At 72.6% G+C, this 55,596-nt stretch carries 44 protein-coding genes; 17 read left to right on the top strand and 27 right to left on the bottom strand.

The window, feature by feature from the left end; genetic code table 11:
* Window positions 1–6 precede the first annotated feature (6 nt).
* Together D7V93_RS01260 and D7V93_RS01255 are read left to right on the top strand one after the other, a co-directional pair.
* Complete coding sequence (locus D7V93_RS01260; protein WP_120641577.1) at window positions 7–1,980, top strand: ATP-binding protein; 1,974 nt, start codon at window positions 7–9, stop codon at window positions 1,978–1,980.
* Window positions 1,981–2,090: 110 nt separating this feature from the next.
* Window positions 2,091–2,501, top strand: a complete 411-nt coding sequence (locus D7V93_RS01255; protein WP_158623611.1) for a hypothetical protein — start codon at window positions 2,091–2,093, stop codon at window positions 2,499–2,501.
* Here the strand turns inward: D7V93_RS01255 and D7V93_RS01250 are convergent.
* Window positions 2,443–4,053 (bottom strand): sensor histidine kinase, encoded by a 1,611-nt coding sequence (locus tag D7V93_RS01250; protein WP_120641575.1) that lies wholly within the window; start codon window positions 4,051–4,053, stop codon window positions 2,443–2,445. The genes D7V93_RS01255 and D7V93_RS01250 overlap by 59 nt on opposite strands.
* Before the next feature lie 192 nt (window positions 4,054–4,245).
* Here D7V93_RS01250 and D7V93_RS01245 point away from each other — a divergent pair, with 192 nt between their 5' ends.
* The gene (locus tag D7V93_RS01245; RefSeq protein WP_120641574.1) at window positions 4,246–6,693 is read left to right on the top strand and encodes a PAS domain-containing hybrid sensor histidine kinase/response regulator; all 2,448 of its coding nucleotides are present in this window, start codon (window positions 4,246–4,248) and stop codon (window positions 6,691–6,693) included.
* Window positions 6,694–6,994: 301 nt separating this feature from the next.
* Here the strand turns inward: D7V93_RS01245 and D7V93_RS01240 are convergent, their stop codons facing one another.
* From D7V93_RS01240 to D7V93_RS01225, 4 genes are all read right to left on the bottom strand, one after another.
* Window positions 6,995–7,753 carry an immunity 52 family protein gene (locus D7V93_RS01240; protein WP_120641573.1) on the bottom strand — a complete coding sequence of 253 codons (759 nt, stop codon included), beginning with the start codon at window positions 7,751–7,753 and terminating at the stop codon, window positions 6,995–6,997.
* A 10-nt stretch (window positions 7,754–7,763) separates the two neighbouring features.
* The gene (locus D7V93_RS01235) at window positions 7,764–8,207 is read right to left on the bottom strand and encodes a Tox-REase-5 domain-containing protein (protein WP_244237047.1); all 444 of its coding nucleotides are present in this window, start codon (window positions 8,205–8,207) and stop codon (window positions 7,764–7,766) included.
* A 161-nt stretch (window positions 8,208–8,368) separates the two neighbouring features.
* Entirely contained in the window at window positions 8,369–9,502 is a 1,134-nt protein-coding gene (locus tag D7V93_RS01230; protein WP_120641571.1) for a putative porin, read from the bottom strand.
* Complete coding sequence (locus D7V93_RS01225) at window positions 9,499–10,395, bottom strand: SMP-30/gluconolactonase/LRE family protein (protein ID WP_120641570.1); 897 nt, start codon at window positions 10,393–10,395, stop codon at window positions 9,499–9,501. The genes D7V93_RS01230 and D7V93_RS01225 overlap by 4 nt, the downstream gene beginning before the upstream one ends.
* 340 nt (window positions 10,396–10,735) lie before the next feature.
* Here D7V93_RS01225 and D7V93_RS44735 point away from each other — a divergent pair, with 340 nt between their 5' ends.
* Window positions 10,736–10,906 (top strand): hypothetical protein, encoded by a 171-nt coding sequence (locus D7V93_RS44735; protein ID WP_158623610.1) that lies wholly within the window; start codon window positions 10,736–10,738, stop codon window positions 10,904–10,906.
* A gap of 721 nt (window positions 10,907–11,627) precedes the next feature.
* Here D7V93_RS44735 and D7V93_RS01220 read toward each other — a convergent pair.
* The 4 genes from D7V93_RS01220 to D7V93_RS01205 form a co-directional block, all read right to left on the bottom strand.
* Window positions 11,628–11,948 carry a sensor histidine kinase gene (locus D7V93_RS01220; RefSeq protein WP_244237046.1) on the bottom strand — a complete coding sequence of 107 codons (321 nt, stop codon included), beginning with the start codon at window positions 11,946–11,948 and terminating at the stop codon, window positions 11,628–11,630.
* A 26-nt stretch (window positions 11,949–11,974) separates the two neighbouring features.
* On the bottom strand, window positions 11,975–12,217 hold the full coding sequence (locus tag D7V93_RS01215) for a hypothetical protein (protein ID WP_120641569.1): 243 nt from the start codon (window positions 12,215–12,217) through the stop codon (window positions 11,975–11,977).
* A 206-nt stretch (window positions 12,218–12,423) separates the two neighbouring features.
* Entirely contained in the window at window positions 12,424–13,104 is a 681-nt protein-coding gene (locus D7V93_RS01210) for a cyclase family protein (protein ID WP_120641568.1), read from the bottom strand.
* A 98-nt stretch (window positions 13,105–13,202) separates the two neighbouring features.
* Window positions 13,203–15,914: an ATP-binding protein gene (locus D7V93_RS01205; RefSeq protein WP_120641567.1), complete on the bottom strand. Its 2,712-nt coding sequence runs from the start codon at window positions 15,912–15,914 to the stop codon at window positions 13,203–13,205.
* Window positions 15,915–16,102: 188 nt separating this feature from the next.
* Here D7V93_RS01205 and D7V93_RS01200 point away from each other — a divergent pair, with 188 nt between their 5' ends.
* Window positions 16,103–16,483 (top strand): response regulator, encoded by a 381-nt coding sequence (locus D7V93_RS01200; protein WP_120641566.1) that lies wholly within the window; start codon window positions 16,103–16,105, stop codon window positions 16,481–16,483.
* Between the two features lie 15 nt (window positions 16,484–16,498).
* Here the strand turns inward: D7V93_RS01200 and D7V93_RS01195 are convergent, their stop codons facing one another.
* Window positions 16,499–16,879 (bottom strand): response regulator, encoded by a 381-nt coding sequence (locus D7V93_RS01195; RefSeq protein ID WP_120641565.1) that lies wholly within the window; start codon window positions 16,877–16,879, stop codon window positions 16,499–16,501.
* 92 nt (window positions 16,880–16,971) lie between these two features.
* Entirely contained in the window at window positions 16,972–18,441 is a 1,470-nt protein-coding gene (locus D7V93_RS01190; protein WP_158623609.1) for a response regulator, read from the bottom strand.
* A gap of 247 nt (window positions 18,442–18,688) precedes the next feature.
* On the opposite strand from D7V93_RS01190, the gene D7V93_RS01185 reads away from it, so the two are divergent.
* Genes D7V93_RS01185 through cheB (D7V93_RS01155) form a run of 7 tightly spaced genes read left to right on the top strand, consistent with a single transcriptional unit; the run spans window position 18,689 to window position 28,361 of the window.
* Window positions 18,689–19,096 (top strand): response regulator, encoded by a 408-nt coding sequence (locus D7V93_RS01185; RefSeq protein WP_120641563.1) that lies wholly within the window; start codon window positions 18,689–18,691, stop codon window positions 19,094–19,096.
* On the top strand, window positions 19,093–21,168 hold the full coding sequence (locus D7V93_RS01180; RefSeq protein WP_120641562.1) for a chemotaxis protein CheA: 2,076 nt from the start codon (window positions 19,093–19,095) through the stop codon (window positions 21,166–21,168). The genes D7V93_RS01185 and D7V93_RS01180 overlap by 4 nt, the downstream gene beginning before the upstream one ends.
* Window positions 21,165–21,611 carry a chemotaxis protein CheW gene (locus tag D7V93_RS01175; RefSeq protein ID WP_120641561.1) on the top strand — a complete coding sequence of 149 codons (447 nt, stop codon included), beginning with the start codon at window positions 21,165–21,167 and terminating at the stop codon, window positions 21,609–21,611. The genes D7V93_RS01180 and D7V93_RS01175 overlap by 4 nt, the downstream gene beginning before the upstream one ends.
* A complete protein-coding gene (locus tag D7V93_RS01170) occupies window positions 21,592–24,135 on the top strand; it encodes a methyl-accepting chemotaxis protein (RefSeq protein WP_120641560.1) in 2,544 nt (847 codons plus the stop codon). The genes D7V93_RS01175 and D7V93_RS01170 overlap by 20 nt, the downstream gene beginning before the upstream one ends.
* A 2-nt stretch (window positions 24,136–24,137) precedes the next feature.
* Window positions 24,138–26,504: a HEAT repeat domain-containing protein gene (locus tag D7V93_RS01165; RefSeq protein WP_120641559.1), complete on the top strand. Its 2,367-nt coding sequence runs from the start codon at window positions 24,138–24,140 to the stop codon at window positions 26,502–26,504.
* 13 nt (window positions 26,505–26,517) lie between these two features.
* The gene (locus D7V93_RS01160; protein ID WP_120641558.1) at window positions 26,518–27,339 is read left to right on the top strand and encodes a CheR family methyltransferase; all 822 of its coding nucleotides are present in this window, start codon (window positions 26,518–26,520) and stop codon (window positions 27,337–27,339) included.
* Complete coding sequence (gene cheB / locus D7V93_RS01155; protein WP_120641557.1) at window positions 27,336–28,361, top strand: chemotaxis-specific protein-glutamate methyltransferase CheB; 1,026 nt, start codon at window positions 27,336–27,338, stop codon at window positions 28,359–28,361. The genes D7V93_RS01160 and cheB (D7V93_RS01155) overlap by 4 nt, the downstream gene beginning before the upstream one ends.
* Here cheB (D7V93_RS01155) and D7V93_RS01150 read toward each other — a convergent pair.
* The 4 genes from D7V93_RS01150 to D7V93_RS01135 form a co-directional block, all read right to left on the bottom strand.
* Window positions 28,267–29,796: a PAS domain-containing sensor histidine kinase gene (locus tag D7V93_RS01150; RefSeq protein ID WP_120641556.1), complete on the bottom strand. Its 1,530-nt coding sequence runs from the start codon at window positions 29,794–29,796 to the stop codon at window positions 28,267–28,269. The genes cheB (D7V93_RS01155) and D7V93_RS01150 overlap by 95 nt on opposite strands.
* Window positions 29,797–30,257: 461 nt before the next feature.
* Window positions 30,258–31,637, bottom strand: coding sequence for a sigma-54-dependent transcriptional regulator (locus D7V93_RS01145; RefSeq protein WP_120641555.1), 1,380 nt, complete (start codon window positions 31,635–31,637; stop codon window positions 30,258–30,260).
* The gene (locus D7V93_RS01140) at window positions 31,619–33,097 is read right to left on the bottom strand and encodes a sensor histidine kinase (protein WP_120641554.1); all 1,479 of its coding nucleotides are present in this window, start codon (window positions 33,095–33,097) and stop codon (window positions 31,619–31,621) included. Before D7V93_RS01140 ends, D7V93_RS01145 begins: the two co-directional genes overlap by 19 nt.
* A 111-nt stretch (window positions 33,098–33,208) precedes the next feature.
* Window positions 33,209–33,406, bottom strand: a complete 198-nt coding sequence (locus D7V93_RS01135; protein WP_120641553.1) for a hypothetical protein — start codon at window positions 33,404–33,406, stop codon at window positions 33,209–33,211.
* Window positions 33,407–33,624: 218 nt separating this feature from the next.
* On the opposite strand from D7V93_RS01135, the gene D7V93_RS01130 reads away from it, so the two are divergent.
* Window positions 33,625–34,062 carry a response regulator gene (locus D7V93_RS01130; RefSeq protein ID WP_120641552.1) on the top strand — a complete coding sequence of 146 codons (438 nt, stop codon included), beginning with the start codon at window positions 33,625–33,627 and terminating at the stop codon, window positions 34,060–34,062.
* Here the strand turns inward: D7V93_RS01130 and D7V93_RS01125 are convergent, their stop codons facing one another.
* The 9 genes from D7V93_RS01125 to D7V93_RS01085 form a co-directional block, all read right to left on the bottom strand.
* Entirely contained in the window at window positions 34,063–35,391 is a 1,329-nt protein-coding gene (locus D7V93_RS01125; protein ID WP_120641551.1) for a dicarboxylate/amino acid:cation symporter, read from the bottom strand. It lies immediately after the preceding gene.
* Between the two features lie 8 nt (window positions 35,392–35,399).
* Window positions 35,400–37,181, bottom strand: coding sequence for a monovalent cation:proton antiporter-2 (CPA2) family protein (locus D7V93_RS01120; protein WP_120641550.1), 1,782 nt, complete (start codon window positions 37,179–37,181; stop codon window positions 35,400–35,402).
* Between the two features lie 151 nt (window positions 37,182–37,332).
* Window positions 37,333–39,072 (bottom strand): ATP-binding protein, encoded by a 1,740-nt coding sequence (locus tag D7V93_RS01115; protein WP_120641549.1) that lies wholly within the window; start codon window positions 39,070–39,072, stop codon window positions 37,333–37,335.
* Between the two features lie 111 nt (window positions 39,073–39,183).
* A complete protein-coding gene (gene cheB / locus D7V93_RS01110; protein ID WP_120641548.1) occupies window positions 39,184–40,251 on the bottom strand; it encodes a chemotaxis-specific protein-glutamate methyltransferase CheB in 1,068 nt (355 codons plus the stop codon).
* Window positions 40,248–42,407, bottom strand: a complete 2,160-nt coding sequence (locus D7V93_RS01105) for a hybrid sensor histidine kinase/response regulator (protein WP_120641547.1) — start codon at window positions 42,405–42,407, stop codon at window positions 40,248–40,250. Before D7V93_RS01105 ends, cheB (D7V93_RS01110) begins: the two co-directional genes overlap by 4 nt.
* A 3-nt stretch (window positions 42,408–42,410) precedes the next feature.
* Window positions 42,411–44,054: a methyl-accepting chemotaxis protein gene (locus D7V93_RS01100; RefSeq protein WP_120641546.1), complete on the bottom strand. Its 1,644-nt coding sequence runs from the start codon at window positions 44,052–44,054 to the stop codon at window positions 42,411–42,413.
* On the bottom strand, window positions 44,051–44,665 hold the full coding sequence (locus D7V93_RS01095) for a chemotaxis protein CheW (RefSeq protein ID WP_120641545.1): 615 nt from the start codon (window positions 44,663–44,665) through the stop codon (window positions 44,051–44,053). The genes D7V93_RS01100 and D7V93_RS01095 overlap by 4 nt, the downstream gene beginning before the upstream one ends.
* Window positions 44,665–46,365, bottom strand: coding sequence for a CheR family methyltransferase (locus D7V93_RS01090; RefSeq protein WP_120641544.1), 1,701 nt, complete (start codon window positions 46,363–46,365; stop codon window positions 44,665–44,667). Before D7V93_RS01090 ends, D7V93_RS01095 begins: the two co-directional genes overlap by 1 nt.
* On the bottom strand, window positions 46,362–46,847 hold the full coding sequence (locus D7V93_RS01085; RefSeq protein WP_120641543.1) for a chemotaxis protein CheW: 486 nt from the start codon (window positions 46,845–46,847) through the stop codon (window positions 46,362–46,364). Before D7V93_RS01085 ends, D7V93_RS01090 begins: the two co-directional genes overlap by 4 nt.
* A gap of 212 nt (window positions 46,848–47,059) precedes the next feature.
* On the opposite strand from D7V93_RS01085, the gene D7V93_RS01080 reads away from it, so the two are divergent.
* The gene (locus D7V93_RS01080) at window positions 47,060–48,652 is read left to right on the top strand and encodes a phytoene desaturase family protein (protein ID WP_120641578.1); all 1,593 of its coding nucleotides are present in this window, start codon (window positions 47,060–47,062) and stop codon (window positions 48,650–48,652) included.
* 31 nt (window positions 48,653–48,683) lie between these two features.
* Here the strand turns inward: D7V93_RS01080 and D7V93_RS01075 are convergent, their stop codons facing one another.
* Together D7V93_RS01075 and D7V93_RS01070 are read right to left on the bottom strand one after the other, a co-directional pair.
* Window positions 48,684–49,052: a VOC family protein gene (locus D7V93_RS01075; protein ID WP_120641542.1), complete on the bottom strand. Its 369-nt coding sequence runs from the start codon at window positions 49,050–49,052 to the stop codon at window positions 48,684–48,686.
* A gap of 186 nt (window positions 49,053–49,238) precedes the next feature.
* Window positions 49,239–51,029: a methyl-accepting chemotaxis protein gene (locus D7V93_RS01070; protein ID WP_120641541.1), complete on the bottom strand. Its 1,791-nt coding sequence runs from the start codon at window positions 51,027–51,029 to the stop codon at window positions 49,239–49,241.
* Window positions 51,030–51,316: 287 nt separating this feature from the next.
* Here D7V93_RS01070 and D7V93_RS01065 point away from each other — a divergent pair, with 287 nt between their 5' ends.
* The 3 genes from D7V93_RS01065 to D7V93_RS01055 all read left to right on the top strand — a co-directional run bounded on the left by D7V93_RS01065 (window position 51,317) and on the right by D7V93_RS01055 (window position 55,135).
* Window positions 51,317–51,523 carry a CsbD family protein gene (locus D7V93_RS01065; RefSeq protein ID WP_120641540.1) on the top strand — a complete coding sequence of 69 codons (207 nt, stop codon included), beginning with the start codon at window positions 51,317–51,319 and terminating at the stop codon, window positions 51,521–51,523.
* A 775-nt stretch (window positions 51,524–52,298) separates the two neighbouring features.
* The gene (locus D7V93_RS01060) at window positions 52,299–53,243 is read left to right on the top strand and encodes a universal stress protein (protein WP_244237045.1); all 945 of its coding nucleotides are present in this window, start codon (window positions 52,299–52,301) and stop codon (window positions 53,241–53,243) included.
* A gap of 29 nt (window positions 53,244–53,272) precedes the next feature.
* On the top strand, window positions 53,273–55,135 hold the full coding sequence (locus tag D7V93_RS01055; RefSeq protein WP_120641538.1) for an ABC transporter ATP-binding protein: 1,863 nt from the start codon (window positions 53,273–53,275) through the stop codon (window positions 55,133–55,135).
* Window positions 55,136–55,148: 13 nt separating this feature from the next.
* On the opposite strand, the gene D7V93_RS01050 is transcribed toward D7V93_RS01055, so the two are convergent.
* Window positions 55,149–55,517, bottom strand: a complete 369-nt coding sequence (locus D7V93_RS01050; protein WP_120641537.1) for a thioredoxin family protein — start codon at window positions 55,515–55,517, stop codon at window positions 55,149–55,151.
* Between the last annotated feature and the right edge of the window lie 79 nt (window positions 55,518–55,596).

Raw genomic sequence — 55,596 nt, 5'->3', positions numbered from 1 at the left:
CCCCAGATGAAGCCCACCCTGCTGCTCGTCGAAGCCCCGGGACCCCACCGGGAGCTGCTGAGTCTGGCCTTCCAGAGCCAGGGTTGGCAGGTGCTCCTGGCCGCGGGGCTGGAGCCCGCGGCGCGCGTGCTGCGCGAGTCCCCGGAGGTGCACCTGGTGATGGTGGGCGCGGGGCTGCTCACCCCCCCCGGGAGTCAAGGCCCGGGCGCGCTGCGCGAGGCGCTGGCCGGGTCGGGCGCGGCGCTCTGGGTGGAGGCGCCGCCGGCGGAGCAGGAGTCCGTGCGCCGGCTGGAGCTGCCGGTGGCGGGCTTCCTCGCGCCGTCCGTGTCGCTGGGCTTCAGACTGGACGCGGTGCGCCAGGCGCTGCCCCCCGCGGTGCTGGAGGCGGCGGGGGCGCCCACCCTGCGGGTGCTGGTGGCGGAGGACGACCCCGTCTTCCGCAAGCTGTTGCAGCTGGCGCTGGCCCCGTTCCGCTTCGAGGTGCTGCTGGCGGAGGACGGGCTGGAGGCGCTGGAGCTGGCGCGGCGGCGGCGGCCGGACATCCTCGTGGCGGACGTGCTGATGCCGCGCCTGGACGGCTACCGGCTGTGCCTGGCGGTGCGCCAGGACCCGAAGCTCGCGCGGGTGCCCGTCATCCTCACGCACGCCACCGCGCCGGACGAGCTGGACCTGCGCATGGCCGCCAACGTGGGGGCCAACGGCTTCGTGCGCAGGGCCCAGGGCGACGACGAGCTGGTGGGGCTGGTGCTGCGCGAGGCGCGCGCGGAAGGGCCCCTGGCCGCGCCGGTGCCCGGCGAGCTGTCCACGGAGGCGCACCTGTATTCGATGGTGCGGCAGCTGGAGCGGCGGGTGGGGCTGCTGGAGCAGGCGGAGCGCCACGCGCGCGAGAGCGAGGAGCGCTACCGGCTGGTGGTGTCCGGCTCCTACGACGGCGTCTGGGACTGGGACGTGCGCCGCCAGACGATGTACTGGAGCCCGCGCCTGCTGGAGATGCTGGGCCTGCAGCCGGAGGACTTCCCGGGCACGTCCGACGCGTTCCTCGCGCGGGTGCACCCGGAGGACCGGGGCGAGGTGGCGTCCGCGCTCGCCCAGCACCTGGAGCAGGGCACGCCCTACGACGTGTCCTTCCGGCTGCGGCACGCGGGTGGGGGCTACCGCTCCTGCGTGAGCCGGGGGCGGGCGCTGCGCGACGCGCAGGGGCGGCCGGTGCGCATGGCGGGCATCATCGGCGACGTGACGGAGCAGCTGCGGATGTACCGCGAGACGCGCGAGGCGGTGCGCGTGCGGGACGAGTTCCTGGCGGTGGCCGCGCACGAGCTGCGCACGCCCCTGGCCGCGCTGCGCCTGCGGGTGCAGGGCACGGCGGCGGCGCTCAAGCTGCGGCACCAGGTGGAGCCGGAGCGGCTGGAGCGCGCGCTGGTGGCGGCGGACCGCCAGGTGCAGCGGCTGGCGGACCTGGTGGAGGGGCTGCTGGACGTGTCGCAGCTGCAGAGCCACGCGCCCCGGCTGAACCTGGGCCCGGTGGACCTCACGCAGGTGGTGCGCGACATGATGACGCGCTCGGAGGAGGCGGCGTCGCGCGCGGGGTGCCGGCTGGTGCTGCGCGAGTCCTCGCCCCTGCTGGGCCGGTGGGACGCGCTGCGGCTGGGCCAGGTGGTGATGCACCTGCTCGCCAACGCGGTGAAGTTCGGGCCGGGCAAGCCCGTGGAGCTGGAGGTCCAGGGCGACGCGGACAGCGCGCTGCTGGTGGTGCGCGACCACGGCATCGGCATCGCGCCGGACCGGGTGGACGGCCTGTTCCGCCGCTTCGAGCGCGCGGTGCCCACGCGGCACTACGGCGGGCTGGGCCTGGGGCTGTACCGCCTGCACCGCATCGTGGAGGCGCACGGCGGTCAGGTGTCCGTGACGAGCACCCCCGGCCAGGGCGCCACCTTCAGCGTGCGCCTGCCCCGCGCGGGCCCTCCCACGCTCCAGGCCTGAGCTTCCCCAGGCCCCCGAGCCCAGGCGGCCCACCGGGCGCTCTGTCCGGTGCCTCACACCGGGCGCAGGTCCCCCTGCTCAGGCTCCCGGGACGACCCATTTTGTCCACCATGGGAAACCGGCCGACCGTCCTGGTGCTCAACGGAAGTGAAGATCTCATCGAGGCGCTGGAGGAGCTGCTGGACGACGCGGGCTTCCAGACGAAGGGGGTCCGCGTGCAGGACCTCGTGCGCGGCCCGTTGGACTTCACCACGCTGGTGCGGGAGACCCGCCCGGCGGTCATCGTCTACGACATCAGCGTGCCCTTCGACCTGAGCTGGAGCGCGTTCCAGAAGCTCGCCGCGTCCCCGGCCGCCGCCGGCATCCCCTTCGTGCTCACCACGACCAACCGGGAGGGCGCGCAGGAGTACACCGGGCCGGACGTCATCGAGTTGCTGTTGAAACCCTATGACATCCAGCAGTTCACCCGGGCGGTGTCGCTGGCGGTGAGCCGGGGCGGTGGCGCGGAAGCAACACGGTGAAGGTGGTGCCCGTCTGCAGCGTGGAGCGCGCCGTGACGGTGCCTCCGTGGGCGCGCACCACCTGCCGCACGATGAAGAGCCCCAGGCCGATGTTGCGGTCCACCCGGCCCTCGGGGTGGGGGACGCCGCGCTCCAGGGGTTCGAAGAGGCGGGGCAGGAAGGTGTCGGGGATGGGGACGCCGGTGTTGTGGACCTCCAGCACCACCCCGCTGTCCTGCCCGTGGCTGCGCACCTGGATGGGTTCGTCCGGAGCGCCGTAGTTCAGCGCGTTGCCCAGCAGGTTGCCCACCACCTGGGCCAGCCGGTCCGCGTCCCACCGGCCCAGGCCGTCGCCGCTGCGGGACACGGTGATGGCGCGGCCGGGGAAGGCGACCTGGGCCTCCTCGACGGCGGCCTCCACCACGGTGTGGAAGTCCATGTCGCGCGGATTCAGGGACAGGCCGCCCTGACGCACCTGGGTGAAGTCCAGCAGGTCGCGCACCATCCGCACGGCCCGCTCGGTGGACAGGATGATGCGGTGCACCTGCTTCTCTTGCACGTCGGTGAGGCCCTCGCGCCGCAGCAGCAGCCGGGCGGTCAGGTGGACGGCGGCCAGGGGGTTTCTCAGGTCGTGGCTCACGATGCCGATGAGCTGGCGCTCGAAGTCGCTGCGCTTCCGGGCCTCCGCCTCCTGTTGCCTGCGCGCGGTGACGTCCTGCAGCGCGCCCACCACCTGCACGGCGTGGCCCCGGCTGTCCCGGACGATGAACGCGCGCTCCTCCACGTCCAGCCAGGTGCCCGCGATGCCCAGGAACCGGTGGGCGCTCTGCCACGTCTCCCCGGTGCCCTCGATGGCCTCCCGGAAGCCCCGCCGGACGGCGGACAGGTCTTCCGGGTGGACGCGCTCGCGCCACCAGGCCTCGCGCGGGATGCGTCCGCTCTGCGGCGTCCCCAGCACGGCGTGGGCGCTGCCGCTCCAGTCCAGGCTGTCCGTCTCCGGCTCCCACTCCCAGATGGCGTCGCGGGTGGCGCGCGCCGCCAGCCGGAAGCGCTGGTCGCTCCTCCAGGCGCGGGCCTCCGCGTTGCGCACCTCCTCCAGCGTGCTCTGGGCGAGCGACAGCGTCTGGCGGGTGCGCTCCAGCGCCGCCGCCGCCTCGCGCGCGCTCTTCTTCTGCTGCCAGCTCCAGCGCGCCAGTCCGTGGACGCGCGCCACCAGCTCCGAGGGGCGGAAGGGCTTGAAGGCGTAGTCGTTGGCGCCCGCGTCCAGGCCCTCCACGACGTCCTCGGGGCGCTGGTGGGAGGTGAGCAGCAGCACGGGCAGCTGGGCGGTGAGGGGCGCGGCGCGAACGAAGCGGCAGACCTCCAGCCCGGTGAGCCCGGGCGTCTCCCGGTCCAGCACCATCACGTCCGGGGGCGCGTGGAAGCTCAGGGCCTCCACCAGCGACGCCCCGTCCGCGAAGTGCTGGACCTCGCACGAGGGGGCCAGCGCCGCCTGGGTGGCGCGCGCCTCCAGCGAGGAGTCCTCCAACAGCCAGACGAGGGGACGTGGAGGGGAGGAGGAGTCGGGACGCATCAGGAAGTAGGGACCTGGGTAACCATCGCGCTCCCCCCTGTCCAGGAAGACCGCCGGTTTCCAAGGTCGTCCCGTGAACAGGCGGACAGGCCTGCCGGCCCGAGGGTGTCCGCGGGCCAGCACCCGCGCGGGAATCGGCGCGGGACCCCCCGGGGATGGAGTCGGGCGTGGCGCAACGTTAGCGTCCTGGTGATGAGCCCGGCCCCACATCCCGACTTCCTGGACGGCGAGGGTGAGCTGCGCGCCCGGATCCGCGCGTTCGACTGGGCCCGGACGCCGCTGGGGCCGCTCGGGGGGTGGCCGGACGTGCTGCGGACCACGCTGGAGCTGGTGCTCGGGTCCACGACGCCGCTGGTGCTGCTCTGGGGCGCGGAAGGGGTGCTGCTCTACAACGACGCGTTCGCGGTGGTCGCGGAGGGGATGCACCCGGGGCTGTTGGGGATGCCGGCGTTGGAGGGGTGGCCGGAGATGGCGGACTTCAACCGCCACGTGCTGGCCACGACGTTCGCGGGCGGCACGGTGACGCTCCGGGACGAGCCCCTGGTGCTCACGCGCAACGGCGTGCCCGAGCACGTCTGGATGGACCTGGACTACAGCCCCGTGCGCGACACGGCGGGGCGGCCCGTGGGCGCGCTGGCGGTGGTGCGGGAGACGACGGCGCGCGTGCGGCTGGAGCGCCAGCTGCGCGACAACGAGTCCCGGATGAGGTTCGCGCTGAAGGCCGGGCGGCTGGGGTCGTGGGAGCTGGACCTGACCACGCTGACGCTCACCGCCTCCGCGACGTGCAAGGCGAACTTCGGGCGGGGGCCGGAGGCGCCGCTCAGCTACGAGGAGTTGCAGGCCGCCATCCACCCGGAGGACGTGGGGCGGATGCGGGCGGCCGTGGCGCGCATGCTCCAGGCGCGGGTGGAGTCCGACCTCGACACCCGCGTGGTGTGGCCGGACGGCTCGGTGCACTGGGTGTCGATGCAGGCGCGGCCCCTCCCCGGGCCGGACGGCCGGGTGGCGCGGCTGATGGGCGCGTCGCGGGACATCACCGAGCGCCGGCAGGCGGAAGCGGGGCTGCGCGAGCTCAACGAGACCCTGGAGGCGCGCGTCACGGAGCGCACCGCCGAGCGCGACCTGATGTGGCGGCTCAGCCACGACCTGATGATCGTCGTGGCCCTGGAGCACGACGGGCACATCATCGCCGCCAACCCCGCCTGGGAGCGGCTGCTGGGGTGGAAGGAGGCGGAGCTGGTGGGGACGCCGGTGGTGAACTTCATCCATCCCGACGACCTGGCGCACTCCACCGCGTACGTGGAGGCGCTCCACGACGAGGCGTCGGCCCGCCGCACGGACAACCGCTACCGGCACAAGGATGGGCGGTGGCGGTGGATCTCCTGGTCGGCGGTGGAGACGGGCCAGGGGACGTTGATGGCGCTGGGCCGGGACGTCACCGAGGAGCGCGAGTCGCGCGAGGCGCTGGCCCACGCGGAGACCGCGCTGCGGCAGGCGCAGAAGATGGAGGCGGTGGGGCAGCTCACGGGCGGCATCGCGCACGACTTCAACAACCTGCTGCAGGGCATCGTCGGGTCGCTGGGGCTGCTCCAGAAGCGCCTCCACCAGGGGCGCACGCTGGAACTGGACCGGTTCATCACCAGCGCGATGAGCTCCGCGCAGCGGGCCGCGGCGCTGACGCACCGGCTGCTGGCGTTCTCGCGGTTGCAGCCCCTGGATCCCAAGCCGGTGAAGGTGAACCCGCTGGTGTCGTCCATGGAGGACCTGCTGCGCCGGACGCTGGGCGAACAGATGCAGCTGGAGCTGGTGCTCGCGGGCGGGCTGTGGCTCACGCGCTGCGACCCGAACCAGCTGGAGACGGCGGTCCTCAACCTGGCCATCAACGCGCGCGACGCGATGCCCGGCGGGGGGAAGCTCACGGTGGAGACGTGCAACGCGCACCTGGACGCGGCCTACGCGGCGCGCCTCCGGGGCGTGGCGCCGGGCCAGTACGTGTGCGTGAGCGTCAGCGACACGGGGACGGGGATGACGCCGGAGGTGCTGGAGCGGGCGTTCGAGCCGTTCTTCACCACCAAGCCGCTGGGGCAGGGCACGGGGCTGGGCCTGTCGATGATCTACGGCTTCGCGCGCCAGTCGGAGGGCTCCGTGCAGCTCTACAGCCAGGCCGGGCAGGGCACGACGGTGAAGCTGTACCTGCCGCGCTACGTGGGGGAGCGCAAGGCGGAGGAGGCGCAGGAGCCCGGGGGGCTCACCGACGCGCACGTGGCCGAGGCGGGTGAGACGGTCCTGGTGGTGGAGGACGAGGAGGTCATCCGGGCGCTCATCGTGGAGGTGCTGCGGGAGCTGGGCTATCGCGCGCTGGAGGCGGGCGACGGGACGGAGGGCCTGCGGCTCTTGCGGAGCACGCCCCGGCTGGACCTGCTGGTGACGGACATGGGGCTGCCGGGGTTGAACGGCCGGCAGCTGGCGGAAGTGGGGCGCAGCGAGCGTCCGGGGCTCAAGGTGTTGTTCATGACGGGCTACGCGGAGAACGCGGCGGTGGCGTCCGGGTTCCTGGAGCCGGGCATGGCGATGATGACCAAGCCCTTCGCCATGGAGGCGCTGGCCACGCGGATCCGGGACATGATCCAGCAGCGCTAGCGCGGCAACCCTGCTCCGTCCAACAGCTCGCGCACTGTCTCCGCCAATGACACATGCAACAGAAGTGGCGATGCCCCACTCCGGCTCCCAGGCCAGCGCCAGGGTGCTCACGAGCTGGGAGAGCGTCAGTGAGGAGAGGAGTCGTCCCGCTGCAGGCCCGCTCGACCGATTCATGTCGTCCGGTCCAGTAGGCGCCAGCGTAATAGCTCGGCCATCCCGGTGTGCTCCCTCAATCCACGCTGGAGAGGAGCACACCGGAGGAGCATGACGGCCCCCTACCGGACACCGGGCCCGATGCCGCTCAGGACGTGGCGGGCGGCATGAGCTCCGCCCGGGCCAGCAGGTCGCGCACGCGCCGCGCCAACGCGATGTGTTCGGGGTTGGCCACCGTGAAGCGTTCGGGGGTCAGGACGATCAGCGTCCCCCTTCCCTCGACTGGCTCGATGCGCACAGGAGCAGGAAGCGGCGGCACCGTGCCCAGACGGGACGAGAGATAGGTCATCCATCCCAAGGAGAAAGGCGAGGTATCGGATTCGGGGAATGCATCCTCATAAGAGTCCGACATGGCAAACGCCCAATCTGGCTCCCATGAATGAACCATGCTGCGCACCACGCCTGTGAGCGCAGGGACTGTGAGGATCCGTGCCGCGTCGGGTCCCTTCCTCGGGAGGGGCATCACGCAGGAGTTCGGGTTGGCGCCGCTGTAATCCCCGCAGGTGATACGCAGATCGACGCCATCCCCATCAGAGCCCCCATTGCCGAACCACAAGCTATAGCCAAGCTGCTCGATGACAGGCCCCCCCCGCTCTCTGTTGACGCCACGCCGGAACAACTCCGCAAGAGCAGGTACTTCGGGTGGCATCAATGAATGTTTGCGCACATCCTTGAGTGACCGGGCGGGCTTGTACCAATGGGCCAGGAATTGATCGCATCGGGCCAGGAGATTGAGGAAGTCTGCCGTGCGCCTGGCGCATTCCTCGGCTGTTTCCCTGCGGGGGCCCCAGTAGGCGCCTGCGTAGTAGGTCTCAGGGTAGGTCCTGGGCTCTGGCTTCGCGGTCACGGTGTTTTCCTCAAAGCGCCGGTGTGTAGACGACTTCAATTCCCTTGATTCGACTCCGCATCAACAGCTTCCGGATGGCATCCGCAGCCTGTTGCTCCGCAACATGCCATTTGATGGGAAGTCCTATGCTTTTGACTTTCTCGCTCTGTCTTCTTGCTTGATCAACAAGGGCTTGGGCCCCTGAATGACGGAACCACTCTTTCGGGTCCAGATCATCGAAGAACCTGACATACCCCGGTCCCTTCGCCTCCAGCAGTGCGCCCTTCTCGATGCCGTCGAACTTCACACCGCCCGCCTGCGTGCGCGGCTTGCCCAGTTGCCTCCATACTCGGGTGAAGACGCAGTGAAGGAGGTTCAACAAGCCCTCGCGGAAGCGGATCACCAGCTCTGGGATATCGATGTGCCGGAGGATGAGGGCGGGATTGCCGTGCCCATCCTCGACATTCTCAGCCAAGACGAGATTCCGACCGAGCCCGCGCTCCGCCAGGACTCGCGGAGGCTGGCCACGACGAAGCGCTACCCAGACGAAGTGACGACCGCACCCGGAGCTGGAACGCATCGCGCTGGAAGACGGCAGCCAACAGGCTGAAGCGCTGATTCTCGCCTCCCTGGCAGTCAGTGCAGGCTGACCGTGGTGCGCAGGAGCGCCAGGTACGTCCAGTCGCGCGTGGGCTCCTCCACGGGCGGGGTGTCGTAGTGGTCCACGTAGCCCGCGACGCCCACGCCCAGGAAGCCCGTCACCCACCAGTGGAAGCTCACCGCGCCCCCCGTCGCGCCGCCGGGCACCACGTCCGCCGCGCTCCGGCCCAGCCACAGCCGCTCGAAGCGCGCGGCCACTTCCAGTGAGCCGGAGGGGATGCCCTCGGAGCCCACGCCCGCGAGCGCCTGGGGCCACTGCGCGCCCTCGCGCGGCTTGCCCCTGAGCACCCAGGACGCCTCCACGCCCAGGCCCTGGCTGCTCATCGTGGGCAGGGACTCGCGGGGCGTGGCCGGGTTGCCGTCCGTGTCGCGCGAGCGGTGCTCCCACGCGGCCGCCGCCTGCACGTCCACGCGCACCCCGCCCGCGTCCAGTCGGCCGTGCGCCTCGGTCACCGTGCGATAGCCGGACACCGGCGGTGCCCGGTAGAAGAGGAAGCCCTGCGGCAGCCGCCCTCCGATGCCGGGCCGGTCGAAGGCGTCCTCCACGTGCGCGCCCGCGCCCACGCGCACCCCGCCCGCGTGCACGTCCAGGCGCGCGTCCACGGAGGGCTGCGGGTTGTCGTTGCCCAACGGACTGCCGGAGCCGTTGCCCACGCGCAGCCAGCCCTCCAGCGGCAGGGTGGTGGGCATCCACTGCGCCTCCAGCCCCAGGTCGCGGCGGGGCCAGAACGCGCTCGTCACCAGGGACAGCTCCGGGACGGGGAGCGTCTCGATGCTCTGGTCTCGCGCGGTGGGGAACAGCGGCGTCTTCGCGTAGCCCAGGGACAGGCGCAGGCCCTGGATGACGGTCAGGTCCACGTACGCGTCGATGATGGCGGGCTTCTCCTGCGCCCACTCCGCGGTGCCCACGGCGGACAGCCAGGACACGGGCTCGCCCCGGGCGCCCAGGCGGAAGCGGGCCAGGTTGAAGCCGTTGTGGCCTTCGAGGTCGTCCACGTGCACGCGGTAGTCCACCTCGCCCACCAGCGTGGGGACGATGCGGGGCCCTTCCGCGCGGGCGGCCGGGGCCGCCACGAGCGCCAGGGCGAGGAACGGGAGCGGGCGACTCATTCTTCGGAGGGGAGGATGCGCAGGGTGTGGGCGGTGCCGTCTTCCGGGGTGCCGTCGTGGTCGGCGACGAAGAGGCGCTTGTTCTTCGCGTCGTAGGCGATGCCGTGCGGCTGCTGGAAGCCACCGGCCAGCACGCTCACCTCACCCGACTGGCTGATGCTCAGCACGGTACCGTCGCGGCTGCCGGTGAGCAGTGTGTTGTTGGGGCCCACGGCCAGCAGGTCCGGGCTGGACAGCGTGGCGAAGGGGACCAGCTGCGACGGCGCGGACAGTGGCGAGCGATACACCTTGTTCGCCAGCTGGTCGCTGATGAACAGCGTGTCGCCCACCGCGAGCACGCCCACGGGCTTCACCAGCGCTCCCACCACCTCCTGCTCGGTGCCCTCCAGGGTCAGCCGGGCCACGCTGCCCACGTTGACGTTGTTGTTGCGCACGAAGTAGCCATCCAGCAGCTGGCCGTCCTGGGTGACGGTGATGCCGATGCGGCGGCGCTCGCGGGGCAGGTTGGGGATCACCGCGGAGGTGCCGTCCGGCCGGACGTAGACGACGTCGCCCGCGGTGCCCCCGCCGAAGCGCACCACCACCAGCGTGCCGTCCGACAGCCGCGCCAGCGCGCCCAGGCCCGGGCTGGCCGCCGCCGGAGGCAGGTCCGCCACCAACGAGATGCCCTCGCCGTCGCGGTACTTGAGCACACGGTTGTGCTCGTCGTCGGCCATGTAGAGCGTGGCGCTGTCCGCGTCCCACCACAGGCCGTTGGGGTCGCCGTCCACGGCGATGGTCTTGGGGCCGCGCTCCACCGGCGTCTCGTCCGGAGGCGGCTGCACCGCGGGGGGGGAGGAGCAGCCCGCGACGGCCAGCGTCATGCCCAGCAGGGCAGGGAAGAGGATTCGCATGGGCGCCTTCCATATCGCGGAACGGACGCAGTGCCGAGTGACCAGCACCCGACGCCGGGACGCAGGGTCGCGCGCGCCAGACATCCGTCGCGAAGGGCCGGATCCACGGACGCGCCTCCAGGTGACGGGGGAACTCGAGCCCATCCCCTCCGCACCCTCCGCGCACCGACTCTTCGCGCTGCTCGCTCGCTGGACGGGAGCACCCGTCCACCTTGTGATGGGATGTGGACGCGAACTCCCAGGCGTGGAGCGACGCGCGGCTGGAGGCCCTCCCGGGCGTCGACGCGGACCACCTTGAAGTCCGCTGCGCCGCAGCGGCGGGGCGCAAGGTGGCGCGGGCGTGAGCGCGGACGTCTGCGCGCGCCCCGTCGGGGATGCGCGTGCCTTCCGGCTGGTGGGGGACGGCGGAGATGTGGCCGAGGCCAACGCCTTCCTGCGCTCACTGGCGCTGCGCGGGCTGGCCCCGCGCACCGTGCGCGCCTACGCGATGGACTTCGTGCGGGAGGGGTAAAGCGCTCACGGTTCGCGAGCTCACTGATGCGGCGCTGCTCGACTTCATTGGTGCCCAGCGGGAGGCCGCGGCCCAGCCTCGCTCCATCAACCGGCGCCTCACCACCGCGAGGCTGCTGTGCGGACTGCGCTCGCACGAGGTGCTGGCACTGCGCGTGGAGGACGTGTCGAACGTGGACAACCGCCTGCGCGTGCGCAAGAAGCTGCTGCCGGAGACTGCGGAGCATTTCCTCACCTCGTTGGCGCCGACGCTCGCGCCCGCCACCCGCGAGCAATACCGGGTCAGCCTGCGGGCCCTCCATGACTGGCTCGAAGCGCAAAGGGTGGCCATCGGGGGGGGAGCGGCAGCACCTGCAGCGGTGGTTTCAGCATCCGCACGACAGGGGGCAGGCCCCGGCCACGCGCGTGAACATCATCGCCGCGGTCCGTGTCTACCTGGCCCAGCCAGGTGCCGAAGGGAAAAGCGGGCGGATCAGCCGGTTGACTTCGGCTGCGCCGTCGGAAGCCACTGCAGAATCATAGGGTGTACTCTTGCGGGCGGATCATCCGGAGCGTGTGATTTGATTTTAGGATGTTTTGCTATGTGCCCCAGTGCGCCCCTCCAGAGTGGATTGAGGGGCACGCCAGGAAACTCCGTGGGACATGGCGGGATGGAGGCCTGAGAGAAGGCCCTTCGCCATGGAGGCGCTGGCCACGCGCATCCGGGACATGATCCAGCAGCGCTAGCGCCCGGTGGCCTCGCGGGGCAGCCGCACCGTGAAGGTGGTGCCCTGCTCCGGGGTGGACGTCACGTCGATGGAGCCCCCGTGCGCGTCCACGATGTGCCGCACGATGTAGAGCCCCAGCCCCACGCTGCGCGTCGTGCGGTCCATGCCCGGCGCCCCGCGCTGCATGGGCTGGAAGAGGCGGGGCAAGAGGTCCGCCGGGATGGGGTCGCCCGCGTTGTGCACCTCCAGCACGGCGGTGTCCCCGCTGCCCTGGAGGCGCGTGGTGATGGGGGTGCCCTCCGGTGAGTCCTTCGCCCATGAGGCCAGGCCCCTCACCGTCTGGACGCGGACAGAAGGGCGCTTCAGTGGCGGTTGTCGAACTGGATGCCGTCCCGCACGGAGGAGATGGCCTGCTCCGTGAGGCTGATGGCCTTCGCGCGGTGGCCGCCCTTGTCGCTGGTGGCGGCGCGCAGGTCCGAAAGCGCGGCCTCCAGGTGCGCGAGCGCGTCGCGCATGCGCGGCTGGCGCTCGGCGTAGGCGTGGTTGGTGGCGCAGCCCAGGAAGAAGGCGACGGTGGCGGTGGCGGCGACGATGGAGCGGCGCATGGGGACTCCCGGAAGCAATGGCGGAGAAGAAGCTCCGCCGCGTGTTTCCGTGATGAACCCGGGGGCGCCGGAAAGGTTGCGGGGATTCTTTTCCCGCGTCAGTTCCACGCCAGCCGCACCCCCTCCCCTCCTCCTTGACGCCCTCGCGGTGCAGCAGCATCCCCGGGCCTCGTCGAGGGGCCGGTGCGCGGTGCGGGTCTCCTGCTTCAACCCGTCGGGGTCATCCGGGAGCGCAGGAGCACCCGCGCCGGGGCCCCGTCCCCGTGAGCGAGCCGCAATGGCAGACACACCATCTCGTAGCGCCCGGGCTCCACCTGTCCCAGGTCCAGCCCTTCGATGATGCACACGCCCGCCTCCAGCAGGACCCGGTGCGTGGCCTCCCCCTCCTCCAGGCCCGCGATGGACAGGTAGTCGATGCCCACCGTGCGCACCCTCGCTTCCACCAGGAAGCGCGCCCCCCCGGTCGACAGGTAGGTGAAGTCCGGCCGGAAGTGGGACGTGTCCCAGCGGCGGGAGGAGTTGGCCGTCTTGAACAGCAGGCGCTCGCCGCGCGCCGGCAGGTGCTCGCGCAGCGCGTCCGCGGTGATGGCCGGGCCGCGCGGCAGGGACAGCACCCGCACGTCCCCCATCAGCCGGTCGAGCGGCAGCGCGTCCACGCCCACGCCTCCCGGAAGGAAGTGCACGGGCGCGTCCACGTGGGTGCCGGAGTGGACGCCCAGCGACAGGTGCGACACGTTGGCCGCGTCCCCCTTCAAGAGCGAGAGGTGGTGGCGCACCTGGATGGGCGGGTTGTCCGGCCAGTGCACCATCCCGTCGCGGACCGGCACCGTCACGTCCACCCAGGGAGCGCCGCCTCTTGCGACCTCGAGCGTCGAATGCGGAGGCATGCCTCAAGCGTAGGCACGCGGCGGGCGCGAAGGACGCGGGCGCGGACGGCCTGCTCCAACGGCCGCCCTGCACGGGAGGGCTGTCCTGCCTTGCGCTGCTAGCCCTTGCCGGGCGGCCTGACGCCGTCGCGGGGCAGCTTCACCGTGAAGGTGGTGCCCTGCTCCGGGGTGGACGTCACGTCGATGGAGCCCCCGTGCGCGTCCACGATGTGCCGCACGATGTAGAGCCCCAGCCCCACGCTGCGCGTCGTGCGGTCCATGCCCGGCGCCCCGCGCTGCATGGGCTGGAAGAGGCGGCGCAGCAGGTCCGGCGCGATGGGGTCGCCCGCGTTGTGCACCTCCAGGACGGCGCTCCGGGGCGTTCCCCCCACGCGCACCGTCACCGGCGTGTCCTCCGGCGAGTACTTCAGCGCGTTGCTGACCAGGTTGGTGAGCACCTGCGCGATGCGGTCGGGGTCCCAGCAACCCCGCGTCCCGGTGCCCGTCGTGACCGTGCGCAGGACGCGCTCCGGGAAGTTCACCTGCACCTCCTCCGCCACCTGCTGCACGACCGTGGCCAGGTCCAGGTCCTGGCAGTGCACCGGGATGCCCCCGCCCACGCGCGCCTGGGTGAAGTCGAGCAGGTCGCGGATCATCCGCACCGCCCGCTCGGCGGAGGCCTGGATGCGCAGGACGGCCTTGGTGGAGCGCTCGTCCAGCTCGTCGCGCCGCAGCAGCGACGACGTGCCCAGGAGGATGGCGCTCAGGGGGTTGCGCAGGTCGTGGGACACGATGCCCACCAGGTACTGCTCGAACTCCGCGCGCTGCCGGGCCTCGGCCTCCGCGAGCTTGTGCTCCGTCACGTCCAGCGCCGTGCCCACGAAGCGCACGGGCTGGCCGTCCGGCCCGAAGTGGATCTGCCCCCGCCCGGAGACCCACCGCACCTTCTGGCCGTCCCCCACGGGCGTCTTCACGCGGAACTCGCACGCGTACTCACCGGAGCCCTTGCGCGCGATGGCCTCCGCCAGCGCCTGCTTCACCATCTCCCGGTCCTCCTCGAGGACGAACTGCATGGCCTCCTCGAGCGACACCTCGCTGTCCGGGGGCAGGCCCAGCAGGGCGCGGAAGCGGGGGTTCCAGGAGGACTCCCCCGTGACGGGATTGACGTCCCAGCTGCCCATGTCCGCCGCGTCCAGCGCCAGCCGCAGCCGCTCCTCGCTGACGCGCAGCGTGCCGGCCAGCGCCTCCGTGCGCTGCCGGGCCCGCACGCTGTCGGTGACCTCGGTGGCGACGACGAGGATGCCCTCCACGGCGCCCTCCGCGCTCAGCAGCGGCTGGTAGACGAGGTTGAAGTACACGTCCTCCAGCGCTCCACCCGGTGCCCGCGCCAGCCGCACGTGCAGCTCCTGGCCCACGTAGGGCTCGCCCGTGGTGAACACCCCGTCCAGCAGCTCCTGGATGCCCTGGCCCTGCACCTCCGGCAGCGCCTCCAGCACCGGGCGGTGCAGCAGCTGGGCGCGCGTGCGTCCCCAGAGCTGGAGGATGCGGGGGTTGGCCAGCTCCACGACGTGCGTGGGGCCCTGGAAGATGGCGAGCGCGACGGGCGCTTGATGCAGGAGCGTGTTGAGCCGCTCCAGCTCCCTGTCCGCCTGGACGCGCGCCGTCCGCGCCTCCTGGAGGAGCCGTTCGCGGTCCTCGGGGTGGAGGCGCGCGACCCACCAGTCCACGGTCGGCCCCGCCTCCTCCGGCGCGAAGCCGGTCAGGTCCCGCATCCCCCCGCTCCAGGTGAGTTGCTCCGTGACGAGGTCCCAATCCCAGACAGCGTCGGCGGCCGCCTGGGTCGCCAGCCGGTAGCGCGTCTCCGCCGCCGCCAACTGCTCGTGGGCTTCGTGCAGCTTCCCCATCAGCAGCGCGCGGTCGAGGATGCCGGAGAGGTGCTCCACCAGCGTCTCGAAGAAGCGCCTGGTCCGCGGCGGCACGGGGCGCCCCTCCGCGAAGCCCACGCACAGCACGCCCATCAGCTCGCCGTGGGGCCACAGGCGCAAGCCCAGCAGCGTGCTCCAGCCCCGCGCGTCCAGGCCCTCGCGCTCGGACTCGGCCAGCCCGTGCGCCTGGGCCAGCACCAGGGGCTCCTCCGAGCGGGCCACCCTCGCCAGGAAGGACGGCCCCCCGGAGTCCACCCGCGGCCGGTCGGGGCGCGGGGCGTCGTGCTCCGTGTGGGTGACGGCGACCAGCCTCCGGCCCTCCGGCTCGCCGTCCGGATCCACGAGGAACAGCTCCCCCCCGGAGGCCTTCAGCGCGCGGCAGAGGGTGTCCACCAGGGGCTTGAGCCGCGCGTGCAGGTCCTCTCGCGCCGCCAGTCGCCGGGGTGCCAGCGCGTCCAGCTGTCGCAGGAAGCGCTTCTCACGCTGACAGTCCTCCAGCGTGTAGCCGGAGAAGAGGGCGACCACGTGGTCTATCGCCTCCTCCAGCTGCTGGAAGAGGCACTGGAGCTCCGGGGCGGAGGGCTGCTGCCCGGGCCGCCGGTCCGCCCAGAGCCGGGGGATGAGCCGGCCCAGGAGCGTGTACTCGTCCGTCGCGTCCTCCTGCGTGGCGCCCACCCGCAGGCGCAGGTTGATGTGGGCCTCCTCCAGGCGCCTGCGTGTCTCCAGCCGCTCCGGCGTGGGGCCGTGACGGCAGATGCCGGCCACGGCGTGCAGGTATTCCGGCAGCGTGGTGATGATCTCCGAGGGCTTCAGGCCCTGGCTGCTCTCCCTGCCGCGCGTCTCCTCCACGAAGCGGTGCACCAGCGCTTCCAGGTTCGCTTCGATGAGGTCGGCGAGGAGGTTCATGGGTGTGTCAGGGGACGGTTAGGGGCTCCCGTCCCGGGGCGCAATGGCTGGGCCGGTTCTCGCGGGATGCTGTCGCCAGGCACCCGGCCTGGGGCCAGGTCCCGAGCAGGCGGTTGCGCGAGGGCAAGCGGAGGCGCAAGGCGGCGTCATTGCTGGCGGTACCAGGGCAACCTGCGTAGGCTGGCCCCGTGTTGAGAACGCGGCCCCAGCCCACCATCCTGATCGTCGACGACGAACCGGACCTGCGTGAGGTGGTGGCGGAGTTGCTGGAGATGGAGGACTACGCGGTGTTGCAGGCCGCCAACGGGCAGCTCGCCCTGGACGTCCTGGCCGCCACCTCCGCCCGGCCGTGCATGGTCCTGCTGGACCTGATGATGCCGGTGATGGACGGGTACGAGTTCCTCAACCGCCTGCGCGCGGACGACCGCTACCGCGAGCTGCCGGTGCTGATGCTCACCGCCCACTTCTCCGCCACGGCGCCCCCGGGCACGGTGGGCCTGCTGCGCAAGCCGGTGGACATCACGGAGCTCCTGGCGCTGGTGGCCCGGCACTGCCCTCCCGCCACCTGACGTCCCGCGGCCGGCTCAGGCCGCCGGCAGGGCGTGCACGGCGATGGCGTCCAGGAGCTCCTCCAGCCGCACCGGCTTGCCCAGCCGCCCGGACACGCCCTTGGGCAGCGGCAGGGTGGGGTGCGCCGTCAGCACCAGCACCCGCGTCAGGGGCAGCACGCCCAGCCGGTGCAGGTGTTCGATGAAGGCGTGGCCGTCCATCACCGGCATCACCAGGTCCAGCAGGATGAGCTCCGGGACCCGCTCCAGCCGCGACAGCACGTTCAGCGCGTCCTGCCCGTTGACCGCCGTGAACACCCGGTAGTCTTCCGACTCCAGGATTTCCTTCAGCGCCTCGCGGACATCGCGGTTGTTCTCGACCAGGAGCAGGGTAATGGAGTGTTGCGTGTTGGACACACGCCCACGGTAGGGCAGGGGCTGGAGGAATTCCAGACGCCGGGGGGGCCAGATGCCCGGAGGGCCCGGGAGCGGGCGGGCGCCCGGGTCCTTCAGCTCCCACGCGGCAGCATCAGGGTGAAGACGGTCCGCGCCGCGTCCGACTCCACGGTGAGCGTCCCCCGGTGGCTGCGGACGATCTGCTGGGAGATGAAGAGCCCCAGGCCCAGCCCGGATGGCACGTGCGCGCCGGTGTGCGCGCGCTGGAAGGGGTGGAAGAGCAGGCCCAGCTCCTGCGGCGCGATGGGCTCGCCCGGGTTGGCCACCCGCGCGACGACCTGCTCCGGCCCGCCCTGGAGCGACACCTCCACGACGCTGTCCGGGGGGCTGTACTGGAGGGCGTTGCTCACCAGGTTGCTCAAGACCTGGGTGAGCCGGTCCGCGTCCCACCGGCCCGTCAGCGTCCCGGTGGACGTCACCTTCACGACGCGGCTCGGGTGGACCAGCTCCAGCTCCTCCACCACCTGGCGCACCAACCCGCCCAGGTCCATGGCGCCCGGCGTGAGGGGGATGCCGCCGCCCAGCCGGCTGCGGGTGAAGTCCAGCAGCTCGGTGATCATCCGCGTCATCCGGTCCGCGCTGCTGACGATGCGCCCCGCGGTGCGCATCAGCGGCGCTGGCATCTGCTCGCTGGCGATGAGGAAGCTGGCCGACATGCGGATGGCGTTGAGGGGGTTGCGCAGGTCGTGCCCGACGATGCCCAGGAAGCGCTCGCGGAACTCCGCGGCCGCGCGCAGCTCCGTCTCCGCCTGCTTGTGCCGGGTGACGTCCACCACCACCGTCCCCACGCCCACCACCTCACCCCCGGTGGTGCGCACCGGGTGGAAGCCCACCATGAGGTGCAGCTCGCTGCCGGCGGCGTCCGCGTCGGGAGCCGCGCCCGGCTGCTTCATGGAGAACGCCAGCTCCTCCACGGGCTCGCCCGTCTCCAGCACGCGGCGCAGGACGGGCTCCAGCCGGGGGGCCATCCGGGGCAGCACCTCCCCGAGCGTCCTGCCCACGTAGGCGTCCAGGGGCAGCCCGTCCAGCATCGCCATCCGCGCGTTGACGCGCACGAAGCGCAGGTCCCGGTCCAGCAGCGACAGGCCCACCGGCGAGGAGATGAGGAGCGCGTCCAGCTGCGCGAGCGCCTCCGCCTTCTCCCGGTCCGCGCGCCGCACCTCGTCCACCAGCCGCTTGGTGCGCACCAGCGCGTTCACCCGCGCGCGGACCTCCTCCGTGCGGAAGGGCTTGGCCACGTAGTCGTTGGCGCCCGCGCGCAGCCCCAGCACCAGGTCCTCCGGCCGGTTGTGCGCGGTGAGCATCAGCACCGGCAGGACCTCCATCTCCGGCTGGCTGCGCAGGAACTGGCAGACCTCCGGGCCGGACATCCCCGGCATCTCCCAGTCCAGCACCACCACGTCCGGTGCCCGCCCGGAGTGCAGGCGTTCGAGCATCGCCGCGCCGTCCGGGAACGTTTCCACCTGGAACCCCGTTCCCAGCGCCGTCTTGATGAAGCGGGCCTCGCTGGCGCTATCGTCCACCACCCACACACGAGGTGCGGCCTCCTCCGCCGATGCGTCGGACCCCCTCGGTCGGGGGAAGGCGGAGGTGGGCGGCGAGGGAGGCAAGCGCATGGCTTTGGGTTCGATTCCTTGGGAAGCAGCGGGCCTTCGTGACACACCGGAGTAACGTGCGTGGAGAAACCAACGCTTGGCGTGTGCGTGGTGACTCATTTCTTTCAGCAGACCGGAATCGTTCTAGCTTGGTCGGTCGTTTCCAGAGGACGCCATGCCCGAGGTACTCGTCGTTGATGACAGCAAGGTGATGCGCGAGATGGTCGTCGCCTGCTTGCGCCCCTACCCGGAGAGCCGCTTCACGCAGGCGTCCAGCGGGTTGGAGGCCATCGAGCAGCTGTCGCTCAAGCCGTATGACCTGCTCGTCCTGGACCTCAACATGCCCGACATCGGGGGCATCGAGGTCGTGGAGTTCGTGCGGGGCCAGGACCACCTGCGCTCGCTGCCCATCATCATCGTCACGACCCGCGGGGATGAAGCGTCCCGCGAGCGGGCGCTCGCGGCCGGCGCGAACCGCTTCATGACCAAGCCCTTCACTCCGGACTCCATCCAGGGCGCGGCCCGGGCCCTCCTGGAGAAGCCCCAGGACGCGAAGCCCCAGGACGAGGCGTCGCGCGGGTGACGACGTCCGTGGAGTTCGCGGAGTTCCTCCCCGCCTATCTGGCGGAGGTGGATGAGCTGCTCGCCTCCGCGCAGCGCGACCTGCTTGCCGTGGAGGAGGCCGTGCGCCGGGGCGCGGCCCAGCCCCGCGCGGTGCGTGAGCTGTTCCGCGCCCTGCACACCATCAAGGGCCTGTCCGCCATGGTGGACGTGGAGCCCATCGTCTCCGTGGCCCACTGGATGGAGACGTCCCTGCGCCTGGCGGATCAGGCTGGAGGCCGCCTGCCCGAGTCCAGCGTGGAGCCGCTGGTGGAGGGGCTGCGTGCCATCGAGCAGCGGGTGCGGCAATTGGGCGCCGGAAAGCCGGCGTCGCCCGCGCCGGCGAACCTGCTGGAGCGGCTGGAGGCCCTGGGCCCGCACGTGCTGGAGGCGGCGCCCCCCCAGCCCCGGCGCGTGGTGCTGGACGCGGAGGCCGCGTTCGCCTCGAAGCTGGCGCCGTCGGAGCGCGGGCAGCTGGAGGCCGGGCTCGCGGCGGGGCAGCGCGCGGTGCGGCTGGACTTCGTGCCCTCCGCCGGGCGCGCCGCCCAGGGGCTCACCATCAACACCGTGCGCGAGCGCGTGGCGAAGCTCGGCGACATCGTGAAGGTGCTGCCGCTGTCCGGCGCCGCCGCGGGCGGGGCCTCGCTCGCGTTCGCGCTCTTGCTCATCACCTCCTCGGACGACGCGGCGCTGCTGGACGCGGTGGGCGGGGCTCCCGCCACGGTGCGCTCGCTGGAAGCGGACGCGCCCGAAGAGGCCGCGGTCCCCCTGGCGCCGCTGCCGCCCACGGCCGTGCCCGTGGCCGTGGCCGAAGAAGAGATGGAGGAGCCGGAGGTGCGCCGGGGCGGCGGCCTGCTGCGCGTGGAGGTGTCGCGGCTGGACGAGGCCATGGAGTGGCTGGCGGCGCTCGTCGTCAACCGCTCCCGCCTGACGCGCGCGGTGACGGCGCTCACGGCCACGGGCGCCCCCACGCGGGAGTTGACGGCCATCCTCCAGGAGAACGGCCGGCAGCTGCGCGACCTGCGCTCCGCCATCCTGCGCCTGCGCATGGTGCGCGTGGGCGACGTGCTGGAGCGGCTGCCCCTGCTGGTGCGCGGGCTGCGCCGCACCACGGGCAAGTCGGTGCGGCTGGAGCTGGACGTGGGCGACGCGGAGCTGGACAAGGCCGTGGCGGACCGGCTGCTGCCCGCGCTGGTGCACCTGGTGCGCAACGCGGTGGACCACGCGCTGGAGCTGCCGGAGGAGCGCGTCGCGGCGGGCAAGCCCCCGGAGGGGCTGGTGCACCTGGGCTGCCACGCGCGCTCCAGCGGCCAGCTGGAGATCACGCTGCGCGACGACGGCCGCGGCGTGGACGCGAAGGCGGTGGCGAAGGCGGCGAACGCGCCGGTGCCGGAGTCGGTGGACGGGCTGCTGGACCTGCTGTGCCGGCCCGGGCTGTCCACGCGCCAGGAGGCCACGAGCACCAGCGGCCGGGGCATGGGCATGGACATCGTGCGGCGCATCGTCGTGGAGCAGCTGGGCGGCGAACTGCGCATGGAGACGCGCAAGGGCGCGGGCACCACGTTCACCCTGCGCGTGCCGCTCACGGTGACGCTGGTGGACGCCATCGTCTTCGAATGCGCGGGCCTCAAGTACGCGGTGGCGGTGGGCACGGTGGAGGAGCTCATCGACGTGGACGCGCTGCGCGTGGTGCGGCCGGCGGGCGCGGACGGCCTGGGGCTGGTGGAGCGGCGGGGCGCGGCGGTGCCGCTGTTGTCGCTGGAGCGGCTGCTGGGCCGCACGGCGCCAGCGCAGGCCGGCGTCAGCCGGGGCGCCAAGGCGCTCATCGTCCGGCAGCGCGGGGAGCCGGTGGCCTTCGCGGTGGACCGGCTCCTGGGCCAGCAGGAGATCGTCCTGCGTCCCCTGGAGGACCCGCTGGTGCGCGTGCCGGGCGTGGCGGGCGCCACGGACCTGGGAGATGGCAAGCCCACGCTGGTGCTGGACCTGGGCGCGCTCGGCGCGGCGCACGGGGTTCGCCGCAAGGGCGCGGCGCGTCCGGGGGAGTGGGTGTCATGAGCGTGCTGCACGTGTTGTTCAAGGTGGACGGGACCGAGTACGCGATGCCCGCGGCGGACGTGGTGCAGATGGAGTCCTTCTCCGGCGCCACGCCGGTGCCGGGCGCGCCCGCGCACGTGGCGGGGCTGGTGCAGGTGCGCGGCCGCGTCATCCCGGTGGTGGACGCGAGGACGCGCTTCGGCCTGCCGCCCGGGACGCGCTCGCTGGATTCGCGGGTGGTGGTGGGTCAGCTGGGCGAGCGCACGGTGGGGCTGCTCGTGGACAGCGCGCGGGAAGTCTTGAAGTTGGACCCCCGCACCATCCAGCCGCCGCCGCCCATGGTGGTGGAGGGCGCGAAGGGTTTCGTGAAGGCCGTGGCGCAGGTGGGCCCGCGGCTGGTGATGCTCATCGATTTCCCCCGCGTGGTGGGGGAGGAGACTGCGAATGTCGACGGACAACGGTAGCAGCGCCCCCCGCCTGGACGATGCCCGTGCGCTGGCCGAGCGCACGGCGGCCAAGGTGGAGGAGAGCGCGGGGCTCGTGCAGTCCACGGAGCTGCTCGCGGCGCGCCTGGCCTCGGCGGGCAACGAGCAGGCGGCGTCGGGCGAGCAGGTGCGCACCGCCATCGAGTCGGTGGCCGCCCAGGTGGAGGAGACGAGCGCCGCGGTGCAGTCCCTGGTGCGCAACCAGCGCTCGATGAGCGAGTCCGCCCGGGGCGTGCAGCAGGAGGCGGAGGCCACCGCGGGCGCGATGCAGGAGGTGGCCGCGTCGGTGGCCAGCGTGCGCAAGGACGCGGCGCTGCTCGCCGGCTCCTCGGACGCGACGGCCTCCACGGTGGAGCAGGTGGCGCGCTCGGTGAAGGGCGTGAGCGCCAACGCGGAGGAGCTGGCCGCCTCCAGCGAGGAGCTGCTCGCGAGCGTGCAGGAGATGAACGCCACGGTGGAGGACCTGGTGGTGCGCAACCAGACGAGCGCCGCCACCACGGAAGAGGTGGCCGCCACCATCGAGGAGATGTCCAAGGGCATCTCCCGGCTGTCGTCGGACGCGCAGGGCGTGGGCGAGCGCATGGGGCAGGTGTCCAGCGCCGTCGTGTCCCTGGGCAAGACGCTCAATGAAGTCTCGCGCGACGCGGCCAGCATGGCCTCCAGCGTGGAGGAGACGGCCTCCACCACGGAGGAGGTCGCGCGCAGCGTGCGCGGTGTGGCGGAGCACGCGCGGGCCCTGGAGACGCACGTGGGGTCCACCGCGTCCACGGTGGAGGAGGTGGCCGCCAGCGTGGAGGAGGTGGCCGCCACGTCGGAGAAGAACGCGGCCGTGGTGGACGCCAACGCGGCCACCATCGAGCAGCTGGCGCGCTCCGCCCAGGCGGTGGCCCGCGCCGCGGAGAGCATCAACAGCCTGGCGTCCACCAGCGCCTCCGCGTCCGCGCAGCTGGAGACGTCCACGCGCCGCGCGGCGCAGATGACGGAGGAGGCGCGGCTGGCCGCCGAACGCGTGGGCTCGAGCGCGCGCGAGGGCGGCGTCACGGTGGCGCGCTCCATCGCCGGCTTCGGCCGCATCCGGCAGTCCATCGTGGAGTCGTCCGGGGTGATGAAGGAGATGGGCCGGCGCGCTGAAGAGATTGGCGACATCGTGCAGACCATCAACCTCATCGCGGACCGCACCAACCTCCTGTCCCTCAACGCCAGCATCGAGGCTGCGCGGGCCGGGGAGCACGGCCGCGGCTTCGCGGTGGTGGCCGAGGAGATCCGCGCCCTGGCGGACCGGGCGGCGGCCGCGAGCGCGGACGTGGCCAAGATTGTCCGGGGCCTCCAGACGACAGCGCGCGAGGCGGCCACCGCCACGGGCGAGGGCGTGCGCGCGGCGGACGAGGGCGCGGCGCTGGCGGGGGACGCGGAGAAGGCGCTGGGCACCATCCTCAAGGGCGTGGAGGAGCTGGGCCAGAACGTGCGCGAGGCATCGCGCGCGTCGGCGGAGCAGGTGCAGGCGGTGCAGGCGCTGGCCCAGTCCACGGCGAAGGTGAGCGAGCAGGGGCGGGTCATCACCACGTCCGCGACGGAGCAGGCACAGGCCGCGCAGGCGCTGGCCCAGAGCGGCACGGAGATGCGGCGCATGGCGCGGCAGACCACCCAGGCCACCGCGGACCAGGCCAAGGCGCTGCGCGACGCGGTGCGCTCCAACACCCAGCTGTCGGAGGTGGCGCAGAAGGTGTCGCGCGCGATGCAGGAGCAGGCCTCCGCGGCCACGGACCTGGCCAAGAACGCGGTGCAGATGCGGCAGTTGGTGCAGGGGGTGAGCGGCGCCGTGACGGCCCAGGGGCAGCAGGTGGCCGCCCTGGGCGTGGTGGCGCAGGAGGTGACGTCCTCCACCCAGCGCGCCCTCACCGGCATCGCCGAACAGGCGAAGGCCGCGCAGGAGGTGGCGCGCGCCATGGACAACGCGCGCAAGGAAGTGGCCCAGTCCACGCGGGCGATGGTGGAGCAGGGCCGCGCCCTCAAGCAGGGCGAGGTGGCCACCCGCCAGGTGGCGAAGCTCGCGCAGGAGGTGACGCGCGCCACGGACGAGCAGGCCCAGGCGCTCTCCTCGCTGGTGCGCGGCGCGGAGGAGGTGCGCCGCGTGGCGAGGACGACGTCGCGCGCGCTGGACGAGCAGACGGAGGCCCTGGCCGCCCTCACCACGTCCGCCTCGAAGCAGGCCACGGGCGTGGCGGCCGTGGCCCGGGCCGCGCAGGAGCAGGCCACGGTGACCGAGCAGGTGGGGCGGTCGGTGGAGGAGATGCGGAGCCGCTCGCGGGAGATCGCCGTGACCACGGCCCAGCAGGCGCGCACCTCGGCTGTGACCGCCCAGGAGGTGAAGGAGGTGGCGGGCCGGCTGGGGCAGCTCGCGAAACTTCATGGTGAGCAGGTGGAGGGGCTGTCCCACCTGACCGGATTGCTGGGAGGCAAGGACGCGGGCGCGTCCCGTCCCCCCAGGGAGCAGAAAGCGTGACGATGACTTCGACCCTGCGGCAGCACCCCCTTTCCCTCTCCTCGGACGACCGTGCCCGGGTGGAGGAGGTGGAACAACTGGCGCGGCAGGGACCCGCGAGCCTGCCCGCGCTGGTGGCCGGGCTGGACGCGCCCAGCTGGGCGGTGCGCCGCGCCGTGGTGTCCGCGCTGGCGCGTCTGGGCACCCCCGCGGTGAAGCCGCTGTGCGACGTGCTGTGCCACCGGCGGGACAACGAGGCGCGCATCGCCGCGGCGGTGGACGCGCTCGCGGCCGCCACCGGCGAGGTGGAGGCGCCCGTGGAGGCGCTGGGCGACGACCCCAACCCGGCCATCGTCTGTGACGCCGCGCAGGTGCTGGGCCGCCGCCGCAGCCGCCAGTCCGTGCCGCTCCTGGCGCGACTCACCGTGCACGAGGACGACAACGTGGCGGTGGCCGCCATCGAGGCGCTGGGCCGCATTGGCGGCGGCGCGGCGGTGGACGCGCTGCTGGCCTCGCTGGGCAGCGGCAACTTCTTCCGCATCTTCCCCGCCATCGACGTGCTGGGGCGCTCGGGCGACCCCACGGTCGTGCCGGCGCTGATGGCGCTGCTGACGGATCCGTTCTACGTCCTGGAGGCCGCGCGCGCCCTGGGCCGCACCGGCCAGGAGGCCGCGGTGCCGGCGCTCCTGAACATGCTGCAGCGGGGCAACGACGCGGCGGTGCGCGCGGCGGCGGTGGCGCTGGTGGAGATCCACGACGCGCAGGTGCAGCGCTTCGGCGGCGCGCGCATGGTGCCCTCGATGCTGCGCTCCGGTTCGGCGGAGCCCCATCCCACCGGGCGCAGGCTGGCCCACGTCATCACGGGCGCGGACGCGGGGGAGAAGACCGCGGTGGCGCGGCTGTTGGGCTGGGTGGGCGGCGCGGACGCGGCGGCGGGGCTGCTCAAGCTGCTGGACTCGCAGGACCTGGGCGTGTCGCGCGCGGCGGCGGCGGCGCTGGGGGAGCTGGGCTCGGAGGCGGACGCTCAAATCCTGCAGGCGCTGCGCGAGGGTGACAGCGCGCGGCGCCGGGTCCTGCTGCCGCTCGTGGGCCGCAGGGCCGCCGCGGTGCCGGACGTGCTGTTGTGCCTGGAGGACCGGGACGCGACGGTGCGCGCGCTGGCGGCGGAGACGCTGTCGCGCATTGGCGACACGTCCGCGGTGCCCGCCCTCTTCGCGCGGCTGTCGGACGAGGACCCGCGCGTGGCGCAGGCGGTGGTGGGCGCCATCCAGTCGCTGGGCAGCGAGGTGACGGAGACCCTGGCGCTGGAGGCGGCGCGCTCGCCGGACACGCGCCAGCGCCGCGCCGCGCTGCGCATCGTGGCCTACTTCGGCTACCCGCGCGGCCTGGACGCGCTGCTGCTGGCCATGCGGGACCCGGACGAGCGGCTGCGCGACGCGGCCATCTACGGGCTGCCCTTCATCGACGACCCGCGCGCGGTGGACGCGCTGCTGGCCGCCGCCAGCCACGAATCCGAGCGCACGCGCGCCACGGCCATGCGCGCGCTGGGCCAGACGGACAAGCAGGCGCGCATCACCTCCACGCTGCTGGGCGGCCTGAACGACCGCGACCCGTGGGTGCGCTACTACGCGTGCCAGTCGCTGGGGAAGCTCAACGAGGAGGCGGCCGCGGACGCCATCGTCGCGCTGGCCAACGACGACGCGGGCCAGGTGCGCGTGGCGGTGGTGGACGCGCTGGCGCACCTGCACACGGAGAGCGCCATGGCGGCGCTGCGCCGGGCGGCCTCGTCCACGGACGCGGACGTGCGCCGCGCGGCGCTGCTGGGGCTGGGCGTGGCCCGGCGCCAGGACGCGCTGCCGGTGCTGCTGGAGGCGGTGGGTTCGGAGGACCCGGCCACGCGGCTCGTCGCGCTGTCGGCGGTGGCGGAGTACGACGCGCCGGAGACGCTGCCCGCGCTCTTGCGCGCGGCGGGGGACCGGGACGACGGCGTGCGCAGCGCGGCGGTGGGCTTCCTCGCCACGCGCACCGGCCTGCACGCCACCCAGTCGCTGGTGTCGCTGCTGGGGGACGTGATGCTGCGCGAGCAGGTGGTGGGCGCGCTGGCGCTGCCGGTGGACGGGCGGCTGCCGGGGCTCCTGGCGGCGCTGGAGGTGGCGGACGACACCACCGCGCCCCTGCTGGTGGCGGCGCTCGCGCGCATGCGCCGGGCGGACGCGCGCGCGGCGCTGATGCAGGCGCTGGTGGGCGCCAGTCCGGCGGGGCGGCGGGCGACGGCGCCCGCGGTGGCGGCGCTGGGCACGGTGGAGGCGCGCGAGGCGCTGGACCGGGCGGCCCACCGCGACGAGGACGCCGACGTGCGGCGTGCCTGCCTGCTGGCGCTGGGGCGTTGAGGCGCCCTTGCCCATGAGCGCGCTGCCGCTGTCACCGCAGGTCTTCTCCATCCTGACGATGCTCATCGAGCAGCGTGCCGGGCTGCACTACGGCCCGGAGGACCGGGACCTGCTGTCGGAGAAGGTGTCCTCGCGCGCGCTGGACGCGGGCTTCGACTCGCTGCTCGACTACTACTACTTCCTCCGCTACGACCCGAAGGGGAGCGAGGCGCTGGACGCGCTCGTGGACTCCCTGCTGGTGCACGAGACGTACTTCTTCCGCGAGCCCCAGGCGCTGGAGGCGCTGGTGGACGAGGTGCTGGTGCCCCGGGCGCGCGCCGGTCTCAAGCCCCGGGTGTGGTGCGCGGCCTGCGCCACCGGCGAGGAGCCCCTCACGCTGGCCATGCTCCTGGACGCGAGGGGCGTGCTCGCGGACGTGTCGCTGCTGGCCACGGACCTGAGCACCCGCGCGCTGGAGCGCGCGAGGACGGGCGAGTACAACCTGCGCTGCCTGCGCGCGCTGCCCAAGGGCGTGGAGGGCCGCTGGCTGGACGTCGTGGGGAGCCGGCCGCGCGTGCGCCCGGAGCTGGTGGCGAAGGTGGAGTGGCGGCAGTTGAACCTGATGGACGGCGCGAACTACCCGGCGCCGGAAACCTTTGACGCCGTCCTCTGCCGCAATGTGCTCATCTACTTCCAGGACGACACCGCGCGCCGCGTGGTGGACGGCCTCACCCGGGTGCTCAAGCCCGGGGGGCACCTGCTGGTGGGTACGTCGGAGTCCCTGATGCGTTTCGGTACAGCGCTGCACTGCGAGGAACGGCGCGGCTCGTTCTTCTACAGCAAGGCGGGCCCATGACGGCCCCGACGTCCGCGCCCCCCTTGCGCGTGCTGGTGGTGGACGACTCGGCGTTCGCGCGCAAGGTGCTGCGCAAGGTGCTGTCGGACGCGGAGGGCCTGGAGGTGGTGGGCACCGCGCGCGACGGGCTGGACGCGCTGGAGCGGGTGGCGGAGCTCAAGCCGGACGTCATCACCCTGGACCTGGTGATGCCGGCCCTGGACGGCCTGGGCCTCTTGCGCGCGCTGGCCGGCATGCCGGACGCGCCACGCGTGGTGGTGGTGAGCAGCACCGGCACGGACAGCGAGCTGGCGGTGGCCGCGCTCGAGGCGGGCGCGGTGGACCTGGTGCACAAGCCCACGGCGCTCGCCACCGAGCGGCTGTATGAGCTGGGCGCGGAGCTGGTGGCGAAGGTGCGCGTCGCGGGCCGCGCGGTGCCGCACTACGGGCAGGAGGTCACGGGGGAGGCTGGCGTCCGCGCCGCGCGCACGGGGGCGGCGTCCTCCACGAAGCTGCTGGCGGTGGGCACGTCCACGGGCGGCCCGCAGGCGCTGACGCGGCTCCTGTCGGTGCTGCCCGGGGACTTCCCCGCGCCGGTGGCGCTCGCGCTGCACATCCCCGCGGGCTACACGGAGGCGGTGGCCAAGCGGCTCAACGCGCTGAGCGCGCTGGAGGTGCTGGAGGCAAGCGACGGCCTGGAGCTCGTCCCGGGGCGCGCGGTGCTGGCGCGCGCGGGGATGCACCTGAAGCTGGAGCGGCACGGCGCGCTGGACCTGGTGCGCCTGGACCGCCAGCCCCTGAGCACCCCGCACCATCCTTCGGTGGACGTGCTCTTCGAGAGCGTGGCGGCGGGGTGGGGCAAGGACGCCGTGGCCCTGGTGCTCACCGGCATGGGCGAGGACGGGCTCGTGGGCGCGCGCGCGGTGCGCGCCGCGGGGGGCGTGGTGCTCACGGAGGCGGAGTCGTCCTGCGTGGTGTACGGCATGCCGCGCGTGGTGAAGGAGGCGGGCCCTTCTTGGGCGGCGCGCGGCGCGGCAGGGTGACGGTGAAGGTGGTGCCGTCGGTCTCCGTGGAGGCGACCTCGATGGTGCCGCCGTGGGCGTGGACGATTTCGCGCACGATGTAGAGGCCCAGGCCGTAGCTCATCTTCAGGGTGCGCGTCGTCTGCGGGCCCTGGCGGAAGGGCTCGAAGAGGTGGGGCAGCAGGGCCTCCGGGATGGGGCGGCCCTGGTTGTGGACCTCCACCACGACCTTGTTGCGCAGGCCGCGCGTGGCCAGGCGCACGGGCGCGTCCGGCGGGCCGTACTTGAGCGCGTTCTCCATCAGGTTGGACACCACCTGGGCCAGCCGGTCCGGGTCCCACTGTCCCTGCGTGTTGCCCTTGTGCTCCAGGACGATGTGGCGCTGGGGGAAGGCCACGCGGAACTCGTGCGCCACCTTGGCCAGCAGCTCCTGGGTGTCCGTGCCGCGCGGTTCAATGACGACGCCGCCCACCAGCCGCGCGCGGGTGAAGTCCAGCAGGAGGCGCGTCAGCCGCTCGATGCGCACCGCCGCGGTGGCGATGCGCTGGCTGGTGCGCGCCGTCTCCTCCGCGGGGCCGCCGGCCGCGAGCACGCGCGACCAGTTCATGATGGCGCCCAGCGGGCTGCGGATGTCGTGGCTGATGATGCCCATCAGGTGCTCCTGGAACTCGGAGTGCCTGCGGACCTCTTCCTCGGCCCAGCGGCGCTGGGTGATGTCGCGGCTGATGCCGAACAGGCCGAACACCTGGCCCTCGTCGTCGCGCAGCGGGCCCTTGGTGGTCAGCCACACGCGCTCGCCGTCGGGGCTCTGCTGCGTGTCCTCGTAGGTGAGGGGGCGGCCTGCCTTGAGCACGTCCTGGTCGTGCTGGAGGTTGACGGCGGCCTCGTCGGCGGGGAACAGCTCGCCGTCCGAGTGGCCGCGCACCTCCGCCACGGTGCGGCCCAGCGCGCGGGCGCCCGGGGAGTTGATGACCTGGTAACGGCCCTCCAGGTCCTTGATGTAGATGGCGTCGGTGGTGCCCTCCAGCACGGCCTGGAAGAGCTGTCCGGCGCGCTGCAGCTCATGGCGGGCCCGGTACTCGGGGGTGATGTCGCGCAGGTGCAGCAGCAGGCCGCCCTCCACGGGGCGCGCGCTCACGTCGAAGCACCGGTTGCCTTCGGGCCAGGGGTGCTCGTAGCGCACGGCGGCCTGGTCGGTGGCGGGCGCGTCCAGGCGCAGGTGTTCGCCCAGGGCGAGCGGGGCGCCTACCGCCTTGCGCACGTCGTCGCCCGGCTGGACGCAGCCTGCGAAGAGCTCGCGCATGCGGGGGCTCAGGTGGCAGAGGCGCCACCCGGCGTCCACGGCGAGGAAGGCCTCCGGCAGTCCGTCCAGCAGCGCGAGCAGGCTCGGGCCTGACGCACCCGGTGCGGACGGGGCGGAAGGTCGGGAGCGCGGGCTTGCGGGAACGTGGGGCATCGTCGGATCAGCCGGGAAGGTGTGGGGGTGCGGGGAGCAGGGGCCCCTTCAGGGGAGGGAACACGGAGCGTGGGCAGCGCGTGCCCGGCTTCAAGGGCCGGACACGGAGGCAGGACGGCGGATGGGGTCCAGACAGGCTCCTACGGACTGCTCGGACGGATGGATCTTCGGGGAAACGCAGGGGCCCCGGTGAACAAACGGGACAGCAGCGCACCGGTCGCCTGCTTTCGGCACGGGGCCGACCGTGACGCCTCCGATGTCTGTCTGGAAGAGGGCAAGACGCATCCGTGCAGAACCATACTCCGCTCGCGATGAAGCGGGGGCCCTGGGTCAACGGAAGCCCGCCGCTCGCACTCTCCGTGCACTGATGGTGGAGGGTTGTGGCAGGAGCGGATGGCTGGAGGGGGGACGGCCCCCGGACGGGGCGGGAGCGACCGTGGCCAGCGCTCGGCCCCAGGGCTTCAGGGCTTCTTCGCGTCGCGAGGCTCCCCGTCGCCGCGCTCCAGCTTGCGGTAGAGCGTCTTCCTGTCCACGCCCAGGATGCGCGCCGCGAGCGTGCGGCTGCCGCCCACCGCCTCCAGCACGCGGTGGATGTAGCGGCGCTCCAATTCCTCCAGTGTCACCAGCTCCGACGCGTCCGTGTTCTCCGGCACCACGCGCGGCGTGCTGTAGTTGCGCACGCGCTCCGGCAGGTCGTCCACGGTGAGCTGCTCGAAGGACGTGAGCGCCACGGCGCGCTCGATGCAGTTCTGCAACTCGCGCACGTTGCCCGGCCACCCGTACGCCAGCAGGCGCTGCGCCGCGGCCGGTGACAGGCCGTCCACGCGCTTGCCGGTGCGCGACGCGAACTGTTCGATGAAGCGCTGGGACAACAGCAGCACGTCGTTGCCGCGCGCGCGCAGCGGGGGCAGCTCGATGCCGATGACGTTCAGCCGGTAGTAGAGGTCCTCGCGGAAGCGGCCCTCCTCCACCGCCAGCTCCAGGTCGCGGTTGGTGGCCGCGACGATGCGCGCGTCGAACGGCGTCTCCGTGTCCCCACCCACCGGCCGCACCACGCGCTCCTGCAACGCGCGCAACAGCTTCGGCTGCAACGTGAGCGGCAGCTCCCCCACCTCGTCCAGGAAGAGCGTGCCGCCGTTCGCCTTCACGAACAGGCCCGCGCGCGCGGCCTTCGCGTCGGTGAAGGCCCCCTTCGCATGGCCGAACAGCTCGCTCTCCAGCAACTGCTCCGGCATCGCCGCGCAGTTGATGGCCACGAACGGCCCCTCCTTGCGCCGGCCCCTCGCATGGAGCGCCCGCGCGGCCACCTCCTTGCCGGTGCCGCTCTCCCCGGTGATGAGCACCGTGGCGTCCACGTCCGCCACCCGGTCGATGAGCGCATACGCCTGCTTGAGGGCGGGGCTCTCCCCCACCAGCGCCCCGTCGTCCTGGCGCTCATCCAGCGCCTGGCGCAGCCTTCGCACCTCCGCGCGCAGGGCGCGGTGTTGCACGGCGCGCTCCAGCACCAGCACCAGCGCGTCCAGGTCGATGGGCTTGGTGATGAAGTCGTACGCGCCCGCGCGGATGGCGGCCACCGCCGTCTCCAGGCTGCCGAACGCCGTCACCACCACGACGGGGATGTCCGGCCGGTTGAGCACGATGCGCTCGCACAGCGCCAGGCCATCCATGCCGGGCATGCGCAGGTCCGTGAGCACCGTGTCGAAGTCCTCGGCGGACAGCCGCTGGAGGGCCTCGTCCGCGGCGGCCACGGCCACGGGCTGGAAGCCCCGGCGCTGGAGCCCCTTCTCCACGAGCACGCGCATCTCGCGCTCGTCTTCGACAATCAGGATGCGGCCTGGCATGCGTTGGCTCCCGGCGGCAGGTAGATGGAGAAACAACTCCCACGGCCCGGCTCGCTCTTCACGTCAATCCACCCACCGTGGTCCCGCACCATCCCATAGGAGACGGACAGGCCCAGCCCCGTCCCCTCGCCCACGTCCTTGGTGGTGAAGAAGGGCTCGAAGACGTGGGGCAGCACGTCCGCGGCGATGCCCGTGCCCTCGTCCACCACGTCCAGCCGCACCCACTCCTGCTCGGGCCCACCCACGTCCGCGGGCGGCGTGGCGCGCACCACCTGCGAGCGCACGCTCAGCGTTCCGGGCCGGTGCATCGCGTGCAGCCCGTTCATCACCAGGTTCGTGAGCACCTGCTGGAACTGCCCGGCGTCCACCTCCACCGTGAAGCCCGAGGGCACCTCCTGCGACAGCGTGGCGCCGCGCTTGGTGGCCATGGGCTTGAGCAGCGACAGGGTGCGCTCGGCCAGGAGCGACAAGTCCTCCGGCGCGCGCGACGGGGCCCGCCGCCGGGCGAAGTCCAGGAGCTGCCGGATGATGGCGGTCATGTGCTGCGCCTGCTGGAAGATGATCCGCGCGCACTCGCCCACCTCCTCGCCCTCCGCTTCTCCGGAGGACACCATCTTCGCGCGGCCCATCACCACGTTGAGGGGCGTGCCCAACTCGTGCGCCACGCCGGACGCCAGCTTGCCCACCGTGGTGAGCCGGTCCGCGTGGCGCAGGTGCTCCACCGTCGCCAGCCGCGCCGCCGTCTCCGACGCCAGCCGCGCCCGCGTCTCCTCCAACTGCTCGCCCATGCGGTTCATGGCCACCGCCAGCGTCGTCAGCTCGTCGCCCTGCTCGCGCCGCAGCGGCACGCGCGCGGTGAGGTCGCCCTCGCCAATGCGCCCCGCCAGGTGCACCAGCTGCTCCACGGGCCGGCCCACCAGCCTGCGTCCCATGGCCATGGCGGCCAGGAGGAAGAAGACGCTGAGCGCGGCGGTGGCGATGGAGGTGCCCAGCACGGTGGTGCGCACGTGCTGCTGCTGTTCGGAGAGGGACTCGGTGATTTCAATGGCGCCCACGCGCCGGCCCAGGAACACCGGCGTGTACGAGCGCAGCACGCCGGGCGTGTTCGTGGTGTCCTGCAGCCAGCCGTCATGGCCCTCGCGCAGGCTCAGGAGCAGCGCGGGCGGCAGGCTCGGCGCGAAGCCGGAGCCCGGCCCGCCATCCAGCCACACCCAGCGCAGCCGCACCTGCTCCTGGAAGCGGTTGGCCTGGTTGAGCAGGGTGAGCGCCTCGGCCTCGCCCGCGAGCTGCCACGCCTTGCCAATGGACCCGGCGAGCGTGTGGCCCAGCAGCCGGTGGTCGTGCTGCATGTCGGTGTCGGACCGGGCGAGCTCCCGGTTGACCTGGAACACCTGGAGCCCGGCCATCACCGCGACGGCGAGCAGCACGAGGGCCAGGGTGAATTTGCGAGCGAGCTTCACGGGAAAGGCAACCCCCGGTTCGTGCGTGAGGGGGAAGGAACACACGGACCGGGGAGGTACGCTACGGGTACCGCGGGTGCTGCGTCACGACAGCTCTGACGGCGTACGAAACTAGTTCGTGGTGCTGGGGCTCTCGGCGGGAGCGGCGGGCGTCTTCTGGCTGGCCGGCTGCTTCGCCTTCTTGGCCTTCACGGCGGCCTTCGCCTGCGTGGCGGTGGTGCCCTTGGCGGCCTTGGGCGTGGCGGCGAAGGCGCCCACGGAGGCGAGGGACAGGGACAGGCCGAGGACGAGGGCGGACGTGCGCTTCATGGAGGAACTCCGTTTCAGGCCCGCGAGAAGTGGGGTGCGGGCTGACGGGCGACAAGAGCATTGGCCGTGCCAGCCCCCGTCCCCGAGCGACGCGCCGCGACGGGGGGGCGCGATGCCCCGCGGGGCCCTGGGGCACATTGCCCCGGCGGGGGCAGGATGCCCCTTTCGCGCCCGGTGCTGAACGCCGCGGGGGACCTGGAGGGCACGTGGCATGCGCCATGCTCCTCCGCCTCTGGATGACCGACCCGACCCTGACCGAAGATGCGCCGCGCCCCGTGCGCATCCTGGTGGCCGAGGACGACGACGCGATGCGCGCGCTGCTGGTGCGCACGCTGCGGCGCGCGGGCTACGTGGTGGTGGAGGTGGAGGACGGCTTCGAGCTGGGGGACTACCTGGCGATGATGCGGGGGCAGGGCGGCACGCTCGCCCCCCTGGACCTCATCGTCAGCGACGTGCGCATGCCGGGGCGCACCGGCCTGGAGGCGCTGGAGCGGCTGCGCGACCAGGGCGTGTCCTGCCCGGTGCTGCTGCTCAGCGCCTTCGCGGACGAGGAGACGCACGCGGAGGCGCTGCGCCTGGGCGCGAGGCAGCTGTTGGACAAGCCGGTGGACCTGGACGTGCTGAAGGAAGCGGTGCGCGAGGCCGTCACGCACTGACTACGAAGGCGTCCCCGGGTCCGCCTGCGCCTGCGCCTGCGCCTGCTCCGGCTCGGTGACGGGCAGCGGCTGTCCGCTCAGCTCGGCGCGGAGCCGGTCGCGGTCCAGCTCGTTCTCCCAGGCGGAGACGACGATGGTGGCGACGCCGTTTCCAATGAAGTTGGTGAGCGCGCGCGCCTCGCTCATGAACCGGTCGATGCCCAGGATGAGGGCCAGCCCCGCCACCGGCACCGACGGCACCACCGCGAGCGTGGCGGCCAGGGTGATGAAGCCCGCCCCCGTGACGCCGGAGGCGCCCTTGGACGTGAGCATCGCCACGCCCAGCAGCGTGGCCGTCTGGGTGAGCGTGAGGTCCACGTTGAGCGCCTGGGCCACGAACAGCGCCGCCATGGTCAGGTAGATGTTGGTGCCGTCCAGGTTGAACGAATAGCCGCTGGGCACCACCAGCCCCACCACCGACTTCGAACAGCCCAGCCGCTCCAGCTTCTGCATCAGCGGCACCAGCGCGGACTCCGACGACGACGTGCCCAGCACCAGGAACAGCTCCGCGCGGATGTAGCGCAGGAAGCGCAGGATGGAGAACCCCGTCAGCCGCGCGATGGGTCCCAGCACCGCCAGCACGAACACGACGCACGCCAGGTAGAAGCAGCCCATCAGCCGCATCAGCGGGCCCAGGCTGGTGACGCCGTAGGCCCCCAGCGTGAAGGCCATGGACGCGCCCGCGCCAATGGGCGCGAGCCGCATCACCAGGCCAATCATGTGGAAGAAGGCCTTCGACAGCGCCTCGAACAGCACGACGACGGGCTTCGCCGCGGGGCCGATGGCCGTCAGCGAGAACCCGAACAGCAGCGCCAGCAGCAGCACCTGGAGCAGGTCCCCCTCGCCGGTGAAGGCGTCCACGAAGGTGCGCGGGATGAGGTGCAGCAGGAAGCCCATCGTGGACTGGTCGTGCGCCTGCTGCGCGAAGCGCGCCACGGCGCTCGCGTCCAGCGTGCGCGGGTCCACGTTGAAGCCCGAGCCCGGCTTGAGCGCCGATACGACGAGGACGCCGATGATCAGCGCGAACGTGGAGACGACCTCGAAGTAGAGCAGGGCCTTGCCGCCCACCCGGCCCACCTTCTTCAGGTCCGCCACGTTGGCCACGCCCAGCACCACGGTGAGGAAGATGACCGGGGAGATGAGCATCTTCACGAGCGAGATGAACCCGTCGCCCAGCGGCTTGAGCTTCACGGCCGTGGCGGGCGCCAGGTGGCCCAGCAGGCCTCCGGCGAGGATGGCCGCGAGGACCCACAGGTACAGGCGCGAGGAGGACTTTGGAGGCGTGGCCATGGTCGTCCTCAGGCCGACTTCTGCTCGGCTTCGTCCTTCTCGAAGAGCAGCTCCAGCTCCCGGCGGCCGCGGGCGATGACCTCCATCATCTTCTTCTCGTCCTTGAAGACCTTGGACGTCTCCACCATCAGCGACTCGTCGTGCTCGCGGAAGCGCTCCACGGTGCGGCGGGCCTCCGTGAAGGAGAGGCCCATGGCCTGGAGCACGTCGTTAGACATGACGAGGCTTGCGTCGAACGTCTCACGCACCAGGTTCGTGATGCCCAGCTCCATGAGCTTGTAGGCGTGTTCGCGGTTGCGCGCCCGCGCGAAGACCTTCAGGTGCGGGAAGTGCTCCTTCACCATCTGCGCGGTGCGCAGGGACGCGGCCATGTCGTCGATGGCCAGCACGAACACGCGGGCCTTGTCCGAGCGGGCGGCGCGCAAGAGGTCCAGCCGGGACGCGTCGCCGTAGAACACCTGGTTGCCGAAGCGCCGGATGAAGTCGATGTGCTCCGCGCTCGCGTCGATGGCGGTGAACCCGATGCGGCGCGCGCGCAGCAGGCGGGCCACCACCTGCCCCACGCGGCCCATGCCGGCGATGATGACCGGGTGGTCCTGGTCCGGGGACACGTCGTACTCGCGCTGCGGGCCCTTGGGCTTGAAGCGCGGCGCCACCCAGCGCTCGTGCACGGCGGACAGGAACGGCGTCACCGCCATGGACAGGCCCACCACGAGCACCAGCAGGTCCGCCTGCGGGCGGTCCATCACGTGGAAGGACACCGCCAGCGAGAACAGGACGAAGGCGAACTCACCCCCCTGCGAAATCACCACCGCGAGGCTCAGCGCGGAGCCCGGCTTCTTCAGCCCCACGCGCCCCAGGCCGTACAGCACCAGGCCCTTGAGGAAGGTGAGGCCCAGCACCAGCGCCAGCACGCGCAGGGGCTCGCGCGCGAGCAGCGCCAGGTTCACCGACATGCCCACGGCGATGAAGAACAGGCCCAGCAAGAGGCCCTTGAAGGGCTCGATGTCCGCCTCCAGCTCATGGCGGTACTCGGACTCCGACAGCAGCACGCCGGCGAGGAACGCGCCCAGCGCCATGGACAGGCCCACCGCGCTGACGAGCGACGCGGTGCCCACGACCACGAGCAGCGCCGTCGCGGTGAACAGCTCCTGGCTGTGCACGGAGGCCACCGCGCGGAACACCGGGCGCAAGAGGTAGCGGCCCGCCAGCACCACCAGGATGACCACGCCCGCGGCCTTCACGGCCATCAGCCAGCCGGGCTCCGTGGACGGCGTGTCGGACACGCCCAAGAGCGGCAGCGCGGCCAGGAGCGGAATCACCGCCAGGTCCTGGAACAGCAGGATGCCGAAGGCGAGCTGCCCGTGCTCGGCGGTGAGCTGGTTCTTCTCCGCCAGCAACTGGAGCGCGAACGCGGTGGAGGACAGCGACAGGCCGAAGCCGGCGATGATGGACGCGCTCGTGGACAGGCCCAGCACGCGGCCCACGCCCGCGAGCAGCACGCCCGTCAGCACCACCTGCGCGCCGCCCATGCCGAACACCGACCGGCGCAGGCTCCACAGGCGCGAGGGCTGCAGCTCCAGCCCGATGACGAACAGCAGCAGCACCACGCCCAGCTCCGCGATGTGGAGGATGTTCTCCACGTCGGAGATGAGGCCCGCGCCGTAGGGCCCGATGGCCGCGCCCGCCGCCAGGTAGCCCAGCACGGAGCCCAGCCCCAGCTTCTTGAAGAGGGGCACGGCCACCACGGTGGCGGCGAGGAACACGAGCGCCTGATGCATGAAGGACATAAGGCGCCCTGCATGGCACGGCTTGACCCGCGGCGGCAACAGGGGGCGGCCGGGGCGGCCGGGCCGGTTCAGGCCTGCTGGGTCGGCATCAGGGTGACCTGCTGGAGCTCCGCGTTCCTGGAGCACACGCACGAGGCGCTGGGGCGCGCCGTCAGTGCTCGTAGGTGTCGCGCGGGCGCGCCAGGGCCCCGCCGCCCACGGCCAGGGCCGGGGTGACGGTGGCGGGCGCGCCCAGGGTCGCCACGGGCAGCGTGAAGGTGAAGAGGCTGCCGGTGCCCAGGATGCTCTCCGCGCGGATGGTGCCGCCGTGCGCCTCGACGAGCCCCTTGGCGATGGCGAGCCCCAGGCCGGTGCCCCGGCTGGCCGCGTCGCGCGCCTGCCAGTAGCGGTCGAAGATGTGCGGCAGCGCGTCCGGGGCGATGCCGTTGCCGGTGTCGCGCACGTCGAAGTTCACCAACCCCCCGCGCGTCGTCGCGCGCACCGCCAGCGTGCCGCCCGGCGGGGTGAACTTCACCGCGTTGCCCAGCAGGTTGCCCATCACCTGGAGCACGCGGCCGCGGTCGCACTTCACGCGCAGCGCCTCCGACGGCAGGTCCGCCTCCAGGTGCAGCCCCTTGGCCTCCGCGAGCGGCCGGATGGACTCCAGCGCCTCGGTGGCCAGCGCCACGGCGGTGTGCTCGCCCAGCTCCAGCGGCAGGTGGCCCGCCTCCAGGCGGCCCCAGTCCAGCAGGTCGGAGATGAGCCGCGACATGCGCTCGGCCGCGTCGTTGATGCGGTTGGCCTGCTTGGCCACCGCCTCGCCGCCGGGCTTGCCCGCGGTGCCGCGCAAGAGCAGCGCCGCGCCCAGCTGCACCACGCCCAGCGGGTTCTTCAAGTCGTGCGACACGACGGCGAGCAGGTCCTCGCGGGCGCGGGCCGCCCGGCGCGACTCACCCACCAGCCGCGCGTTGTCGATGGCGAGGCTCGCGCGCAGGCACAGGTCCTCCGCCAGCGCCAGGTCGTCCGGGCCGTACCGCCGCCCGGAGCCGGAGCTCACGAACGTCACCGCGCCCAGCGTGTGGCCGCGCGCGCGCAGCGGGATGATCATGTACGAGCGCGCCTGGAGCGCCTCCAGCAGCGCCGGGTGCGCGGGCTCCGCCGCCGCCGCGCGCAGGAGCGAATCCGTCACCGCCGGCACCAGCTCCGGCTCCCCGGTGCGCAGCACGCGCAAGAGGCCCACCGGCGCGTCGTCGCGCAACTCCATGCGCGTGGGCAGGTCGCGGGCGCGCTCCTGCTGCGTCGGGTCCAGGCACGCCACCGCCGCGCGGCCCACCCACGGGCCCTGCTCCAGCGCGTCCACCAGGCACCAGTCCGCCAGGTCCGGCACCGCCAGGTGCGCGAGCAGCGTGTACATGCCCTGCGGATCCGGCGGGTGGGTGAACAGCGTCGTCATCGCCGAGTAGAGGAACGAGCGTCGGCGCTCCGCCGTCTCCACCTCCGAGCGCGCCGCCTGCTCCAGCTCCAGCGCGCGCGAATAGACGGCCTCGGCGTCCGTGAGCGCCCGCGCCGTCACCAGCACGGAGGGCAGCGTGTTCGCGTCCGACGCCAGCGGCGTGAGCACCAGCGCGTGCAGCCTCAAGCCCTGCGCTCCCGGCCAGGGCGCCTCCACCGTGGTGGGCTCGCGCAGCGTCACCACCCGGACTCGCGCGGCCTCCAGCGCCGTCAGCGACTCCGTCGGCAGCCCCAGCTCGCTCCAGTGCCGCCCCGGCAGCTCCGCCGCCGTCCTTCCGAGCGCTCGAGCCCCGGCCGTGCTGCACGACACCAGCCGGCCCGTGCCATCCAGCAGGTAGGCAGGATCAGGAATCGCGGCGAAGACCGCGTCGTATGCCGGACCAATCGTGGGAGCGCTCATCTGGATGGGGGAACGGGGGGAGCCCCCATTGGAACCCGATATGGACACTTCGCACCAGGGCCGCCATTCCAGCACCGGTCCCGGAACGATGAGTTTCACTCAACCAACACTTCAAGGGCCTCTTCCGGCTGGCTGGAAGAGCGCCTGGAGGCGGCGGGCAATCTGCCCCAGGGGGAGGACCTCGTGGGCCAGGTTGGCCCCCACGACGACGCCGGGCATTCCGTAGACGATGGAGGTCGCCTCGTCCTGGGCCAGGACGTGCCCGCCTGCCTGGTGGACGTCGCGGATGCCGTCCAGGCCGTCCTGCCCCATGCCGGTGAGCACCACCGACAGGGACGCGCGCCCGTACGCGCCCGCGACGGCGCGGAACAGCCAGTTGGCGGACGGGCGGAAGCCCTGGATGGGGGCGGCGCCGGACACCTGGGCCCGGTGGTCCGTCGTCACGCCCAGGTGCTTGTCGTCCGGGGCCAGGTAGACGGTGCCCGCCAACAGGGGCTCGCCGTCCTCGGCCACCTTCACCCGCAGCGACGTCGCCGTGCCCAGCCACGTGGCCAGGCCCGAACCGAACCCCAGCGCGATGTGCTGCACCAGCAGGATGGGCGGCGGCGGCACGTCCCCGCCGCCGAGGTCGGACAGGATGCGGTACATGGCGGCGGGACCGCCGGTGGACGCCGCCATGGCGAGCACGGACGGCGGGCGGGCGGTGGAGGGCGTGGTGGCCTCCACCGGGACGGGCGGCGCGGCGGTGCGCTCCGGCCAGCGGCGCACCACCTTCACCTGGGCCATGGCCTTGAGCGTGTCGCGCAGGCGGCGGCTCTCCGCCTCGAAGTCCGGCGACTCCGGCCCCACCGGCTTCTGGAGCACCGCGAGCGCCCCGGCGCGCAGCGCGGCCATGGACGTGTGGATGTCGCGCTCCACCAGCGTGGACACCACCACCACGGGCGTGGGCGCCTCCGTCATGATGCGGCGGGTGGCGTCCAGGCCGTCCATGCGCGGCATCTGGATGTCCATCGTCACCAGGCTCGGCCGCAGCCGCTGGCACAGCTCCACCGCCTCCACTCCATCCCGCGCCTCGCCCACCACGGTGAGCGCCGGGTCGGTGCGCAGGATTTCCACCAGCAGCCGGCGGGCGGTGGGCGAGTCCTCGGCCACCAGGATGCGCAACGGTTCGTTCTTCATAGCAGTCGCCTCAGCGTCTCCAGCAGGCTCGTCGGGTCGAACGCGCTCTTCACGATGTAGGCGCTCGCGCCGGCGTTGAGGCCGCGCGCCTTGTCCTCGGGCTTCTCCCGCGACGTCACCAGCACCACCGGCACCCGCCCGAAGCGGGGCGAGGCGCGCACGGTCTCGGTGAGGGAGATGCCGTCCATGCGCGGCATCTCCACGTCCAGCACCAGCGCGTCCGCGCCGCCGGCCTGGAGCCGCTCCCACGCCTCGGCCCCGTCCGCGCACGCGGTGACGTCGTAGCCGGCGCCCTCCAGGATGCTCTGCTCCAGCATGCGCGTCGTGGGCGAGTCGTCCGCCAGCACCACGCGCCTGCGCACCGCCTGCTCCTTGGGCGTGGGGAAGAACTGCGCGGACGGGCGTCCTCCCGCCGCGCGCACGAGCGAGGCCGGGTTGAGCAGCAGCGCCATGCGGCCGTCCGGCAGCACCGCCGCGGCGGCCACGTGCCGCGCCCGCTTCACGCGCGAGCCCAGGGAGCGCACCAGCACCTCCTGCTCGGCGATGACCTCGTCCACCACCAGCGCCGCCTGCGCGGTGCCCGCCGACAGCACCACCGCCGACGGCCGCGCGCGCGGCGGGCCCGACGGCAGGTCCAGCACGCTCGCGAGCGACGCCAGCGGCACCAGCGCGTCCGGCGTCACCCAGGACATGCGGCCCTCCACCTCGCGCACGTCGGAGGGCGCCAGGCGCAAGAGCCGGTCCACGCCCTCGCTCGCGAGCGCCAGCACCTGCCCGCCCACGTCCACCAGCAGCACGCGCAGGGTGCTCAAGGTGAGGGGCACGTCCAGGGTGAAGCGCGTGCCCTGGCCCGCCTTGAACGCCACCTCCACGCTGCCGCGCAGGGCCTCCACCTGGGCCCGCACCACGTCCAGGCCCACGCCCCGGCCGGACACCGCCGTCACCTTCGCCGCGGTGGACAGCCCCGGCAGGAAGACGAGCCGTGCGGCCTCCGCGTCGTCCTCGGGCGCCTCCAGCCCCCGGGCCCGCGCGCGCTCGCGCAGCGCCTCCAGGTCCAGGCCGCGCCCGTCGTCCTCCACCGCCACCTCCACGCGGCTGCCGCGGAGCCGGGCGGACAGCACCACGCGGCCCTCCTCGGCCTTGCCGTGGCGCACGCGCTCCTCGGGCGCCTCCAGGCCGTGCGCCACCGCGTTGCGCACCAGGTGCAGCAGCGGCTCGCGCAGTGACTGGAGCAGGGAGCGGTCCAGGTCCAGCCCGCCGCCGTGCACCTCCAGGCGCACGCGCCGACCCAGGCCGTGCGCCACGTCGCGCGCGGCGCGCTCCAGCCCCGTGCAGCCCTCCTCGAAGGGGAGCATGCGAGAGCGGCGCACCTCGTCGTCCAGGCCGGTGGAGGACTGGAAGAGCGCGCGCCGGTCCTGCGCCAGCACCCGCGCCACCCGCGCCAGCTCCAGCTCCACCCGGCGCAGCGTCGTCTCGGAGGACGTGCCGCGCACCGTGGCCCGGAGCCCGGCGACGTCGTCGCGCAGCGACTCCAGCGACTCGGCGTGCCCCTCCAGGCGCAGCATCGCCACGCGCAGCTCGCCGCTGCGCCCCAGCAGCGCGTCCAGCTTCTGCCCGGACACGCGCACCGGCAGCGCCTCGCCGGGCACCACGGTCACGGGCAGCTCCGCCTCGGCGGGAGGCGACGGCTCGGCGGCCTTCTGCGCGGGCCCGGGGGGGAAGCGCGCGGGCTCCGGAGGGCGCTCCGGCGCCGGGGGAGGCGTGCCCTGCGCCGCCTGCTCCAGCTGGGGCAGCAGGGCCTCCAGCGGCGAGCCGGACAGGTCCTGGCGCGACGCCAGCCGGCGGCCCGCGTCGTCCAGCGCGTCCACCGTGGCGAAGCACAGCTCGAAGAGGTCCGGGGACGGGGCGCGCCCGTGGATGAGCGGCTCCAGCACCTCCTCCAGCCGGTGGCAGGCGGTCTCCACCCGGCTGGCGCTGGCCGCGCGCGACGCGCCCTTCACGCTGTGCAGCGTGCGCAGCAGGCCGGGGATGAGCTCCCGCGCGCGCGCCGGGGCCTGCTCCAGCGCGAGCAGGTCCCGGTTGAGGGACACGACGTGCCCCTCCAGCTCCTCCAGGAATGAGTCCAGCAGTGCCTGCGCCAGCCGGTCGCGATCCATGGCCTAGCGCCCGAACTCCCCGAGCAGTCCCTTGAGCTTCTGGCCCATGGCGTTGATGTCCTGCATCGCCCGCTCCGTCTGGCGCGACGAGATGAGGCCCTGCTGCGTGGCCTGGTTCACGTCATGCATCGCCTGGCGGATCTGCCCGATGCCGGTGGCCTGCTGGTTGGCGGACGCGGCGATCTGCGCGGCCGTGAGCGACGCCTGCGTGAGCAGGTCCGCGAGCTGCTGGATGGTGGCGCCCGCCTCCGTGACGACGCGGGTGGCGGACGACACGCTCTTGGTCCCCTCCTCGGTGGTCATCACCGCGCCGTGGGTGGCCTTTTGAATCTGCCCCAGGATCTGGCGCACCTGCGCGGTGGCCTTCTTGGATTGATCCGCCAGGGCCTTCACCTCGGAGGCGACGACGGCGAAGCCGCGGCCGTGCTCGCCCGCGCGGCTCGCTTCGATGGAGGCGTTGAGCGCCAGCATGTGCGTCTGTTCGGAGATGTCGTTGACGGTGGTGATGATGTCGCCAATGGCCTGGGCCTGCTCGGCCAGGGCGAGGATGCGCGACGCGATGGACTCCACCTGGTCGCGCACGGCGCCCATCGCGGACACGGCCTCCTCCACCGCGCGGCGGCCGGAGCGGCCCACCTCCTCCGAGTGGCGCGCGGACTCGCTCACCGCGCGCGCGCGGCCGGCGGCCTCTTCCGACGTCTTGGTGATCTCCTCGATGGTGCTCACCGTCTCCGTCACCGCGCTGCCCTGCTCCTGGGCCCCGGCCACCTGTTCGGTGGTGCTGGCGAGGATTTCGGAGGACGCGCCCGCGAGCTGGTTGACGAAGTCCGCCACCGTCTTGAGCGTGTGCTCGCGCTGCTCGGCCTGCTTCGCCAGCTGCACCTCGGCCTGCTGGCGGCGCTCGGCCATGGTGTTGAAGGCGCTCGCCAGGTCCGCCATCTCGTCGCGGCCGCGCACGTCGATGCGGTGGGACAGCTCGCCCCGGCCCAGCTGCTCGGCGCCCAGGGTGAGCTTGCGCAGGGGGTGGGTGATGCCGCGGGTGATGACGAAGCTGCCCACGCCGACGATGGCCATGCCCAGCAGCGTGCCCAGGCCGAGCACCCACAGGCTGTTCTGGGCGGACTGCCGCGCGGCCTCGGCGTCGCGCTCCCAGCGCTGCTGCTCCGTGTCGAGCATCTCGCCGATGATGACGCGCACCTGGTCCATCAGCTCCTTGCCCCGGCCGTCCAGCACGACGCCCGTCGCGGCCTCCAGGCCCTTCTCGCGACGCAGGCGGATGCCCTCCCTCAACCGCTCCAGCCGGGCGTTGACGATGGGCTCCAGGCGGGCCAGCCGCGAGCGCTGCTCGGGATAGGGCGCCATGGCCGTCCGCAGGGCGGACAGGTCCTCCTGCAGGTTGCCGAGCGCGGCGTTGTAGGGCTCCAGGTAGCTGTCCTGGCCGGTGATGACGAAGCCGCGCTCCCCCGTCTCCGCGTCCACCAGCAGCGCGCGCACCTCGCGCAGGATGCGGAAGTTCTCGTGGGCCGTCAGCAGGCCCTCCGTGGTGCTGGTGAGCTGCCGCGCGCCCTGGAAGGCGACGCCGGCGATCACCAGCAGGACCAGCAGGGACAGGCCGAATCCCAGCGCGATGCGATTCCCGATGCTCATGCGACTCCTTCTTCGGACAGCTCGAACACGAGACGGCTGTCACCCAGGAGGGCCTCTCCCTCCAGGACGAGTGTGCCGTCCGGGCTGACGCCAGCTACCAGCGCGCCCGCTTCCTCTTCCAGGGAGGGGGGCGCGGGCAACAGCTCCGTGCCCGTCAGCACCGCCACCTCCGTCACCTCATCCGTGCGCAGGCCCAGCTCCGGCCGCGTCGTGCCCACCACCAGCACCGGGCCCTGGGCCTGGGCCGCGGGCCGGCCGAACAGCGGCGCCAGCTCCACCACGGGCAGCACCTCTCCGCGCAGCAGCGTCAGGCCGCGCAGCAGGGGCGGCGCGCCCGGCAGCGGGGTGAGCTCCGGCGCGCGCATCACCTCCAGGATGAAGCGCGACTCCAGCGCGTACATCTGGCCCGAGGCGCGGAAGCGCAGCACCTCGCGCTGGCTGCCGGGCAGCACCGGGAGCTCGGCGGGACGGGCCAGGGCACGCGCGCGTGCGTCGAGCTGCGCCTGGGCCGCCTCGTCCGTGAAGGTGTCCCGCGCCTCGGTGGCGCGCTCCAGCTCCTCCAGCCGGGCGTGCGCCCGCTCCCAGTCGATGACTCCCTCGCGCTTCGGCATCAGCCCGCCTCTCCGCCATCAATCCCGGGGCGCTCCAGGCGCCGCCACTCCACGCGGGCCACGTCCGCCAGGGCTCCCGCGCGCTCTCCCTCCGCCAGTGGCACCAGCGCCTCCGGCGGCAGCTTCCGACACAGCGCTTCTGCCTCGCGGTACGCCCGTGCCGCGGTGGCGAACTGCGCCTGTCTGCGCAGCACGTGGCCCAGCAGCAGGTGGGCCACCGCGAGGTCCGGCTCCAGGTAGAGCGCCTGCCGCGCGGCCTTCTCCGCGTCCGGCAGCCTCGCCTGTCCCAGGAGCAGCACCGCCTCCAGATACCGCAACCCCGCGACCAGCGGGTGGCGAACCGCGGCCTCCCCGCACGCGAACACCGCCGCCCGGGGCTCCAGGTTGGCCAGCGTCCGCACCGCCGCCAGGGCGTGCTCCGGATCCGCCGCCTGGGCTCCTGCCCGCTTCGAGGCCTCCCGCCAGTCGCCGCGAGCCAGCGCCTGCCGCACGCCCTCCAACGTCTCCGCGTTCAACGTGAAGCGGGCGGGCTCCGAGGTGCGGTGGGGCTCCGATGCCCGGGCGGGCTCCGAAGTGCGGGCAGGCTCCAGCGGCCGGGCAGGCTCCGAAGTGCGGTGGGGCTCCGATGCACGGGCGGGCTCCGGTGCCCGAGCGGGCTCCAACGGAGGCGTGCTCGCGTCCCACGGCGCGCGTGCGTTGAACGCGTCGGTGGCCGGGGACACGGGCGGGAACGAAGGCGCCGCGGCCCGCTCCGCGGAGAACCCACCCGGAGCGACGCGGGCGGTGACGGGGGCCGCGCGCGCCGGGGTGAAGGGCGTGCCGTCCGCGCGCAGGGGCGGCAGGGGCTGGAGCGGAACGAAGTGCGCGGCGTGCGCGCCGGCCAGGGGCTTGCGGTACAGCACGCCCCACTCGGTGAGCACGGCCTCGAACGGCGCGTAGTCGCCGAGCGGCGGATCCGACGGGCCGGAGAAGAGGTAGCCGCCGTCGTCCAGGGACGCATGGAGGCGGCGGGCCACGCCCTCGATGGTGGCGGCGTTGAAGTAGATGAGGACGTTGCGACAGAAGATGACGTCCAGCTTCCAGATGCCGCTGTCGGCGGAGGGCCACGTCTCCAGCGCGAGGTTGAGGTAATCCAGTTGCACGCGGCGCTTCACGTCCGGGCTCAGCAGGTAGTGGCGCCCCTCCTGCTTGAGGTGGGCGCGCATGCGGTCCGCGGAGGGGCCGCGCAGGGACCAGTCGGTGTAGCGGCCCTCGCGGGCGCGGGCGAGCGCCGTGCGCGACACGTCCGTCGCGCGCACCATCATGTAGTCCTCCCAGCCCTCGGCCATCAGCAGCGCGGCGAGGGAGTAGGGCTCCTCGCCGGAGGAGCAGGCCGCGCTCCACGCGCGCAGCACGTGGTCCGGGCCGTGGCGCTCGCGCAGCTCGGGCAGCACGACGCGGCGCAGGTGGTCGAAGTGCTCGTGGGTGCGGAAGAAGTACGTCTCCCCGATGGTCAGCTCGGTGAGCAGGTCATCGAAGAGGGCGGGGTCATGCGCCAGCCGCTGCCGGTACGCCTCCACGTCCACCAGGTTCGCGCGGGCCATGGCGCGCTGGATGCCCTCCTCGGCGGCGGCCAGGCAGCTGGGCGCGGCGAGCCCCGCGCGCTCCTCCACCAGGGCGAGCACGTCCTTGAAGCCGGGGGACAGGTTGCCGCCAATCAAGCGGGCTCCGGCCGGGCCCCGAGCGCGGTGTCCAGTTGCAGCGCCTCGGCTTCGGAGAGGAACGAGCGCAGGTCGTGAACGAGCACCAGCCCGTCCGGCAGCTTCGCGACCCCGGCCACGTACCCCACGCCGGGCAGCTCGCGAGGAGACGCGTCCCACTCGTTGGCGGCGATGACGTGCAGCCCCTCCGCGCGGTCCACGCGCAGCGCCACCGGACGCGGGCCCGCGTGGGCGACGATGAAGTGGTCCATGGGCGACAGGGGCCGCGCGGCGTGACGGAAGCGGCGGCGCAGGTCCAGCACGGGCAGCAATTCGCCGCGCAGGTTGAGCAGGCCCTCCACCACGTCGGGTGCCTGGGGCAGGGGCGTGAGGCGCGCCGCGCGCACCAGCTCGCGCACGTCCTCCACCGGCAGGCCGTAGCGCTGCCGCTCCAGCGTGAACAGCAGGACTTCCTGTGGGCGAGCCTCCGGGAGCGGATTCATGGATGCGCGGCGCAGGGTACAAGACGCAGCGCACCCCGGGGATTCAGGATGTGGGCCCGTCCTCTAGAAGACGCTCCAGGAAGGCAGGGCGCCCGGTCTCCAGGGGAACGCCCGGCGAGCGGCCGTGAGTCCCGCGAGGAAACGCTTTTTCGCGCGGGACGTACCCGAAGGGACAGTCGCAAGCCGGCACGGCGCCGGGCATGGTGGGGTACATGGTTCGGCACGTCATCGTCGTGGGCGCAGGGCCAGGAGGGCTGTCGGTCGCCATCAACCTGGCCGGGCAGGGCTTCCGGGTCACCGTGGTGGAGAAGGACGCGGTGCCGGGCGGCCGGATGAAGGGGCTCAGGATGGGCGCGGACGGCGAGTACGCCATGGACACCGGCCCGTCCATCCTCCAGTTGCCCGGCGTGCTGGAGCAGATCTTCCACCGCTCCGGCAAGCGCCTGGCGGACTACGTCACGCTGACGCCGGTGGACCCGAACACGCGCGTGCACTTCTGGGACGGCACGCACCTGGACACGCGGCGCGACGTGGAGCGGATGGGGCAGGAGCTGGAGAAGTTCGGCGCGGGCAAGGCGCGCGCGCTGAAGGACTGGATGGAGGACGGGCGCCAGAAGTACGCGCTCGCCTACGAGAAGTTCATCTGCACGAATGCGGGGAGCCTGGGCTACTACGCGCCCTGGCGGCTCGCGCCCACGCTGCGCTTCAAGCCGTGGCAGACGCTCTACAAGCAGCTGGACTCGTTCTTCCACGACGACCGGATGACGTACGCGCTGGCGTACCCGTCGAAGTACCTGGGGCTGCACCCGACGACGTGCTCGTCGGTGTTCAGCGTGATTCCCTTCATCGAGCTGGCCTTCGGCGTGTGGCACGTGCAGGGCGGCTTCCGGGCGCTGGCGCGCGGGATGATGAAGTGCGCCCAGGACCTGGGCGTCACCTTCCGCATGGGCACGCCGGTGGAGCGCGTGCGGGTGGAGACGGGCCGGGCGGTGGGCGTGAAGCTCCAGGGCGGCGAGGTGCTGGACGCGGACGCGGTGGTGGTGAACGCGGACCTGGCCTACGCGGCGAAGAACCTGCTGGCCCCGGAGGTGCGCGAGGGCAGCCGGCTGACGGACCAGTCGCTGGAGCGGGCGAAGTATTCGTGCAGCACGTTCATGGCGTACTACGGGCTGGACCGGACGTACGGCGACCTGCCGCACCACCTCATCTACCTGTCGGAGAGCGCGCGCAGGACGGACCGCGACGCGCTGGAGGACCGGACGGTGGACGTGGACGACCCGCCCTTCTACGTGTGCAACCCGGGTGTGTCGGATTCTTCCGCGGCGCCGAAGGGGCACTCGACGCTGTATGTGCTCGTCCCCACGCCCAACACGGCGCGGCCGGTGGACTGGGCGAAGACGGAGGCGACGCTGCGCGAGCGCATCCCGAAGATGCTGGAGAAGGTGGGCATCCGGAACGTGCGCGAGCACGTGAGGGCGGAGCGCTACTTCACGGCGGAGACGTGGCGGGACGACTTCAACGTGTTCCGGGGCGCGGTGTTCAACCTGTCGCACACGTGGCTGCAATTGGGCCCGCTGCGGCCCCGGGTGAAGAACGCGCAGGTGGACGGGCTGTACTTCGTGGGCGGCGGCACGCACCCGGGCAGCGGGCTGCTCACCATCATGGAGAGCGCGAACATCGCGGCGGACTACCTCACGCGCGAGGCGGGCAAGGGCGGCCTGCCGGGCTGGCCGTACGTGCCGCCGCTGGAGGACGTTCCCCAGGCCGCCGCGAAGCCGCCGGCGCCCCAGGCCCTCGCGGGCTGAGGCGCCGGGTGTCTGTCATTGAGGCCCGGCGCTACACGGCGCCGGGGCGGCAGCTCACTTCCACGAGGATTCCGCCCGGGGCGCGGCAGTAGACGAGGGTGCCCCGGTTGTTGCGGATGACGTCGGAGACCTCCAGGCCGTCGGCCTTCACGCGCTCCTGGAAGGCGAGCACGGGGGCTTCGGAGTCCTGGAGGAAGCCCAGGTGGAAGTCCTCGGGGAAGGTGTCCGAGTCGCGCTTGCGGCGCTGGAGGACGAGCACGAAGCCCTCCTGCCCGCCGAGGATGGCGATGGCGGGCGAGTCGTGGTTCTTCGCGTGCGACGTGAAGCCGCAGTAGCGCGTGAAGAAGCGGGCGGTGGCCTGGACGTCGGGGACCTGCAGGTCGAGGTGATTCAAATGCATGGCGAGCCTCGAAAAGGCACACGGGTGCCTACGAAGGGCCGAGGGTTCTTCCTCCCGAGGGAGGTCGAACAAGTGCTTCCACCATGGAAGTGACCGGGGCTCACCGAACCGGTCCGCCGTTTTTCGACCGACGCGAAATCTAGGGGGCGCTCCGGGGGCGGCGCAAGGGCCTGCCCGCACCGTGACTCAGGACACGTACCGCTGTGCCAGCTGCGACACCTGCCCCGTCGCCTGCGCCACCGCGGTCGCCGCCGCCTGCGTGGTGTCCAGCTGGCGCAGCGTGGCGGCCATCAGCTCGTCCATCTCGCTCACCGCGCGGAAGAGCTGATCCACACCCGAGTGCTGCTGCGCTACGGCCTCGGCGATCTGCCGCACCGCGTGCGCGGACTCCTGCGCCAGCGAGATGAGCTCGCGCAGCCGCTCGCCGCTCTTGCGCAGCGGCACGAGCGCGGCCTCCACCCCCAGGGCGCTCTTGTCCGCCGTCACCACCGCCTCGCCCGTGGCCGCCTCCATGCCCTCCAGCAGCCCGCGCACCTGGCCCGTCGCCCGGATGGACTGGTCCGCCAGGTCGCGCATCTGCCGCGCCACCACCGCGAAGCCCCGGCCCTGCTCGCCCGCGCGGCTCGCCTCGATGGCGGCGTTGATGGCCAGCATGTGCGACTGGTCCGCCAGCGACTTCACCACCTCCGACACCCGGCCCACCTCCCGCGCGCGCGTGCCCAGGTCGCTCACCTGCTGGTTCAGCCCGTTCGTGAGGGTGCGGATGTCCGCGAGCCCCTGCTCCGTGCCCGCCAGTGACTCCTCGCCCAGCTTGCCCATCCGGGCCGCGCGCTCCGCCACCTGGAGGATGTTCCCCGCGCGGCTGGCCGCGAGCTTCGACGTCTGCTGGATCTCCTGCGCCGTGGTGCGCGCCTGGTGGATGGCCGCCGCCTGCCGGGACATCGTGCGGTTCTGCTGGTCGCTCGCCTCGGTGAGCCGCGTGCCCGCCTGCGCCAGGTGCCCCGCCGACGAGCGCAGCGACCGGGGCAGCTCCTGCAGTTGCTCATAGAGCAGCCACGTGCGCGCGGACAGGTCGCCCAGCTCGTCCGTGGACACCCACTGCGGCGGCTGCGAGCGGCCCTCCACCAGCGCGTCCAGCGACGCGCCAATCGCCTTCGCCCCCTGGGACAGCCGGCGCGCCGCCCAGGCCGCGGTGAAGATGGCACCCAGCGCCGCGAACCCGCCCAGCAACGCCACCGGCGTCGTCAGGTCGCTCTGCAGGGGCCCGATGCTCGAGCGCACCCGCGTCGCGCCCCGGTAGTCGCCCGCCACCTCCAGGTCGTCCGCCAGCGACGAGAGGTTCTTCTCCAGCCGCAGCTGCAACGTCGCGATGCTGGTGATGCACGTGATGAGCAGCGCGGACACGACGATGGCCGGCAGGAACCAGCTCTGCCGGGGCAGGAACAGCCCCTCCCCGGCGGGCCGCTCGTGCGGCGCGCGGCGGAAGGCCTCCAGCGTCACCGCCGCCAGCGTCCGCTCGTAGAGCATGTACATGAGGGGCGCGCTGAAGAGCCCCGCGCTCATCGCCACCGCCACGCCCACCAGGATGACCCGCGGCGGACGGTCCAGCGCCAGGCCGATGGCGCCGTTGAAGCAGATGCCGCCCAGGAACCAGCCCGCCTGCGCCTCCACGAACGTCAGCACGCCCGGCAGCCGCAACAGCCGCCGCAGCCGCTCCGGCGCGTTGCCGGGCTCCTCGTGCAGCGCGTGCCGCAGCAGCGCGCCCACCGCGCCAATGGGCACCACCAGCGCCAGCCCGCCAATGACGATGGGGGTGACGACCCCCAGCACGAAGCCCATCGCGCTCGAGTCCACGTCCAGCAACTGCATGTCGACGTAGATGGCGGGCGCCACCGCCACCGTGACGACGAGCGTGCGCAGCATCAGCAGCTTGAGGAGCAGCGCGCGTGCTGGGGACAGGGTCGGAGGTGGATTCATCGCGAGGACGGGTCCGGGGGAACCCACAGCCTGTGCGTGAAGAAAGGGTGCGTCAATGTCACAACTTCATTCTGTGACGGTAACTCCAGGGTCTCCCTGGATAGCACGCACGCAATGGGTAGGGCGGGCGGGTAGCAGGTCGGTCCAGGGCCTGCAAGCTGTCCGGTGCGCGACATCCCTCCGGCAAGGGGGCAGCCGGGCGGGCATGCCATCGCCCCTGCCAAGCGCGCGCGACATGCCCACCTTCTCTCCATCAACGCTTCACGCAACGACGTCAGGAGGACGCCATGGGTGAGTGGACGGACAAGGCCAAGGGCAAGGTGAAGGAGACCGTGGGCGTGGCGACGGGTGACCGCTCCCTGGAGGCCGAGGGCAAGGCCGACACGCTCAAGGGCAACATCAAGGGCAAGGTCGAGGACGCCAAGCGCGTCATCAAGGACGCGGTGGACGGCGACAAGGAGCCGCGCCGCGACGCTGATCCGTATCAGCGGTAGGCAGCGCACCCGTCCTTCAAACATTCGGGCCGCGGAAGCCTGTGCTTCCCGCGGCCCGAGCTGTTTCTTCTTCTTCGAAGGGTGTCGCTGCTCTCAGTTCCGCATCTTCTCGCAGGGACACGCCACTTCGAGGAAGGTGGTGGATTTGCCACTCACCATCACCCAGAGACAGCGCAGCACACAGGCTGTTCCGAACTCCCGGTAGATAAGTCCCAGGTTGGCAACCACCTCACGTCCGGTGATGACCCCGCGCATGACCCGCTCCCTTGCTTCCTGCCGTCCGACCCGCCGCCCATGGCAAGGTGTCTTGCCGGTCGAAGGTCATTGCAAAGGGCTGGCCGTTCTTCGGGACCTGCTTCCCTGAACCAACGTCCTGGGCTGGACGTCACAACTCCTTGAAACGTCGACCTCGGCCGCACGCCTGCCCGCGTCACGGTGCACGACATCGTGCCGTGCCCTGAAAACGTTACAGACGGCTTCGTTTCACGCGTAACGGCGGCCCTGTCCCGATGCCCGGGACGGGCGGGCAGTGGGGGCCCCGTCGCCCGGTCGTGGAAGCAGCGTCCCTGCGAGGCGCGTGGCACATCCAGCGCCCGACCTGAATCGTATGTGCATGGAGGCTTCGCGCGACGCGAAAGCCCGTGACGCCGTGCAGCGGCCGTCCCGCCCGTGCGTGAGTGGAGTTCCCGCCGGGCCCCTGGACGTCCGCGCCGCGAGGTCGAGGAAGGAGGGAGTCGTGATGAGACCGAACGTGTCTTCCAGGAGCGGTCCGCCCTTGTTGCCCGAAGGCCTGCTCCGCGCCCAGCGCGGGCTCAAGCGGGTGGCGGTGGCGCTGAACTTCTCCCTGCACTCGGAGTTCGCGCTGGCCCGGGCGCTGCGGCTTCCCCTGGCGCACGGGGCGGCCTTCAGCGTGCTGCACGTGAGCCCGCCGCTGGACGGCCACAAGGGGCCTGACGGCACGGTGGCCGGGGAGCGCTGTCTGCGCCGCGCGGTGACGTCGACCTGTCGGCGGTTGCGACACCGGCCGGACGTGGACGTGCGCGAGGAGCTGCGCACCGGCGACGCGCCGGGCGTGGCGGGGGCGCTGGTGAAGGAGCAGGGCGCGGAGGTGCTGGTGGTGGGCCGCCCCCCCCTGAAGTACCCCCCGGAGCCGCTGCCCGACGCGTGCATGGTGATGCGGCTGGTGCGCGAGGTGGACACGTCCGTGCTGGTGGTGGTGCCACACCCGGGCCGCGTGTACCACCGGCCCCTCGTCGCGGTGAGCTTCTCGCGCGAGTCGCGGCGGGCGCTGGAGCTGACCCTGCGCTTGTGCCCGCCCTCGACGCCCGTGGAGGTGTTGCACGTCGTGGACACGCGCGAGGAGGAGGCGGCCTTCCAGCGGGAGGACGCGCCGCTGGAGCAGTGGCTCCGGCTGCGACAGGAGCGCGAGGACGCGGCGAGGAAGGCCCTCGGGCGCTTCCTGGCGCCGTACCGGGAGACAGGCCGCGAGCTGGGCATCCGCGTGCGCACCGGCGACCCCCAGGAGGGCATCCTGGCGGAGTCCCTCGAGCGCGACTCGGACCTCCTGACCCTGGGCATGTCGTCGGTGCCGCCGCACCCGGCGCTCATCCAGGGGGTGCTGGGGCGCTCGGGCTGCGACGTGCTCATCTCACGCCACGTCGCCCCGTCCGCCGTCCTTGCGGACGGTGAGGCCCCACCCCGCCCCGTGGCCCACGACTGAGAGGCCAGCGCGGCGACCGGCAGCGCGTTATGAGGGGCGGCACCTTGTCACCCCCCGTCACGCCACCGCCGCCGTCGCTCCGTGCCCGCCTGAAGAACGCGGGCATCCTCTTCAAGCAGCTCCCCGGCACCTTCCGCCTCTTCTGGCAGGCGAGCCCCCGGGGCGCGGTGGTGCTGGGCCTGCTGACGCTGGTGGCCGCCGTGCTGCCCGCGGGCATCGCGTGGGTGGGCAAGCTCATCGTGGACACGGTGGTGGCGGCGGCCCAGGGCGACACCACGGCGCACACGCGGGTGCTGGGGCTGGTCGCCACGGAGTTCGCGCTGATGGTGGGCTCCGCGGTGGTGGACCGCGGCCTCACGCTCACGCGGGACCTGCTGCGCGCGCACCTGGGCAACCTGCTCAACGAGCGCATCCTCCAGAAAGCGCTGGAGCTGGAGCTCAAGCACTTCGAGGACTCGGACACCTACGACAAGATGCAGAACGCGCGGCGCGAGGCGAACGCGCGGCCGCTGTCGCTGGTGATGCAGGCGTTCAGCATCGTGCGCAACGTCATCACCCTGTCCACCTACGCGGTGCTGCTCGTGTCGCTGTCGCCGTGGAGCGTGCTCGTGCTGCTGGCCGCGTCCATCCCCGCGTTCATCGCGGAGGCGCGGCTGGCGGCGGAGGGCTTCCGGCTCTATTCGTGGCGGGCACCCGAGGGCCGCAAGCTCAACTACCTGGAGTGGATCCTCACGCGCGACAGCACCGTGAAGGAGGTGAAGCTCTTCGGGTTGGGGCCGCTGGTGCTGGGGCGCTACCGCACGCTGTTCCAGAAATTCTTCGCGGAGGACCGGGCGCTCGCGCGCAAGCGCATGGCGTGGGGCCTGGGCCTGGGCCTGCTGTCGCTGGCGGCCTTCTACGGCTGCTACCTCTTCGTGGCGAGCCGCGCTGCGGCAGGGAACATCTCCGTGGGCGACATGGTGCTGTACCTGTCCGTGTTCCGGCAGGGGCAGGCCGCGTTCCAGGGCATCCTCACCAGCGTGGGCTCCATGTACGAGGACGCGCTCTTCATGAGCAACCTCTTCGCCTACCTGGACATCCCCACGGTGGGGGAGACGCCGCGCGTGCTGCCCGCGCTCAGCCCGCCCCGGGGGCCTGGCAACGCCATCGAGCTGCGCGACGTGTCCTTCCGCTACGCGGGCAAGGACGCGTGGGCGCTGCGCAACGTGTCGCTGACGCTCAAGCCCGGCCAGAAGCTGGCGCTGGTGGGGGAGAACGGCGCGGGGAAGAGCACGCTCGTGAAGCTGCTCCTGCGCATGTACGAGCCGACGGAGGGGAAGGTCCTCTACGGCGGCGTCGACACGGCGGCCATGGACGTGGGCGACCTGCGCGGCCGCTTCGGCGCGGTGTTCCAGGACTTCGTGCGCTACCAGTTCAACGTGGCGGAGAACATCGGGCTGGGGCACGTGGCCGCGCTGGAGGACCGGCCGCGCATCCACCGCGCGGCGGAGCAGGGCGGGGCGAACACCGTCATCGAGACGCTGCCCGGCCAGTACGACACGATGCTCGGCGGCTGGTTCGAGAAGGGCCAGGAGCTGTCCAGCGGCCAGTGGCAGAAGCTGGCGGTGTCCCGGGCCTTCATGCGCGACGACGCGGAGGTGCTCATCCTGGACGAGCCCACCGCGAGCATCGACGCGGAGGCCGAGCACGCCCTGTTCGAGCGCTTCCAGGCGCTGGCCGCGGACCGCATCGCCATCGTCATCTCCCACCGCTTCTCCACGGTGCGCATGGCGGATCAGATCGCCGTGCTGCACAACGGGACGGTGCAGGAGCTGGGCAGCCACGACGAGCTGATGGCCCTCGACGGGCGGTACGCGCACCTGTTCCGGCTCCAGGCGCGCGGCTACCAGTGAGGCGGGGGGCGGCTCAGGGCGCCAGGGCCGCGACCGGGGCCTGCTTCGGCAGGTGGTCGCGGATGACGCCCAGCCAGTACGGCTTGCCGTAGTACTGGCTCATCTTCCCCAGCCGCTGCCCGTTGAGGAACAGCAGGAACGTGGGGATGCCGTGCAGGCCGAAGCGCGTGGCCAGGGACTCGTGCTCGTAGGCGTTGACCTTGACGACGCGCAGGGGCGCGCCCTCCAGCTCCGCCAGGAGGTCGGGTTCGGCCGCCGCGTAGATGTCGCAGTTCGGGCAGCCGGGGCCCCAGAAGTCCACCACCACCAGCTCGTCTCGGGGTTCCAGGACGAGCGCGTCGAAGGTCTCGACCGTTGCCTCGTAGCTCACGGGATGCGCCATGGCGTCCTTCCTAACCGCTGCCAGCCCGGGCTTCCACCCTGGCTGGCAGGCCCCGGGGCAGGCGGGCGCGGGGATGGAG

The sequence above is a fragment of the Corallococcus llansteffanensis genome (genome assembly GCF_003612055.1).
In the GTDB taxonomy this organism is placed as follows: Bacteria; Myxococcota; Myxococcia; order Myxococcales; family Myxococcaceae; genus Corallococcus; species Corallococcus llansteffanensis.
This window is presented reverse-complemented; position numbering and strand designations above follow the sequence as displayed.

What these genes read in the sequence shown, in the direction of transcription:
- D7V93_RS01260 (WP_120641577.1), top strand. Translation starts at nt 7, where the DNA reads ATGAAGCCCACCCTGCTGCTCGTCGAAGCCCCGGGACCCCACCGGGAG.
- D7V93_RS01255 (WP_158623611.1), top strand. Translation starts at nt 2,091, where the DNA reads ATGGGAAACCGGCCGACCGTCCTGGTGCTCAACGGAAGTGAAGATCTC.
- D7V93_RS01250 (WP_120641575.1), bottom strand. Translation starts at nt 4,053, where the DNA reads ATGCGTCCCGACTCCTCCTCCCCTCCACGTCCCCTCGTCTGGCTGTTG.
- D7V93_RS01245 (WP_120641574.1), top strand. Translation starts at nt 4,246, where the DNA reads ATGAGCCCGGCCCCACATCCCGACTTCCTGGACGGCGAGGGTGAGCTG.
- D7V93_RS01230 (WP_120641571.1), bottom strand. Translation starts at nt 9,502, where the DNA reads ATGAGTCGCCCGCTCCCGTTCCTCGCCCTGGCGCTCGTGGCGGCCCCG.
- D7V93_RS01225 (WP_120641570.1), bottom strand. Translation starts at nt 10,395, where the DNA reads ATGCGAATCCTCTTCCCTGCCCTGCTGGGCATGACGCTGGCCGTCGCG.
- D7V93_RS01215 (WP_120641569.1), bottom strand. Translation starts at nt 12,217, where the DNA reads ATGCGCCGCTCCATCGTCGCCGCCACCGCCACCGTCGCCTTCTTCCTG.
- D7V93_RS01210 (WP_120641568.1), bottom strand. Translation starts at nt 13,104, where the DNA reads ATGCCTCCGCATTCGACGCTCGAGGTCGCAAGAGGCGGCGCTCCCTGG.
- D7V93_RS01205 (WP_120641567.1), bottom strand. Translation starts at nt 15,914, where the DNA reads ATGAACCTCCTCGCCGACCTCATCGAAGCGAACCTGGAAGCGCTGGTG.
- D7V93_RS01185 (WP_120641563.1), top strand. Translation starts at nt 18,689, where the DNA reads ATGCCCGAGGTACTCGTCGTTGATGACAGCAAGGTGATGCGCGAGATG.
- D7V93_RS01175 (WP_120641561.1), top strand. Translation starts at nt 21,165, where the DNA reads ATGAGCGTGCTGCACGTGTTGTTCAAGGTGGACGGGACCGAGTACGCG.
- D7V93_RS01170 (WP_120641560.1), top strand. Translation starts at nt 21,592, where the DNA reads ATGTCGACGGACAACGGTAGCAGCGCCCCCCGCCTGGACGATGCCCGT.
- D7V93_RS01165 (WP_120641559.1), top strand. Translation starts at nt 24,138, where the DNA reads ATGACTTCGACCCTGCGGCAGCACCCCCTTTCCCTCTCCTCGGACGAC.
- D7V93_RS01160 (WP_120641558.1), top strand. Translation starts at nt 26,518, where the DNA reads ATGAGCGCGCTGCCGCTGTCACCGCAGGTCTTCTCCATCCTGACGATG.
- cheB (WP_120641557.1), top strand. Translation starts at nt 27,336, where the DNA reads ATGACGGCCCCGACGTCCGCGCCCCCCTTGCGCGTGCTGGTGGTGGAC.
- D7V93_RS01150 (WP_120641556.1), bottom strand. Translation starts at nt 29,796, where the DNA reads ATGCCCCACGTTCCCGCAAGCCCGCGCTCCCGACCTTCCGCCCCGTCC.
- D7V93_RS01145 (WP_120641555.1), bottom strand. Translation starts at nt 31,637, where the DNA reads ATGCCAGGCCGCATCCTGATTGTCGAAGACGAGCGCGAGATGCGCGTG.
- D7V93_RS01135 (WP_120641553.1), bottom strand. Translation starts at nt 33,406, where the DNA reads ATGAAGCGCACGTCCGCCCTCGTCCTCGGCCTGTCCCTGTCCCTCGCC.
- D7V93_RS01130 (WP_120641552.1), top strand. Translation starts at nt 33,625, where the DNA reads ATGCTCCTCCGCCTCTGGATGACCGACCCGACCCTGACCGAAGATGCG.
- D7V93_RS01125 (WP_120641551.1), bottom strand. Translation starts at nt 35,391, where the DNA reads ATGGCCACGCCTCCAAAGTCCTCCTCGCGCCTGTACCTGTGGGTCCTC.
- D7V93_RS01120 (WP_120641550.1), bottom strand. Translation starts at nt 37,181, where the DNA reads ATGTCCTTCATGCATCAGGCGCTCGTGTTCCTCGCCGCCACCGTGGTG.
- D7V93_RS01115 (WP_120641549.1), bottom strand. Translation starts at nt 39,072, where the DNA reads ATGAGCGCTCCCACGATTGGTCCGGCATACGACGCGGTCTTCGCCGCG.
- cheB (WP_120641548.1), bottom strand. Translation starts at nt 40,251, where the DNA reads ATGAAGAACGAACCGTTGCGCATCCTGGTGGCCGAGGACTCGCCCACC.
- D7V93_RS01105 (WP_120641547.1), bottom strand. Translation starts at nt 42,407, where the DNA reads ATGGATCGCGACCGGCTGGCGCAGGCACTGCTGGACTCATTCCTGGAG.
- D7V93_RS01100 (WP_120641546.1), bottom strand. Translation starts at nt 44,054, where the DNA reads ATGAGCATCGGGAATCGCATCGCGCTGGGATTCGGCCTGTCCCTGCTG.
- D7V93_RS01095 (WP_120641545.1), bottom strand. Translation starts at nt 44,665, where the DNA reads ATGCCGAAGCGCGAGGGAGTCATCGACTGGGAGCGGGCGCACGCCCGG.
- D7V93_RS01085 (WP_120641543.1), bottom strand. Translation starts at nt 46,847, where the DNA reads ATGAATCCGCTCCCGGAGGCTCGCCCACAGGAAGTCCTGCTGTTCACG.
- D7V93_RS01080 (WP_120641578.1), top strand. Translation starts at nt 47,060, where the DNA reads ATGGTTCGGCACGTCATCGTCGTGGGCGCAGGGCCAGGAGGGCTGTCG.
- D7V93_RS01075 (WP_120641542.1), bottom strand. Translation starts at nt 49,052, where the DNA reads ATGCATTTGAATCACCTCGACCTGCAGGTCCCCGACGTCCAGGCCACC.
- D7V93_RS01070 (WP_120641541.1), bottom strand. Translation starts at nt 51,029, where the DNA reads ATGAATCCACCTCCGACCCTGTCCCCAGCACGCGCGCTGCTCCTCAAG.
- D7V93_RS01065 (WP_120641540.1), top strand. Translation starts at nt 51,317, where the DNA reads ATGGGTGAGTGGACGGACAAGGCCAAGGGCAAGGTGAAGGAGACCGTG.
- D7V93_RS01055 (WP_120641538.1), top strand. Translation starts at nt 53,273, where the DNA reads ATGAGGGGCGGCACCTTGTCACCCCCCGTCACGCCACCGCCGCCGTCG.
- D7V93_RS01050 (WP_120641537.1), bottom strand. Translation starts at nt 55,517, where the DNA reads ATGGCGCATCCCGTGAGCTACGAGGCAACGGTCGAGACCTTCGACGCG.